This is a genomic window from Kitasatospora sp. NPDC090308 (genome assembly GCF_044769485.1).
Classification (GTDB): Bacteria; Actinomycetota; Actinomycetes; order Streptomycetales; family Streptomycetaceae; genus Kitasatospora; species Kitasatospora fiedleri.
The window spans coordinates 57,645-115,315 of sequence record NZ_JBIVXY010000018.1 but is presented as its reverse complement, the minus strand read 5'-3'; the positions used below and the strand labels follow the sequence as shown (position 1 = coordinate 115,315).

Genomic DNA, 57,671 nt, shown 5'->3' with positions numbered 1-57,671 from the left:
ACCCGACAGGAGCCCCCGATGGCCGTCCCCAAGCGCAGGACCTCCCGCAGCAACACCCGCCACCGCCGCGCCCGGTGGAAGGCGAGCCCGCCCCGGCTGGTCCCGGTCACCGTCGACGGGCGCGAGCACCTCGTCCCGCGCCGACTGGCTAAGGCGTACGAGCACGGTCTGCTGACGCCGTGAGAGCGGAGCGGGGGGCCGCAGCCCGGCGCTGCGGCCCCCCGCCGTGCCGGGGGACGTCCCCGGGCGGGGCGGTCACTCGATCCGGCACCCGGTCCGGGCGGCGAGGAGCTGGTCGCCGAGCAGGGTGACGGGGTGGTCGTCCCCGGTGACGGCCAGGACGGTGCGCACCCCCGCCCGGGCCAGGGCCGCGTGCCAGCGCGGGGCGCCGGGCGGGGGCGCGTCGGGGTCGGTCCGGGGGTCGTGCGGGTGCAGGTGGGGCAGGAACGCGTCGCGGACCAGGAACTCCAGGCGGGCGCGCACGGGTTCGTTGAGCAGCAGCCATCCGCCGGGGGCGAGCAGTGCGGTCAGCCGCCGGGCGGCGAGGTCCGGGTCGGGGGCGCAGGCCAGCGCGCCGTCGGCGACCACCACGTCGAACGGGCCGGTGACGGCCCCCGGCCCGGACCCGGGGCCGTGCAGGTCGAAGCGGGCGTACCGCAGGTGCGGGTGGCGGCCGACCCGGGCGCGGACGGCGGCCAGCAGCAGGTCGGACGGGTCGGTGCAGAGGTAGTCGGCGGCGGGGGCGGTCCGGTCCGCGAGGGCGCGGGTGATCTCGCCGGTGGCGGTGCCGGCGCCGGCCGCGAGTTCCAGCACCCGCAGCGGTCCGGGCCCGGGGTGGTCGGCGGCGATCCGCCGCAGGGCCGCGGCGAGGACGGCGGCGCGGTAGCGGCCCGCCGCGGTCCTGGTCGCGAGGGCCTCGACGACCCGGGTGCTGCCCTTGGGCAGCAGCAGGGCGGCGGCCTGCTGTTCGCCGGTCAGCAGGGCGGGCAGCCGTTCGGCGGCGGTGCGCAGGTGGTCGATGACGGTGGCCGAGCCGAGCCGGCCGGTCCAGGCGTCGGCGGCCGACTGCCAGGCGTGGGCGGTGTCCGCCGGGCGGACCGGCCGCGTCGCGGCGAACAGCTCGCCCCGGCGGGTCGTCAGCCCGTGCCGGGTCAGCTCGGCCAGCCAGCGTCCGACCAGCCGGTGGTGGGCGGGGGCGACCCGGGCCGCGCGCAGGACTTCGGGGAGCCGGTGGCCGCGGCCGGGTTCCTCGAGGACGCCGTCGCGGCGCAGGGCGAGCAGCATCGAGGAGAGCACGGCGGCGTCCAGGCGGGCGGTGAACACCCGGGCCTGCTCGGCGCTGACGCCGATGAGCCGCTTCCAGGCGGCGTCGGTGGCGGCGGCGGCGACCTTCCGCAGGGCGGTGTCCGAGCTCTCGGCGTCGCTGCGGGGCGCGCGGACGTGCGCCACGACCGCGCCCAGCGCCTCGACGGCGGCGTACACGTCCTGTTGGCGCGGTTCGGGGCCGACGTGCAGCACCCGGCGCAGGTCGTCCAGGTCCTGGGCGTACTGGTCGCCCAACTCGCTGATACGCCAGAGCAGTTCGGAGGGCAGGCTGAGGTGGGTGGAGCGCGAGCGGGCCAGGTCGGCGAGCAGCTCGGCCGGCGGCCGGTCCGGGTCGCCGTGGACGACCGTGCCGCCGGCCAGCAGGGTGGCCAGGGCCAGTTCGACGCCCAGGCCGGTGGGCGGCAGCAGCACGGTGTGCCGGATCGGCAGCGGTCCGAGGACGCTGGCCCAGTACCGCAGCCGGCGCTCGTGCGGGTCCGACTCGCGGGTCGCCGCCCGGGCGGCCCGGACCCGGGCGGCCACGGCCTGCGACAGCGCGTCGGCGGGCACCGCGCCGGTCAGCAGCGCGGCGCCGCTGACCGGCCGGCCGTCGTCGCCGATCAGCGCCGGGCGTTCGGCGAGGCCGCGCAGGGCGGTCACGAGCGGGGGGACAGAATCCACGGGGGGCGCTCCGGGGTCGGCGTGGGGGCGGCACCACTGAACCACGGACCACACCAGAATGACAATCGTTATCGTATTCACTGAATGGCGGCGGTGCCGTCCCGGCGCGGGCGCCCGGGCGGCGGCTGGATGTGGATCTTGCCGAACCGGCCCTAGGCTGTCGGCATTTGAAGCAGCGTCAACTGGAGGAACTTGCCGTGGCCGTGAAGCAGAGCGATTGGGTGGTGGCCGCAGCGGACCAGGTGATCGAGGAGAGCGAACGCCGCGGCGGCACCCCGCTGGTGTGCGCCTCCGGCATCAGCCCGTCGGGCCCGGTCCACCTGGGCAACCTGCGCGAGATCATGGTGCCGCACTTCGTGGCCGACGAACTCCGCCGCCGCGGCCTGGACTGCCGCCACCTGCTCTCCTGGGACGACTACGACCGGCTGCGCAAGGTCCCGGCCGGGGTGCCGGCCGGGTTCGCCGAGCACATCGGCCGGCCGCTGACGGCGGTGCCCGACCCGTGCGGCGAACACGCCGACTGGGCCGAGCACTTCAAGGCGCCGCTGCGCGAGGCGCTGGCCCGGCTGGGCGTCGAGGTGGACGAGATCAGCCAGACCCGGATGTACGGCTCCGGCGCCTACCGCGACCGGATCGTGCACGCGATGCGGCAGCGCGACCGGATCGACGAGGTCCTCGGGCGGTACCGCACCAAGCAGGCCGCCGCCGCCCCGGCGGACGGTCCCGAAGCGGACGAGGACGAGGACGGGGCGGCCGCCGACGGCGCGGGCGGCTACCACCCGTACCGCCCGTACTGCGCGGACTGCGGACGGGACTCCACCGCAGTCGTCGACTTCGACGAGGCCAGCACCCGGATCCGCTACCGGTGCGCGTGCGGGCACCAGGACGGGTTCGCGCTGTCCGGGACCGACGGCGGGAAGCTGGTCTGGAAGGTGGACTGGCCGATGCGCTGGGCGTACGAGGGGGTCACCTTCGAGGCCGGCGGGGTGGACCACTCCTCGCCCGGGTCCTCCTTCACCGTCGGCTCGCAGCTGGTGCGCGAGGTCTTCGACGGGCTGCCGCCGAAGTACCTCGGCTACAGCTTCGTCGGCATCAGCGGCATGGCCAAGATGAGCAGTTCGAAGGGCGGGGTGCCCACCCCGGCCGACATCCTGAAGGTGCTCGAACCCCCGGTGCTGCGCTGGCTGTACGGCCGGCGGCAGCCGCGGCAGTCCTTCCAGATCGCACTGGACCAGGAGATCCAGCGGGTCTACGACGAGTGGGACGCGCTCGGGCGGAAGGTCGACTCCGGCACCGCCACCGAGGCCGACGCGGCGATGCTGGCCCGCTCGGCCGGCCCGGCCGCCGGCCCGCTGCCCACCACCCCCCGGCCGCTGCCGTTCCGCACCCTGGCGTCGGTCGCCGACGTGGCGGCCGGCGACCCGGAGCAGACCCTGCGGATCCTGCGCGACCTCACCCCCGACGAGCCGCTGGCGAACCTGGACCGGGCCCGGCCGCGACTCGACCGCGCCCAGGAGTGGGTGCGCACCTACGTCCCGGCGCAGGACCGCACCCAGGTGCGCACCGAGCCCGACACGGAGCGGCTGGCCCGGCTGACCGAGGACGAGCGGACGGCGCTCAAGCTGCTGGTGGAGGGCCTGGACGCGAACTGGTCGCTCGCCGGCCTGACCTCGCTGGTGTACGGCGTCCCGAAGCTGCGGGCCGGACTGCCGCTGGACGCCCCGGCGTCACCGGAGCTGAAGACGGCCCAGCGCGAGCTGTTCGCACTGCTCTACGAACTCCTGGTCGGCCGCGACACCGGCCCCCGGCTCCCCACCCTGCTGCTGGCACTGGGCGCGGACCGCATCCGGTCGCTGCTGGCCACCGGCTAGCCCGGCCCGGCCGCGCGGCACGAGGACCGGAGGCCCGGCTCAGCCCGGGTCCTCCGGCTCGCGGCCGCACCCCCGGCCCGCCGCGGACGCGGCCAGCCGGTCGGCCCAGTACCTGACCTGGTCCGGCGCCTGCCGGGAGTGCGCGACGAGCGCCAGCCGGTCCCACGTCCCGTGGTCGCTCCAGTGGCGGAAACTGCGGTGCGCGTGCTGCCAGGAGACCCCGAAGCCCGGCGGGACGGCCCGCCACGGGGCGCGGCTGGTGAGGATGAAGGAGACCGCGGCGAACAGCGCCTCGTCGTCCCGGCGGCGGGTGCCGCCGCCCTGGGGGCGGCGGGCCGGCGCCGGGAGCAGCCACCGGGCCGTCGGCCACACCACCATGGGGGCGAGCCAGCCGAAGCGGTGCTCGCGGGCCGGCGGCCGTACCCCCGGCCGGGCCGGTCGGAGGGCGGGCGGGCGCGGGCCGGGGGCGTCCCCGGCGCGGGCGGGGCGGAGCGGGGCGGTCGCGGTCGGTCCGGCCGGGGCGAGCAGGTCACGTGCGTACGCGGAGGAAGGCATGCCGCCAGCGTGCCCGAGCCGCGGCCCGGGCACAGGCGGCGGTGGCCCTCGGGTTCGCGCCTTGCGGAGAGCCGCCACCCCGCCCGCGGGCCGGGCCCGCAGCGGAGCCCGGCCGACTCCGGTGCGGGCCCGGGGGTCCGGGGGTCAGACGGTGTCGCCGGCAAGCCGCCGCAGGTCCCGCTCGCTGAACCCGGCCAGCGCCCGCAGTTCGAGGTCGGGCTTGCCCCGGCCGCGGAACGCCATGTGGTCCGTCTCGCGCTTGGCGTAGTCGCCGAGCCCGATCTCGTCGACGAGTTCGTTGTGCCGCCGCAGCACCCGCGCGGTCGCCTCCTCCACCGCCAGCTCGTCGCCGCCGTAGAGGTGGTCGAGCCAGCGGTTGGCGTAGGTGACGTGCCGGACCTCGTCGGCCAGCACGTGGTCGAACATGAGGCCGACGGACTCGTACCCGGCGGCCCGCATCCGGGGGACCGCGTTGCCGAAGACCTCGATGGCGGCGTCCTCGCCGGTGCGGCTGAGCACGATCATCCGGTGGTCCAGCGGCTGTCCGGCCATCGCCGCGTAGAGGTCCGGGTCGCGGTAGGGGAACTGGCGGTAGTCCACGCCCAGCCGGGCGATCTCCTCGATCAGCAGGTGGGTGTGCCGCATCTCGTCGTGGCCGTGCCGGGTCATGTCGAGGTAGAAGCCGAGCGGCAGGTCCGCGAAGTCCGCCATGCTGCGCAGCGGGACGTCGGTGGCGATGAACTCGATCTGGATGCTCTTGCGCATCAGGTAGACCAGGGTGTCGTCGTCGAGCAGGCTCGGATCGGGGTCGGGGGTGGCGCCGCCGATCGCCGGGACCCGGCCCGCCCAGGCGGGGTAGCTGCGGTGCGGGCAGGGCGCGGGGGACAGCGGGACGGTGCCGGTGGGGGTGACCGACGGCCCCGGACGGTGCGCCCCGCGCAGGATCGCGCCCGACTCGACGTCGGGCAGGCCGAGTTCGGCCGCCGGCTGCTGGGGCTCCAGGGCCAGGCCGAGGCACAGGTCGTACAGCCGCCGGTCGTGGTAGGTGGTCTCCTCCGCGCACTGGTCGCGGGAGGTGCGGTACAGCACGGCGAGTTCCCGGAGCAGGGCGTACCCCCAGGCGAGCGCCTGCTCCGGGTCGTCCGCCGCCAGGACGGCGGTCACCTCCTCGACCGCCTCCGCGGAGGGCCGCCCCAGCCGGTCCGGCCGGACCCGCAGCTCCAGCGCCCGGGTGTGCAGCAGGTCGGCCTGGGAGACCAGGCTGTGGATCGCGCGGACCAGGGCCGCCCGCGGCGCGATGTCACCGGTGCGCGGGGCGAAGGCCGCCAGCGCCCGGCCGGCCAGCAGGGTGGCGTGGTACAGCGAGAGGTCGAAGGCCGCGAGTTCACCGATCGAGAGGGCGTCGATGCGGCCGGGCCCTCCGCCGTCTGGAGCGTGCGCGTTCATGGGGATCCCCTTCGGGTCGGCTGCCTGCGGATCGAATCTAGGCAGCCCCGTCCGGCCCGGCTACGGCTGCGGCGGGGGAGTACCGGCCAGGCCGGAACTCCCCGCCGCAGGTACGGCCGACCGCCACAGGAGACAACTCCCTTGTCGCCCCGCGGCCGCCGGTGCCACAGTCGCGGGGGCCTCCTCCGGGAGGCCGACTGACGGTGCGTCGCTACGTGTGGCCGGCTGGAGGAGCACATGGACACGTCCGAGAACCCGATACCCGACCTGGACGAGCTCGCGGTGGCCGCCTACCGCCGACTGCTGGAGGAGGGCCGCCGGGACGACGAGTGGCTGAGCGCCAGCGCGGACGTCCCGCTGGAGCGGGTGGACGAGGTGTACCGGCTGCTGAGCAGCCTCCGGGTGGTGGAGGCGCACTCGGACCGGGACTGGCTGGCCGTCGAGCCGCACGCCGCGATGGCCGCGCTGGTGGTGCCGATGGAGGCCGAGGCCCGCCGCCGCGCGGCCCTGGCGGAGCGGCTGCGCACCCAGCTGCAACTGCTCGTCCCGGTGCACGAGTCGGTCACCGGCGCGCGCTCGCAGCAGACCTTCGAGATCGTCGGGGACGAGGCCCTCGACGCCCTGCTCGACCTGGAGATCGGCCGCACCTCCCACCAGCTCCTGCTGCTCCAGGCGGACAGCGGGAGCTTCGACCGCCAGTGGGAGCGGCGCACCGACCAGTGCCGGGACGCGCTGCGCCGCGGCGTCGCGATCCGCGCCGTCCACCAGCACGGCGCCCGGCTGCACCTGCCCACCGAGGGCCTGGCCGAGACGCTCGGCGCGCACGGGGCGCGGTTCCGCACCATCGACGAACTCCCGGCCCAGCTGGTCCTGTTCGACCACCGCTGCGCCCTGCTGCTGGCGGCCGACGGGGCCGGGCAGGACGGCCCGGACCCCGAGGACGGGCCGCAGGCCGCGGTGCTGGTCCGCCACCCGGTGGTGATCTCCGTCCTGGCCGGGATCTTCACCAACTGCTGGGACCGCGGCGTGCCGTTCCTCGCCGACGAGGCACAGCCGCCGCAGGTCATCGACCAGGTCAAGCTGTCGATCCTGCGCCTGCTGGCCAGCGGCGCCAAGGACGACGTGGTGGCCCGCCGGCTCGGCCTGTCGGTGCGCACCTGCCGGCGGTACCTCTCGGACCTGATGAGTTCGCTCGGCGTCAGCAGCCGCTTCCAGGCCGGGGTGGAGGCGTGCACCCGGGGGCTGGTCCCCGCGGCGGGCGGGGCGGCCGGCCCCGACCGGCGGGCGATGGTCACCTCGTCTGCGGAATGACCTGGTGGGCGATCAGCTCCATGTGGTCGTAGTCCTCCGGCTCCAGCAGCTGGAGGTAGACGCGCTCCACCCCCGCCTCCCGGTAGCGGCCGATCTTGTCCACCAGTTCCGCGGGGGACCCGGTCAGCCCGGTGGCGCGCAGCTCCGCCTCGCCGCGCTCCATCCGGTGGGCCCGGGCGGTCACCGCGGCCGGGGTGCTGCCGCAGCACGCCACCAGGGCGACCGAGAGGACGGGGGTGCCGCTGTCGCGGCCCAGGGCCCGGCAGGCGTCGCGGACCCGGTCGAACTGGGCCCGGGCCACCTCCGGGCGGACGAACCCGACGTTGTACTCGTCGGCGTACCGGGCCGCGAGCTCCGGGGTGCGCCGCGGCCCCCGGCCGCCCACGATGATCGGCGGGTGCGGGCGCTGCACCGGCTTGGGCAGCGCGGGGCAGCCGGTGAGGCGGTAGTGCTCGCCCGCGAAGTCGAAGGTCTTCCCCGCCGGGGTCGCCCACAGCCCCCGCAGGATCCGCAACTGCTCCTCCAGCGGGCCGAAGCGCCGGGCCGGGAAGGGGATGCCGTAGGCGGCGTGCTCCTCCTCGTACCAGCCGGCGCCCAGCCCGAGCTCCACCCGGCCGCCGGACATCTCGTCGACCTGGGCCACCTGGATCGACAGCGGCCCCGGCAGCCGCAGGGTCGCGGCGGACAGCAGCGTGCCCAGCCGGATCGTGCTGGTCCGCAGGGCCAGGCCGGCCAGCGTGACCCAGGAGTCGGTGGGGCCGGGCAGGCCGGGCCCCGGGCCCACCGCCAGGTAGTGGTCGGAGCGGAAGAAGCCGTCGTAGCCGAGGCTCTCGGCGACCTGGGCGGTGGCGGCCTGCTGGGCGAAGCCCATCCCCTGCTGGGGTTCGACGAAGATCCGGAAATCCATGCTGCTGGTCCTCCTGGCGTGCGGGACGGTGGGGGGCGGTCGGCAGTGCCGCGGCTCAGTCGTACTGGGGCCGGGTGATCCAGGCGTCGTGCAGCGCGGCGTACGTCCCGTCGCGGGCGAGCAGTTCGGCGTGCGGGCCCGCCTCGACGATCCGGCCCCGGTCGAAGACCAGGACGGTGTCCGCGCTCTGCGCGCTCACCAGCCGGTGCGCCACCACCACGGCGGTCCGCCCGGTGGTCAGCTTCTCCAGCGCCCGCTGGATCCGGTCCTCGGTGGCCGGGTCCACCGCCGAGGTGGCCTCGTCCAGCAGGAGCACGGCCGGGTCGGCCGCGTGCGCCCGGGCCAGGGCGACCAGTTGGCGCTCCCCGGCGGACAGCGAGCCGCCCTGCACCCCGACCGGGGTGCGCAGGCCCAGCGGCAGCGACTCCAGCCACTCGTCCAGGCCCAGCTCCCGGAACGCCCGCCGGATCCGCCCGTCGTCGGCGTCCGGCACCCCGAACCGGATGTTCTCGGCGATGGTGGTGTCGAACAGGAAGCCCTCCTGGGGCACGATGACCACCCGGCGCCGCAGCGAGCCCTGGTCGATCCGGTCCACCGGCACGCCGCCGATCAGCACCTGCCCGCCGCTCGGGCGGAGCAGGCCGCAGGCGAGCTTGGCGAAGGTGGTCTTGCCCGAACCGGTCTCCCCGACGACCGCCACCCGCTGCCCCGGCTCCATCACCACCGACACGCCGTGCAGCACCTCGTGGCCCCCCGGGTAGGCGAACCGCACCCCCGCGAAGGAGATCGCGGCCGGCTCGGCGCCGAGCACCGTCCGGGCCGCGTCGTTCACCGGGTCCTGCGCCTGCACGGCGAGGACGCCGAGCAGGCGGCGCCAGCCCGACAGCGCGCGCTGCGCCTCCGTGAACGCGGTGACGCCCATCCGGGTCGGGGTGACGAACAGCACGGCCAGGAACAGGAACGCCGTCAGGTCGCCGACGGTCAGCCCGTCGCCGGTGAGCCGCGCGCCGACCAGCACCAGCGCGACGGTGATCAGACTGGGGACCAGCTCGGCGACGGTCTGGGCCGCCGTGGTCCCCCACTGGCAGCGGGTCTGGGCGGCGTGGACGTCCGCCACCGCCCGGTCGGCCCGGGCCACCGCGTAGCCCCGCGCCCCGTAGACCCGGATCGTCTCCCCGCCGTTCAGGGTCTCGCCGGTGACCCCGAGGAGCCCCGCGAGGCGGTCCTGCAGGGTGCCGAAGAGGCGCGACAGCGAGTTCTGACTGCGGTTCAGGAACACGATCAGCGGCAGCTGGAAGGCCCAGACCAGCAGGGTCAGCCGCAGGTCGTAGTAGGCCATCACCAGGGTGGTGGTCAGCATCTGCAGGGCGCTCAGCGCCAGCATCAGGCCCTTGTACTGCAGGAAGCTGCTGACCGTGTCGACGTCCGAGGTCACCCGCGCCACCAGGGCGCCGCGCGGTTCGGCCTCCTGGACCACCAGCGGCAGGTCGTGGATGTGCCGGAAGGCGGACGTCCGGGTGGCGGCCAGACCGGCCTCGCTGGCCCGGTAGAGCCGGACGCTCACCCAGTAGCCGGCCGCCGCCGTCGTCACGACCGCGACGCCCGCGCCGACCACCGGCCAGACCACCGCCCCCGTCCCGGCCCCGTCCCGGGTCGCCCCGTCCAGGGCCCGCTGGAGGGCGACCGGCAGGGCCACCCGGCCGGCCACCGCGACCAGCCCCAGCAGGACGGTCGCGGTGATGCCCCGCAGGAACTCGTCGGACAGCGCGATCCCGCGCCGCATGACGGCCCAGGCCCCGCCCGGGGCCTCGGAGATGGTGCTGCTGCTCATCCGGCGAACTCCTTGTCGGTGGGGGCGCCGTGGAGACCGGCGCCGTCGGCGCGCCGCTCCCGGTCGCGGCGGTAGGCGGTGACCAGCTGCCGGTACGCCGGGAAGGCGGCCAGCAGCTCCCCGTGCGGTCCGCGGGCGCGCACCGCGCCCCGCTCCAGGTAGACCACCTCGTCGGCGCGTTCGACCGCGGCCAGGCTGGACGAGGCCATCACCACGGTCAGTTCGGGGCGCAGGGCGCCGAGCCCGTCCAGGATCGCCGCCTCCACCAGCGGGTCGACCGCGGAGGTGGCGTCGTCCAGGACCAGCAGCCCCGGTCGGCGGAGCAGCGCCCGGGCCAGGGCGAGGCGCTGGCGCTGGCCGCCGGACAGGGTGTGCCCGCGTTCGCCGACGGGTGTGTCCAGCCCGTCGGGCAGGGCGTCGACGAACCCCTCGGCCTGCGCCAGCCGCAGCGCCCGCCGGACCTCCCGGTCGTCCGCGTCGGCCCCCAGGCGGATGTTGGCCCGGATCGAGTCCTGGAACAGGAACGGCTGCTGGGGCAGCAGGGCGATCCGCTCGGTGGCCCGCGCCGGGTCGAGCAGCCGCAGGTCCGTCCCGTCCAGCCGCACCCTGCCCGAGGACGGGACGGCCAGCCCCGCCAGCAGGGCGCACAGCGAGGACTTCCCCGAACCCGAGCGCCCGACCAGGACGACCTGCCGGTGGGCGGCCACCTCGAACGACACCTCGCGCACGGCGGGTTCGGGCGCGTCCGGGTGGACCAGCGAGACCCGCTCCAGCGCGACGGCGGCCGCGCCGGAACCGGCGGCGGCCGGGTCCGGGTCCGGTGCCGGGTCCGGACCGGTGGTGGCCGTGTCCGCGTCCGGGCCGGTGGCGTCCGACCCGGGGCCCGCCGCCGACGGCGGTCCGGCGTCGGCCAGCACCGCCTCGACCCTGGCGAAGGCGGTGGCGTTCAGCGGGAACTCGCTGATGATCCAGCCGACCGAGACCATCGGCAGCCCCAACAGGGCGATCAGGAAGGCGACCTGGACCACCGCCCCCGGCTCGATCCTCCCGGAGCGCACCTCCAGGGCGCCCACCAGCAGGGCCGCCAGCATGGCCGCACCGGGCAGCGCCTCCATCACGGGGTCGAAGACGGAGCGGACCCGGCCCGCGGCCAGGCTCGCCTGCCGCAGCCGCTCGGCCGACTCGGCGAAGCGCGCGGTCTCCGACTCCGCCCGGCCGGTGGCCTTGACCAGTAGCGCCGCCTCGAAGCTCTCGTGCGCGACGGCGGCCAGTCGGCCGCGCACCGCCTGGAGCCGGGCGACCAGCGGCCCGGCCCGGTACTCGAACGCCACGCAGAAGGTCAGCACGACCAGCAGCAGCACCACGCCGATCCAGCCGAAGGCCGGGGCGGTCAGGAACATCGCCGTGATGCCCGCCGCCAGCATCAGCAGGGCGCTGCACGCCGACGGCAGCAGGCGGACCGCCTGCCAGGTGACCTCCACGTCCGCGTCGATCACGGACAGCAGGTCGCCGGTCGCCCGCTGGCGCTGCCTGGCCGGCGGCAGCACGGCGTAGCGGCGCACCAGGCGACGGCGCAGGTCGGCCTGCAACCGGTGGCGCATCACCGCCGACAGGCTCTCGCGGCACACGAAGCCGACGACCTGGAGCAGGGCCGCGCCGAGCAGCCAGGCGGTGTCCGCGGCGAGGCCGGGCACCGCCGAACCGGCGGCCCGGGCGGCCAGCACGTGGTTCGTCACCTGACCCAGCAGCCACGCGGTCGCCACGGTGGTTCCCGCGTAGAGCGCGCTGCCGGCCAGTGCCCCGGCGAACGGGAGCGGCTGCGAGCGCACCGCTGTCACGAGGAGGGCGAGGCCGCGCCGTGAACGCGCGCCCCAGGCATCGTGGTTGTCCATGTTCCTCTTCTCGTTCCAGCCCGGCGGTCGGGCTCCGGAATCAGGGGCCCCCTCCGGGGCGGTCCAGTGGTGGGGGCCGCGCAGCGGCCGACCGGCGGCTACGACCTGGTCCCCCGGGCGCCCGCCGCGACGGCCGCGGCGACCGCGAGCTCCACGGCCGCGCCGGCCTCCCGGCGCTCCAGGGTGTGCCAGCGCGACCCGAGGACCAGCCGGACGGTGACCGCCCGGTGCTCGCCCGGGACGTCGTAGACGTCGAGCACGTCGACCCGGCGCACCAGCGGCCCCGAGTCCGCCAGCGCGGCCAGCACCGGTCCGGCGGCCGGTCCGGGCGGCAGCAACAGGCAGACGTCGCGCTGGACTTCGGGGAAGCGCGCGGGCGTGGTGACCGTCCGGGGCACCCGCGGCAGCGACAGCAGCCGGTCCACGTCGAGTTCGGCCACCGCGGAGCGCTCGGCGGGAGCGCCCGCCGGGAGCACGCCGAGACGGCCGACCGGCTGCCCGGCGACCAGCAGCAGCGCCGCGGTGCCGGGCCGGAACGCGGGGTCGTCGAGGAGCTCGGTGCGCAGCGGGCCCGCGGCGAGCGGGCGCAGCAGCGCCTTGACGGCGTCCAGGACCTGCCAGTAGCCGGCCTCCCGGAGCGGTCCCGTCCCCGGCGCCCCCGGCGGATCGGCGGGGGTGTGCAGCAGTGCCAGCGAGGTCCGCTCCCGCGCGCCGTCCGGCCCGAGCGGGTCCAGCACCATGCCCAGTTCGTACAGCGCGTGCGGGGCCGTGGCGGGGGACTGGGCGCGGGCGGCGGCGGCCAGGCCGGGCACCAGGCTGCGGCGCACGAAGCGGGTCCGGCCCGCCCCGGACCCGGCCAGCCCGAGCACCGGTGCGCACCAGGGGTCCTCCCGGGCCGGGCCGTCCGCGGGCGCCGGGCCGGTGCCGACGACCGGGGTCAGCAGTTCGTGGAACCGGCACCCGGCCAGGGCGCGGCGGAGCGCCGCCAGGGCGCGGTGGCGGTGGTCGGGTTCGGGGCGGACCTCGCCGTCGGGCAGCGTCGCCGGGATCCGGCCCAGCCCGTGCAGGCGGACCAGCTCGGCCACCAGGTCCTCCGGACCGCGCAGATCGGGCCGGGAGGGCGGCACCCGGACGCGCAGCCCGCCGTCGGTCCAGTCGCAGTCCGCACCGATCAGGGCGAGCAGCCGACCGTACGCCGGGCCCTCGGCCGGGCCCTCGGACAGCGACCGCAGCGCGGCGGGGTCGAGGGTGAGCGTCCGCCGCCCGGCCGTCGGACCGAAGGCCACCGAGACGGCCCGGCCCCCCGGCGGCGTCCCGGGGTCCAGCAGCGCGCCGACCCGGGCGACGGCACGCCGACAGCGCTCGCCGTCCGGCGCGTTCCCCGCCTCGGCGGTCGCCAGCACCAACAGACGCTCCGCGCCCGGCGGCAGCGGCGGCACGGACGGCGGCGGCACGGACGGCGGCGGCACGGACGGCGAGGGCGGCGTCGGGCGCGGGGTGACGGTCAGCGGCAGGTGGGCGTGGTCCGCCCGGTCGGGCACGCCGCCCGGTGCGCGGGCCCCGGCGGGGTCGTCCAGCCGGACGCGGACCCGCCCCTCGGCCGGCAGCCGGTGGGCGGAGAGCCGCACCCCGTACTCGAACGCGGCGATCAGCAGCACCCGGTCGAGCCCGTCGTCGGCCGTCAGGCCGGCCAGCGCGGCCCGCTCCCAGTCCGGCGCGGGCCCGGCGGCCGGAGGGTGGGGCAGCAGCAGGGCCGCGGCGCAGACCTCCGGCGCGCGGACCTCCAGGACCGGCGCGTCGGGCGACCCGGGGGGACGGGTGCCCCCGGGGTCGGCGGTGGCCGTGGTGGCCGTGGTGGCCGTCCCGGGGCCGTCCAGCCGGAGGTTGATCTCCCCGGCCAGGCCCCACAGCCCGCCGCAGTGCGCCAGCGCGTCCGGGATCCGGAGGGTGAGCACCTCCTCGGCGCGCGCCTCCGGCAGCAGTGCCCGGACCGGAGTCCCGGGTCGCGAGCCGGGTGCCAGCAGGTGGACGTGCGGGTGCGGGCCGAGGCCGAGTTCGGCGCTGGTGCAGATCCGGCCGACCGGCTGTCCGGGGTGTCCGGCGGGGCCCACCCGGAGCAGCCTGCCGCGTACCGGTTCCGGGCCGGACCGGTCGGCGGTGGCGAAGAGCCTGGCCCCGGGCAGCGCCACCGCGACCACGCTGCCCGGGGGCGGCGCCTCCCCGACCCCGTCCGGCAGCCGCACCAGTTCCCCGGTGGGCACCGCGACCCGGACGGTGCCCGGCCGCCCGGCCGGGCCGGGTTCGACGCGGCCGGCCACCACCAGCGGGCTGAGCAGGCCGGCGGAGTCGGCGCCGGTGACGGCGATCCCCGCCTCGCCCAGCAGCTCGTCGATCTCGCGCACGGACAGCTCGCGGTGCAGGAACTCGTTCAACCAGGAGACCGGGACCCGCATCTGACGCCCCCTCAGTAGGTCTGGGTGAGAACGGACAGGTCGTTGTCGAGGAAGTGCCGGATGTCGTCGAGGCCGTGGCGGATCGCCAGCACGCGTTCGAGGGACACCGCCAGCGACAGGGCCCGGACCTGCGGGGACGCCCCGACCGACCGCATCACCGCGGCGGACAGCATCCCGCCCGAGATCACCTCCAGGTGCCCGCTGCCCAGGCAGAGGCCGCAGCCCGCCGACCCGCACGGGGTGCAGGCGACGTCGATGGCGAGCCCCGGGGAGACGTACGGCAGGGTGCGGAACCGCAGCCGCGCGGGCACGCCCGGGCCGAGCACCTCCGCGCAGAGCCCCAGGGCCAGGCCCTTGAGGTCGCTCAGCCGGATGCGCGGGCCCACGGCCACCGCCTCGGACTGGTGGAACTGGGTCACGAACCGCGGCCCGGGGACGGTGCGGCGGTGGCACGGACCGTCGACCACGAACCGGGCGCTCCGGCCCGGCGGCAGCTCGCGCAGCAGCCGCAGCGCGGACGCGGTGGTGTGGGAGCGCAGCACCGCGCCGTCCTCGGTGAAGTAGGTGTGCTGCGGGCTGCGGGTGGGGTGGTCGGCGGGGACGCCCAGCAGGTCGAAGCTGTGGGCGACGTCCTCGATCTGCCGGGACGCGCGCCGGGTGAACCCCGACCGGCCGAAGTAGTGGGCGACTTCGTCCGCCAGCCGGCTGACCGGGTGCGGCTCCGGCGGCGGCGCGGCCGGCCGGGCCAGGCACGGGTCGAGCGTCCCGGTCGGCGCGGCGGAAGCGGCCGGCGCGGCGGGGTCGGTCGTTGCGGCGGGGTCGGTCGGCCGCTCCCGCCGTTCCCGCAGGGCCCGGGCCAGTTCGGCGGCGGCCGTGCCGAGCAGGCGGCCGAGCGCGGGCCGGTGCGCCGGGGGCGCCTGGCCGATCAGCGCCCGGTGCCGGGCGAGCGAGCCGCGCCGTCCGAGGTGGCGGCCCTCCCACTCCGCCAGAGCCGGGCCGGTCGCCGGGCAGGCGGCCAGTTCGCGCAGGGCGAGGTCGCGGAGGTCCCGGATCCGCGGCGCGGACAGCGGATCCCGACCGGTGGCCGCGGGTGCTGGTTCGGACATGGATCCCTCCTGATCGGTTTTCCCGCATGCGGTCCGTGCCGATTCCCGGCCGGGGATTTCCGGTGCCCCATCGTGGCGGAGCGGGCCGCCGGAACGCAACGGGATCGGCTTCTCCGATGTCGGCCGTGAAAGCTTTTGCCCGTTTTGCCGGGGTGGTCATTTGCGGACTGTCAGCAACTTTCACCGATGGCCCGATGGTGTCGGGAACGGCACCGTGCCATGGTCTCGCTATCGCTTCTTTCCGGTGTCACGAGAGGACGTCAGATGAGTGCATGGAATGCGCAGACGTACGGCAGTCGCTGGGCGGAGATCTACGACGGCCTGCCCTGGCCCGGCCCTGAGCAGGCCGTCGACTTCCTGGCGAAGCTCGCCGGCGACGGCCCCGTCCTGGAACTCGCCATCGGCACCGGCCGCATCGCGGTGCCGCTCGTCGAGCGCGGCATCGAAGTGCACGGAATCGACTCGTCGGAGGAGATGACCGAGAAGCTGCGGGAAAAGGAAGGGGGTGCCGGAATTCCGGTCACGAAGGCGGACATCTCCTCCTTCGAGGTGGAGCAGAGCTATTCCCTGGCCTTTCTCGTGCTGAACACGATCTACGCCCTGCAGACCCAGGAGGAGCAGATTTCCTGTTTCTCCAGCGCGGCGGCGGCCCTGGAGCCGGGCGGGCATTTCGTGGTCGAGGCGTTCATGCCCGACCCCACCCGCTTCCGGCGCAACTCGTGGACCCAGGTCCACGACATGGGCCTGGACCACGTGCTCATCGAGGCGGACAAGCACGACCCCTCGACCCAGCAGATCCTGGAGCAGCACATCCACCTCAAGCAGGGCAAGGTCGAGCTGTTCCCGGCGTTCCTGCGCTACGTCTGGCCCTCCGAGATGGACCTGATGGCGCGCCTGGCGGGGCTGACCCTGGTCGAGCGCACCGGCGGGTGGCTCGGCGAGCCGTTCAACGCCAGGTCGGGCAACCACGTGTCGGTGTACCGCCGCGGCACGGTCTGACGTCCGGCCGATGACGTCCACGCGGGCAGCGGCGGGGCCGGTGCGGGCGCCCGCCGAGCTGGCGCTCGGCGCGCGGCGGCGCATCCTGCGCTTCGCCGGGGACCAGCAGGTCCACCTGGGTTCATCGCTCTCCGTGGTCGACCTGCTGGTCGCGGTCCTGCGGGAGACCGGCGCGCCGGCGGGCGACCCGTCCGACCCGGGCCGGCCGCGGCTGGTGCTCAGCAAGGGGCACGCGGTGTGGGCCCTCTACGCGGTGCTGGCCGAGCACGGGCTGCTGGACACCGAGCGGCCGGGCCCCTGGGCCGGCCACCCGGTGGACGGCGTGCCGGGGGTCGACGCGGCCACCGGGGCGCTGGGCCACGGCCTGTCGATCGGCGCGGGCCTGGCCGAGGCGGCCAGGCTCCAGGGGCGCGGCCACCGCACCCACGTGGTGCTCGGCGACGGCGAGTTGAACGAGGGGTCGGTCTGGGAGGCGGCGATGTTCGCCGCCCACCGCCGGCTGGACCGCCTGGTCGCCCTGGTCGACGTCAACGGGATGCAGCAGGAGGGGACGACCGCGGAGGTCCTGGACCTGGGCCCGCTCGACCGGAAGTGGCGGGCCTTCGGCTGGCGGACGGTGACCGTCGACGGCCACGACCACGCGGCGCTGCGGGCCGCCCTGGCGGAGACCGCCGCGCCCGACGGGCAGCCCACGGTGCTGCTCGCCCACACGGTGAAGGGGAAGGGGGTGCCGTTCATGGAGCACAGCGCGGACTGGCACACCGGCACGCTGGACCCCGCCCGGCTGGCGGCCGCCCTGGCCGCCCTGGACCGGGGACGGGCGGTGGCCGATGACTGAGCGGAACCCCGGGACGGGGCCGGCCGCCGGCATGCGGCCCGCGGTCGCCCGGGCGCTGGCCGACCTCGGCGACCGGCTGCCCGACCTGGTCGTACTGGCCGCCGACGGCCGCGCGCTCGCCACCGCGTTCGCCGCCCGGCACCCCGACCGCTTCATCGACGTGGGCATCGCCGAGGGCAACCTGATGGGCGTCGCCGCCGGGCTGGCCCGGGCCGGCCAGCGGGTGGTGGTCTGCGGGATGGCGCCCTTCCTGGTCCGCCGGGCGGCCGAGCAGCTCCGCATCGACATCTGCCGCCCCGGCCTGGACGTCACCGTCCTCGGCGTCGGCGGCGGCCTCGGCTACGGGACGCTGGGCGCGACCCACCACGTCCCGGAGGACCTGGGCGCGCTGTCGGCCATGCCGCACACCCGGGTGTACTGCCCCGCGGACGTCCACGCGGCCGACTGGGCGGTACGGGACGCCGTGCTCGGCGGCGGCCCCCGCTACGTCCGGCTCGGCGCGCGCGAGGACCCGGTGGTCCACGCCGCCGACACCCCCTTCTCCTTCGACCGGCCCGGCGTCTTCGACTTCGACGGCCCCGACAGCACGAGCGCCCCCGGCGACCCGGACGCCCCCGGCGACGCGGTGGTGGTGGCCGCCGGCCGCACCGTCGCGGAGGCGCTGCGCGCCGCCGAGGCGGTCCGACCGCACGGGCGGCGGGTCCGGGTGCTCGGCCTGACCGCGGTGTTCCCGTTCCCCCGGGAGGCCCTGCTGGCGGCGGTCTCCGGGGCGTCCACCGTGGTCACGGTCGAGGAGCACCACGTCCTTGGCGGCCTGGCGACCCAGACCGCCCTCGCCCTCGCCGGGCGCTGGCACGGCACCTTCCGCTTCCTGGCCGTGGACGAACGGCCCGCTCCGGTGCTCGACCAGGCCGGACTGTTCCACTTCTACGGCATCGACGCGGCCTCGATCGCCCGCGCCCTCGTCGAACCGCCCCCGACCCCGGAGTGATCTGATGCGCATCCTGCTCGGCGCCCAGAGCTGCGGCTTTGGCCCGATATCCAAACTCACCGCCGTCTCCCGTGCCCTGGACGGGCACCACCGCGTCTTCACCGGAGTCACCGTCGCCGCGGACTTCGCCCACCGCAACGCCGACGCCTTCGACGAGTTCGTCGACATCGCCGCCGACGCCGGGGCGCTGGACCGGGAGATCCGGCGGGCCGACTGGGTGGTTTCGGTGATGGACGCCGACCTGGTGTTCCGCGCCGTCGCCGCCGGCCGGCCGGTGCTGCTCGTCGACAGCCTGCTCGCCTTCTGGAAGCTCGACACCCCGGCCTGGCGGATCGCCGAGCTGTGCGAGCGCTCCCGGCGGACCGGCTCCGCCCCGCCGGCCGAGGTGCTGGCGGAGCTGTCCCCGCACGAGCAGGTCTTCGCGGCGCACCTGCTCGCGGACGTCTCCGCGGCGCAGAACTTCCCGGGCGTGGCCGAGCGGATCGCCGAACTCCGCGCGCTCGGCGCCGTCGGGGCCCACCTGACCGGGCCGATCGTGGACGAGCCGGCCCTGGCCGACGTCCCCCGGGCGGCCGAGGACGCCGTCGACCTGATGGTCAACATCGGCGGCTTCAAGAACTTCCTGCTCGACTACGACCACCACAACGCGTACCTGCACCTGGTCTCGCGCTGGATCCCGGACCTGCTGGCCGACTGGCCGCGGTTCGACCGGGTCGCGGTCTGCGGGGGCAGCTACGGCGGCGACCGGGCCGCGCGGGTCGCGGTCGGGGGCCGGACGGCGGAGTTCCGCTGCCTGTCCCACCGGGCCTTCATCCCCGCGGTGGCCTCCGCCCGGCACTACCTGCTCACCCCGGGCCTGACGGCCATTCACGAGGCGCTGCTGCTGGGACACTTCCCGATGGCCCTCCCGGAGCAGCACTACGGCCACATCAGCAACCTGGAGGGGCTGGCCGGCACCCTGTTCGAACGGCACGGCAGCCGGTTCTCCGACCTGATCCCCGGGTACGAGGTGCCGGCCGACGACTTCGAGGGCACCGCCGCGATCGTCGGCCACGTCGGCCGGCTGCTGGCGGACGACGGCGGGTACGCGCTGTTCCGCCGCGGCATGAACGAGCGGATCGAGAGCTTCGTCGGCCTCGGCCCGGAGGACCGGGCGGACGGCGTGGCCGAACTGCGCGCGCTGCTCCAGGGCCCGTCCTTCTCGGCGCTGCTCGGCGAGGTCCTGCCGGCCCCGGCCGACGAGCTGGTCGGGGGCGCCCGGTGAACACCGACGCGTACCGGGAGTGCCTGTCCCGCACCGAGGAGTCGATGCTCGCGCTGCACCGCCGCCTCGACGGCGCGGAGCCGACCGGGATCACCTTCCGGACCTGGGTCCCGCGCAGCGAGCGCAAGCAGCGCCAGCGGCTGTTCGTCGAGACCGCGGTCCGCGGGGAGCCCCGCTACGTGGCCAAGGTCCCGCTGGACCCGCAGGACGACATGGTCGACCGGGAGTGGGAGCTGCTGTCCGGGCTCGGCGGGCTCGACCTGCCGCGCCCGCGTCCGGTCGGCAGGCTCGACCGGGGCTTCGTGATGAGCCACGTGCCGGCCACCGACTTCCCGGCCTTCATGGCCGCCGCCCGGCCCGAGGAGTGGCCCGCCGTGCTGTGCGCCGGCGTCGAGCTGGCGGCCCGGCTGCACCGGCAGGGGCCGCGCCCGGTCGGAGCCGTCCCCGGGGAGGTGGCCGCGGCCTACCTGCCGGCCGGGGTCCGCCTCCCGGCCGTCACGCTGGAGCGGCTGGAGCGGGCCCGGCTCGCCCCCACCCACGGCGACCTCGGGCCGTGGAACCTGCGCGTCGACCGCGCCGGCCGGATGTCGCTCATCGACTGGGAGGACTACCGCCCGGTCGGCCTGCCCGCCCTCGACGTCCTCAACCTGGTCGTCACCGCGGCGCTGATCGCCTTCCCCGACTACCCGGACCGCGGCTTCGACTGGTTGTACGAGCGGGTCTTCCACGGCGAGAACGCCTTCCGCACCGCCGCCGACCGGGCGTTCCGCCACTACGCGCGGCTCACCGGCCAGGACGTCGAGTCCGTGGTGGCGCTGACCCCGGTGCTCTGCCACTGGATGATCCGCCGCATCGAGGACCAGGGCCGGCCCACCGGCCACCTGTTCTTCCGGCCGTTCACCGAGCGGTTCGAGGCCGAGACCCCGCGCTGGTCGGGGGTCGGCCGTGGCTGAGCCGGAGCTGTTGGACGCGGTGGTCGTCGGGGCCGGCCCGGCCGGCCTGTTCGCCGCCTGGCGGCTGGCCACCGGCGGCGCGCGGGTCGCGCTGCTGGAGGCGGGCGGCGACATGCGCCAGAGCCTGTGCCCGAAGGTGTCGGCGCGGATGGGCGGCCGCACGGTCCGGTCCGCGGAGAAGTTCCGGCTGCAGTGCAACCGCTGCGACTGCCTGACCGGACTGGGCGGCGCCGCCTTCCACTTCGACACCAACCTCGGGTACGTCAGCGGCCTGTCCAAGTCCAAGATCGAGCAGGACGGCCGCGGCGGCGTCCGGACCTACAGCGGCCTGGAACGGACGCTGGGGAGCTTCGACCGGGCGGCCGACGCGGTCCGGGACGTCTACCGGCTGATGCACCGCTTCGGCCTCCGGCCGCCCCGGCCCGGGCCGCCGCCGCCCGCCTCCTGCGGCGTGCCGCCGAGCGGGTTCGCGCTCGCGGACGAGGCGCTGTCGCAGGCGGTCACCGTGGACGAGGCGCTCGGCATGATCGACGGCCTGGTGGCCGACGCGGTCGCGGCCGGACTGCGCCTGCACCTGCGCACCCGCGCGGAGTCGGTCGTCCGGGCCGAGGACGGCACCTGGCTGGTCGGCGCCGCCGGCACCGTGTTCCGGGCCAGGAACGTCATCGTGGCGGTGGGCAAGCTCGGCCTCGGCTGGGTCCGCGAGGTGCTCGACCGCAACGCGGTGGCCCACCGGCCCAGCCCGACGGTGGACGTCGGCGTCCGGCTGGAGACCACGCGGCAGCTGGCCGCCCCGCTGACCGCCTCCTGCCAGAACCCCAAGTTCACCTTCCTCAACCGGGACGGCGACCCGGTCCGGACCTTCTGCGTCTGCGAGGGCGGCCGGATCATGCAGTACGCCTTCCAGGACACCGTGGTGCTGGACGGGCAGCACTGCCTGACCACGCCCACCCGGCGCACCAACTTCGGCATCGTCACCACGGTGCGGGTACCGCCGGGCGGCGACGGCACCCGGTACGCGCTGGACTTCAGCCGCCGCGCCACGGCCGCCGGAGACGGCCTCCCGGTGGTGCAGCCGCTGATCGAACTGCTCGGCCGGGGCCGCTGCGCGGACCGGCCCGGCACCAGCCTGGTGCAGGCGCGGTGGACGGACCTGGCCGAGGTCCTGGGCCCGCGGCGGGTCGCCGACATCGCCGCGATGGTCGACAGCCTGGAAGCGGTCGCGCCCGGGCTGATCGGGCCGGAGACGGTGGTCGCGGCCCCGGTGGTGGAGCGCCTGTTCCCCGCCATCGAGCTCTCCACCGACCTGGAGAGCAGCGTCCCGGGCCTCTACTTCACCGGCGACTGCTCCTCCAAGATCATCGGTGTCACCTACGGAGCATCCACCGGGCTGGCGGCCGCCGCCGCCGTTCTGCGCAGTTGATCGGAGAGGAAACCATGTTCACCAGGCCACAACGCCCGGCCGCTCCGGGGCCCGCGACCCGCCGGCGGCACACCTGGCGGTCGGCCGGCTGGAGCGCGCTCCGCCGCGCCGCGCCGCACCTCCCCGCGGAGCGGCAACTGACCGCCGCCCTCGCCCTCCTGACGGAGCGCTACGGCCTGCCGCTCCAGCTCGCCGCCGGGCCGGGCTGCGGGTCCCCGGCCGCGGCGCAGCGGTACCTGGCCGACGCCGGAGCCGGAGCCGACTGGGACGCGCTGGTGACCGCCACCGCCGCCGACGCCGCCGCCGACGCCCCCGCGCCGACGGCCGGACCGGCCGCGGTGCGGATCCGGATCACGGCCGGCGCCGCCGATCCAGACGCCGCCGATCCAGACGCCGACGCGGACGCCGCCGACGGGAACGACACCGGGGCGGACCTGGTCTGGACCGCCACCGACCGGGGCCTGGAGGCCCGCTGGGACCCGGCGGTGTTCACCGAGGAGACGGTCGCGGCGATGGCGGGCCACCTGGACCGGCTCGCGGCCGAGCTGGTCCGGCCGGACCGGCCGCCGCTGGCCGCGGTCGAGGTGCTCACCGCGGACGAACTCGTCCGGAACGGCGGGACCCCGGAGCGGCTGCCGGAGTACCCGCCGATCACCCTGCACCAGCTGTTCCAGCTCCAGGCGTGGCGCACCCCGGACGCCTGCGCCCTGGCCATGGGCGAACAGCGGCTCAGCTACCGCGCACTCGACCTGGCCTCCAACCGGGCCGCGCACCGGCTGATCGGGGCGGGGGCCCGGCCCGGCGACGTCGTCGCGGTCGGCGGCGACCGCTCGATCGGCCTGTTCACCTCGCTGCTCGCCGTGCTGAAGGCGGGCTGCGTCTTCGTCCACCTCGACCCGGCCTACCCCGTCGCGCGGCTGCGGCAGTTCGTCGAGGTGAGCCGGCCGCGGCTGGTCCTGACCGGACCGGGCGCCCCCGAGCTCGGCACCGGACTGCCCGAGCTGGCCTTCGACGCGCTGCCCGACCCGGCGGAGCCCGGGCCGGACCACGCCCCGGACGTGGTCGTCGGCCCGGAGAGCCCGGCCTACATCCTGTTCACCTCGGGCTCCACCGGCACCCCCAAGGGCGTGCTGCGGCCGCACCGCCTGCACACCACCCGGATCTTCCTCGAACAGTCCATGTACGCGGTCGGCCCGGACGACCGCCACCTGCTCAAACTCCCGATCAGCTCACGGGAGTTCCTGTGGCCGCTGGCGACCGGGGGCACCGCCGTGATCGCCGAGCCCGGCGGCGAGCGCGACGACCAGTACCTGGTCGACCTGCTGCGGCGCGAACGCGTCTCCGTGCTGAGCTGCGTCCCCTCGATGCTCCGGGTGCTGGCCGCCAACCCCGACTTCGCCCGGTGCCCCGCGCTGCGGCACGTGTTCGTCGGCGGCGAGGCGCTGCACCGCGACCTGGAGGACCGGGTCCGGGCCATGGGCTACCAGGTGCACAACACCTTCACCCTGACCGAGGCCGACTACGTGGCGCACCGCAAGGACGGCCTGGACGAGCGGCCCGAGGACGCCTCCGTCATCGGCCACCCCCTCGACATGCGGGTCTACCTCTGCGACGACCGGGGGCGCCGGGTGCCCCCCGGGCTGGTCGGCGAGGTCTGGGTCGGCGGCCCCGGCGTGGCGACCGGCTACCACCGCGACCCGGAGCGCACCGCGGAGCGCTTCGTCGCCAACCCCTTCGGCGACCCGCGCACCCCGCTGCTCTTCCGCACCGGCGACCTCGCCCGGCACCGCGCCGACGGCTCCCTGGAGTACCGCGGGCGCCGGGACCTCCAGGTCAAGGTGCGCGGCCAGCGGGTCGAGCCGACCGAGGTCGAGTTCTGGCTCCGCGAGCACCCGGGCGTCCGGGACGCCGCCGTGGTCGGGTACCCCGACCGCGAGCAGGGCGCGTTCCTGGTCGCCTTCGCGGTGGGGGAGGAGCACGCCCCCGCGGAGCACGAGCTGCGGGCGTTCCTGGCCGACCGGCTGCCGGCCTGGATGCTGCCGCGGCACGTCGCCTGGGTCCCCCGGCTGCCGCAGCTCTACAGCGGCAAGCTCGACCGCGCCTCGCTCCGGCTGCCCGCCCGGGTCCGGCCGCCGGACCTGCCCGCGCCGACCCGGCCCCGCACCCCGGCGCAGGAGCGCCTGCTCGGGATCTGGCGCACCATCCTGCAACTGCACGAGATCGGTGTCGACGACGCCTTCACGGCGGTGGGCGGCGACTCGCTGCGCCTGATGCTGCTGCGGGCCGCGGTCCAGGACGAGTTCCGGATCCGGCTCGACCTGGCGGACCTGCTCGGCGCGCCGACCGTCCTGTCCCAGGAGCGGCTGCTCCGGCCGACCGCCCCGGCCCCGGCCGAACCGCTCGCCACCGCGCCCGTCCCGGTCGTCCCCGTCCCGGCCGCCCCCGTCCGGTCCGGACCGCCCGGACCGCCCGGACCGCCCGGACCGCCCGCCGCCGCCCCGACCCCGGCCGGGCCGTCGGCCGCCGCGGGCGAGCGCTCCCGGCGGCGGGCCCTGCGCGAGGCCCAGCGGGCCGCCGCGGCCGAAGGGGGTGAGCGACGGTGACGCACATCGCCGTGATCGGCATGTCGGGCCGGCTGCCCGGCGCGGCGGACCTCGACGCGTTCTGGCAGAACCTGCTCGCCGGCCAGGACTGCATCACCCGTACGCCGTCCGACCTGCTCCGCGGTACGGTCGCCGACGAACTCCTGGACGACGCACGGTGGTTGGGCGCGTCCGGACGGATCGCCGCGCCGTACGACTTCGACCCGGCGTTCTTCGGGATGTCCCCCAAGGAGGCGCTCTCCACCGATCCGCAGCACCGGCTCCTGCTGACCACGGTGCACCGCGCCCTGGAGGACGCGTGCGTCGTCCCCGGCACCGGCCCCGGCCGGGTGGGGGTGTTCGCGGGCGTGGGCCGCAACCGGCACGAGGAGCTGGTGCGGGCGGTGCTCGCCTCCCGCGGCGAGACAGTCAACGAACTGGCCCTGGAGATCGGCAACGAGAAGGACCACAGCACCACCAAGGTGGCCTACCGGCTGGGCCTGACCGGCCCCGCCGTCACCGTGCAGTCGGCCTGCTCGACCGGGCTGGTCGCCCTGCACCAGGCCTGCCAGAGCCTGGCCGCGCAGGAGTGCGACGTCGCCGTGGCGGGCGCCGCCGCCCTGCGCGTCCCCGACAGCCACGGCTACCTCTACCTGGAGGGCGGCATCGGTTCCGCGGACGGAGTCTGCCGGCCGTTCTCGGCCCGGGCGGGCGGCGCGGTGGCCGGCGACGGCGTGGTCGCGGTCGTCCTGAAGCGGCTGGAGGACGCGGTCGCGGACGGCGACCGGATCAGCGCGGTGGTCCGCGGCTCCGCCGTCAACAACGACGGTGCCAAGAGCGGCTACGCCTCCGTCAGCGCCCGGGCCCAGGAACTGCTGGTCCGCGACGCCCTGCTGTTCTCCGAGACCGACCCGGACACCGTCGGCTCGGTGGAGGCGCACGGCTCCGGCACCCCGCTCGGGGACGCCGCCGAGTGGTCCGCCCTGGCCCGGGTCTACGGCGCGGTCCGGCCGACCCGGGTGGGTTCGGTCAAGTCCGGCATCGGCCACCTGCGGGAGGCCTCCGCGCTGGCGGGGTTCGTCCGGGCGGTGCTGAGCGTCCGGCACGGCCTGGTGCCGCCGACCATCAACGTGGGCCTGCCCGCCGAGTACGTGACCCGGGAGACCTCCGGGCTGTCGCTGCCCAGGGCGGTGGAGACCTGGCCCCACCCCGGCGTGCGCCGGGCCGCCGTCAGCGCCTTCGGGCTCGGCGGGACCAACGCCCACGTGATCGTCGAGGAGCCGCCGGCCCGCCCGGCCGCCGCCCCGCCGACGGCCGCCGCCGCCGTGGTCCTGGTCTCCGCGCACACCGAAGGGGCGCTGGAGCGGACCTCCGCCGACTGGGCGGCCGCGATCGACACCGGCGCCGCCACGCCCGCCGAGGCGGCCGCCGCCTCCCAGCGCGGCCGCCGCCACCGCCGTCACCGCCGGTTCGCGGTGGGGTCGGACCCGTCCGCGCTCGCGGCCGGACTGCGTTCCCCCGCCCCGCCCGCCGCCGCGCGGCCCGCCCCGGCCACGGCCCCGGCCGTCGGCCTCGTCTTCCCCGGCGTCGGCGACCACTACCCCGGCATGGGGGCCGGTCTGCACCGCGCCCTGCCCGGGTTCACCGCCCGGCTGGACCGCTACCTCGGCGACTGCGGCGACCGGCTCGGCCAGGACCTGCGCCGCCTGCTCGCCCCGGACGCCCAGGCCGGGCCGGGCGCCCGCACCGGCGCGGTCTTCAACCTCCGCCGCCTGGTCGACGACGGGCGCGGCACCTCCACCGACGAGGTCTTCGACCCGGTCGCCTCGCACGCCGTGCTGTTCTCGCTGCAACTCGCGCTGGCCCGCAGCCTCCAGGCGCTCGGGGTGCGGCCGGCCGCCGTCACCGGGCACAGCCTCGGGGAGCTCACCGCCGCCACGGTGGCCGGGGTCTTCACCGAGGAGGACGCCCTGCGGGTGGTCGTCGAGCGGGCCCGCGCCGTGGCGGCGCTGCCCGAGGGGGCGATGCTCGCGGTGAGCCTCTCCCGGGCCGAGGCCGAGGAGCTGACCGGCCCCGGGGTCTGGCTGGCGGCGGTCAACTCGCCCCGCAGCAGCGTGCTGGCCGGTGAGCGGGCGGCGGTCCTCGAGGTGGTGGACCGGCTCAACCGGCGCGGCCTCCAGGGCCGGCTGCTCCCGGTGCGCCACGCGTTCCACACCCCGCTGCTGGCGCCCGCCGGGGAGGAGCTGCGCGCCCTGCTCGGCAGCCTGACCCTGTCGGCCCCGACGGTCGCGCTGGCCTCCAACACCACCGGCACCTGGGTCCGCGCCGAACTCCGGGACCCGGAGTACTGGTACCGGCAGCTCACCTCGCCGGTCCTGTTCGGCCAGGCCCTGGCCACCGCGGCGAAGGAGTGCGACGTCCTGCTGGAGGTCGGGCCCGGACAGCTGCGGACCCTGGCCGCCCAGGCCCGGGCCGTCGGCGACGACCACGCCGCGGTGGTGGCGACCGTGCGCCGGGAGTACCAGAACGAGTCCGACGCCGAGGTGCTGCTGCACGCCCTCGGGCAGCTGTGGCAGCGCGGCTGCGACCTCGACTGGGAACGGCTCGGCGGCGGACCGCTCCCGCCGCCGGCCGCCCTGCCGCCCACCGCGCTGGACGAACGGCCCCTGTTCGTCGCCGAGGGCGGCCCGGCCGGCCTGCTCTCGCCCGGCCCCGCCGCACCGGCACCCGCGCCCGCACCCGTCCCCGCGCCCGCACCCGTCCCCGAGCCCGCTGGAGCCGGGGACGGGGACGGGGCCGGGGACGGTGACCCGGACGCCGTGGCCGCGGTGCTGGCCGAACTGTGGGAGGAGGTCCTCGGAGTGGAGGACCTGACGGCCGAGGACGACTTCTTCGAACTCGGCGGCGACTCGCTGATGAGCGTCCAGCTGGTCTTCGGCATCGAGGAGCGGCTCGGGTTCCACGTACCGGCGGTCGCGGTCTTCCAGGAGTCGAGACTCGGCCGGATGGCCGCCCACATCACCACCTGGCACGCCACTGGAGGCAGCAGATGAACCACCCCGCCGTGGGCGTGGTCGGCGCCGGGGTCATGGGCGTCAGCCTGGCCCAGAGCCTGACCGCCGCCGGCATCGACACCGTCCTGCACGACTCCGACCCCCGGCAGCGGGCCACCGCCGAGAGCCGGGCGAGCGCCGCGGCCCGGCTGGCCCGGCTCTCCGGGAGCCGCGCCGGCGCCGAACGGCCCGGGCGGCTGACCGTCACCGGGGAGCTGGCCGCGCTGGCGGACTGCGGCCTGGTGATCGAGAACGTGATCGAGGACCCGGAGGTGAAGGAGCGCGTCCACCGCGCCCTCGACGAGGTCCTGGCACCGCGGGCGGTGGTGGCGGTGAACACCTCCGCGGTGCCGGTCTCCGGCCTCGCGCTGGCCACCGGCCACCCCGAGCGGATGGTCGGGGCGCACTTCATGAACCCGGTCGGCGCCTCCACCATGGTCGAGGTGGTGCGCACGCCGTACACCGCGGCCTGGGCGCTGCACGGCCTGGAGGAACTCCTCGGCCGGCTCGGCAAGGAGACCGTGGTGGTCGAGGACCGGGCCGGGTTCGTCATCAACCGCTGCCTGATGATGTTCATCAGCGAGGCGGCGGCCCTGGTCGACGACGGAGTGGCCACCCCGCAGCAGGTGGACCGGCTGTTCCGCGGCTGCCTCGGGCACCGCACCGGGCCGCTGCGCACCGCCGACCTGATCGGCATCGACACCATCGTCCACACCCTCGACGTGCTGCGCGGGCACTACGGCCCGGAGCGCTTCACCCCCTCTCCCGCCCTGCTCCGGATGGCCGCCGAAGGCCGGACCGGCCGCAAGAGCGGACAGGGCTTCCACTACTACTCGGACGGGGAGACCCCATGACCAATCCCGTGGCGCCGACGGCGCCCGCGGACCCGGCGGCACCGGCCCAGATCCGGTCCGAGGTGGCGCGCTTCCTCTCCCGCTACGTCGACGACCCCGCCTCCCTCGAAGCCGAACACCTGCTGACCGGCGGCCTGTTGGACTCGCTGGCGGCGGTCGAGCTGATCGGCCACCTGGAGCGCCGCTTCGGGGTCCGGGTGCTCGACCACGACCTGGAGGTCGACAACTTCGACTCCCTCGCCGCCATCACCGCCTTCGTGGCCCGGAAGCAGCGGGCATGATCACCGGACTGGCCCCGGAGCTGGCGGCGGAGTTCACCGACCGCCCCACCGCCGCGCGCGCCCTGGGCGCGCTGGTGCCCCGGGCGTACGGCGGCCTGGAACTCGGTTACGCCGGCTACGGCGAGGTCAACCGCACCGTCGCCGAGCGGTCGCCGTCCCGGCAGAGCCTGCTGACCGTGCACGGCATGGTCTGCCGGGCGCTGGTCCGCTGGGGCAGCGCCCGGCAGCGGGACGAGTACCTGCCGCGGCTGGCCGACGGCAGCCTGCTGGGGGCGTTCGCGCTGAGCGAGGAGGCGGCCGGCAGCGACGTCCGCCGCATCGCCACCACCGCCCGCGAGGTGCCGGGCGGCTGGGTGCTCGACGGGCGCAAGCGCTGGGTCACCTTCGGCCAGGAGGCCGGGGTCTTCCTGGTGTTCGCCCGCACCGGCACCCGGGACCTGGCGGTCCTGGTGCGCCGCGACGATCCGGGGGTCCACCTGCAACCGGCACCGCGCACCAGCGGCCTGCGGGACGCCAGGCTCGCCGAACTCGTCCTCCGGGAGTGCCGCGTCCCCGCCGACCGGCTGCTGGGGCGGCCCGGCGCCGCGCTGTCGCACATCGCCGCCGACGCGCTGACCCTGGGCCGGCTCTGCGTGGCCTTCGGCGCGTGGGGGCTGGCCGGGGCCGCGCTGTCGGCGGCCCTGCACCGCTCCATCGAGCGGCACCAGTTCGACGGCCCGCTGCACCGCCTCCAACTGGTGCGCGGACTGCTGGCGGACGCCGCGGTCGCGGTCGACTCGGCGCAACTGCTCTGCCGGCGCGCCGCGACGGCCCTCGACGAGGGCGACGAGTGGGCGCTGGGCCACGTCCTCACGGCGAAGCTCGGCGCCAGCCGGGCCGCCACCGCCGCCGCGGCCGCGGCCGCCCAACTGCACGGCGCGGCCGGCCTGGCGGAGGGGAGCCGGGTCGACCGCTTCGTCCAGGACGCCCGGGTGTTCGAGGTCATCGAGGGCAACACCCAACTGCTCCAGGACCTGATCGCCGATCAGGCCCTGGCCCGCTTCCGCGACCACGCGGCCCGGGCCCTGCCGTCGACCGGTCCGGAGGGACACCATGTCGGGTGAACCGGCCGTCACGGCACCGGCCGCCACGGTCAAGTGCGTCGTCTGGGACCTCGACGAGACCCTGTGGGAGGGGGTGCTGGCCGAGGGCACCGCGGGCGGCCTGCGGCCGGGAGTGCTGGAGACCCTGCGCTCCCTCGACCGGCGGGGCGTCCTGCACTCCGTGGCCAGCAAGAACGAACCCGCCCGGGCCCGGGACCGGCTCGAACAGCTCGGGGTGGCGGAGTACTTCCTCTGCCCGCAGATCTCCTGGGAGCCGAAGTCCGCCCTGGTCGCGGCCGTCGCCGAGCAGCTCAACCTCGGCCTGGACAGCCTGGTGTTCATCGACGACTCCGCCTTCGAACGCGCCGAGGTCGCCGACGTCCACCCGCAGGTGCGCTGCCTGGACAGCACCGCCGCCGCGGAGCTGGCCGACCTGCCGGGCTTCGACCCGCCGGTGACCGCGGAGGCGGCCGGCCGCCGCCGCCTCTACCGGGAGGCGGAGGTCCGGCGCGACTACGAGGAGTCGTTCCAGGGGCCGCGCGCCGAGTTCCTGCGGACGCTCGGCCTGCGGCTCACGGTGGCCGAGGCCACCCCGGACGACCTGCTGCGCGCTGCCGAACTCACCGAGCGCACCCACCAGTTGAACACCACCGGCCTGGTCTTCGACGCCGCGGAGCTGGCCGCGCTGATCCCCCGGCCGGACCAGACCCTGCTGGTGATCACCCTGGAGGACCGGTTCGGCGGCTACGGGACGGTCGGCGTGGTCCTGCTCGGCACCGACGGGACGCAGTGGCGGATCCGGCTCTTCCTGATGTCCTGCCGCGTCATGGGCCGCAACGTGGGCGGCGCCGTCCTGGCACTGCTGGCCCGGGAGGCCGACGCCCGCGGCCTCGACCTCACCGCCGACTTCCTCGCCAACGACGTCAACCGGCCGATGTACATGGTCTACCGCCTGGCCGGGTTCGAGGAGATCGGACGGGAGGGCGAGGTCCAGCGGCTCCGGCTCCGCAGCGGAGCGGGCCGCGCCAACCCCGACTACGTCGAACTCCACGCACTGATCTGAGCCGCCACCACCCCGCCACCACCCACCACCCGCCGCCCGCCCCCACCCGCCATCACCCCGTCACGACCCATGGAGACGAACATGCAAGCCTTCACCGACCGCTGGGAACAGGGATTCGCCGCGCTCTACGACAACCGGGAACTGGCCGAGATCTCCTGGGTCACCACCTCGGTCAGCCCGGCGCTCCAGCAACTCGTCATCGACGGGGTGATCCCGCGCGGCTCCGAGGTGGTCGACCTCGCCTGCGGACCCGGCGTCCACGCCGTCTTCCTGGCCCGCCACGGCATGCGCGTCACCGGCGTGGACCGGTCGGCCACCGCCCTGGCCAAGGCCCGGGAACTGGCCGGCTTCTACGACTGCGACCCCGCCTTCGTGGAGGGCGACATCCTGCACACCCCGCTGCCGGACGGCTGCGCCGACGTGGTGCACGACTCCTTCGTCTACCACAACGTGCGCCCCGAGGCCCGGGACGACTATCTCCGGGAGGCCGCCCGCCTGCTGCGCCCGGGCGGCCTCTTCGTGCTGGTCGGCTTCTCCGACCGGATGTCCCCGGGCTCCGGGCCGATCCGGCTGACCTCCGACGACGTGGTCCGCCCGGCGCTGGAGCACTTCTCGATCGAGGAGCTGCGCCGCTTCCGGAACCTGCCGACCGAGAAGCGCCCGGACCAGTGGCACTGGCTCGGCGTCTTCCGGCGCCGGTGACCGCCGCCGCGGCGGGGCCCGGGCGCTTCGCCGGGCAGACCGTGCTGCTGACCGGGGCGGGCCGGGGCATCGGGCGCGCCTGCGCCCTGGAGTTCGCCCGGGAGGGCGCCCGGCTGGCCCTGGCCAGCCGGACCCCGGCCCAACTGGAGCGGGTCGCCGCGGAGATCGGCGCGCTGACCGGCGTCCCGGCGCTGTGCGTGCCCTTCGACGTGTCGCGGGCCGAGCAGGTCCGGGCCGGGGTGGGCACCGTGCTGGAGCGGCTCGGGCCGATCGACGTGCTGGTCAACTGCGCGGGTCTGTTCTCGATGGGCCCCTCGGAGTCCACCGCGGAGGCGGACTCGCGGGAGCTGCTGGCCACCAACGCGCTGGGCACCCTGCTGGTCTGCCAGGAGGTCGGCCGCGGCATGCTGGAGCGCGGCCGGGGCCGGATCGTCAACTTCGCCTCGCTGCTGTCCTTCACGGCCTTCCCGGGGCGGGCCGCCTACGCCGCGAGCAAGGGCGCGGTCCTCCAGCTCACCCGGGTGCTCGGGGTCGAGTGGGCGGCGCGCGGGGTGAACGTCAACGCGGTGGCCCCCGGCATGATCCGGATCGAGACCAGGCACCCGGCCGTGGCGGCGGGCGAGTTGAGCGAGGACGAGATCCTCGGCCGGATCCCGATGCGGCGGCGCGGCCGGCCGGAGGACGTCACCGGGCCCGTCCTCTTCCTGGCCTCCGCGCAGGCCGACTACATCACCGGGCAGACCCTGGTGGTGGACGGCGGCTGGCTCAGCTACGGGTACCTGTGAGCGCCCGGCCCACGCACGTCCGGCCCACGGGGCCCCGACCCATCCGACCCCGGCCCGCGGGCCGGGGCGGGACCACAGGAGCGGAGAGCGGAGAACGCTGATGACCGACTACAGACACGCGCTCATCGGGTGCGGCCGGGTCGCGGCCAACCACGTGGACGGCTTCGGCCGGGTCCCCGGGTGGGTCCTCGCCACGGCCTGCGACCGGGAGCCCCACGTCAAGGAGTTCGCCCGCGAGCACGGGATCGCGACCGCCGCGCAGGACGTCGAGGAGGTGTTCGCGGACCCCGGGATCACCAGCGTCTCGATCGCGGTGGACCACGTGCAGCACGGGCCCCTGGCGGAGCGGGCGCTGGTGGCGGGCAAGCACGTCCTGGTGGAGAAGCCGCTCTGCCTGGACCCGGCGCAGGCCCGGCAGCTGGTCGCGCTGGCCGCCGAGCGGGGCCTGGTGCTCTCCACGGTCGCCCAGCACCGCTACGACCCGGTGGTGCGGGCGGTGCGGCAGTGGGTGGGCCGGGGGCTGCTCGGCCGGCTGGTCTTCGCCTCCGCGACCCTACAGGCCCGGCGGGAGCCCGACTACTACACCGGGAGCTACTGGCGCGGGACCCGGCGGGGCGAGGGCGGCTCGGCCCTGATCAACCAGGGCTACCACTGCCTGGACGCGGTGCGCTGGATCTGCGGCGACCTCACCACGACGGCCGCCGTCCGCACCGCCAGGGCGCTGGGCGGCGTCATCGAGACCGAGGACACCCTCAGCGGCCTGCTGTCCGCCTCGGGCGTGCCGGTCACGCTCAACGTGACGGTGGCGAGCAGCGTGGAGTGGCGCACCCGGATCGAGATCGTCGGCGAGCTGGGCTCGGTGGTCTTCGACCTCGACCACCCGGGGCGGCTGCGGCGCTGGGACGGGTCGGCGGAGCTGGTCCGCCTCGCGGAGCGGGAGAGCAGCCGTGGCCTGGCGGAGGAGCCGCCCGGGACGTCCTACTACGGCACCTCGCACCGCCGGCAGATCGCCGACTTCTGCCGCAGCGTCGCCGACGGGGGCCCGATGCTCTCCTCCCCGGCCGATTCGGTGGGAACGCTGGAGACCATTCTCTCGCTCTACGCGCTGTCGTCCCGGTGAACGGACCGGAAAGCGCGGACGGCACCGGGCCGGCGGGCCGCCGGACCCTACCGGGAGAGGAATTCCGCCGGAGCCGGCATCAGTGCGTCGAGGCATTCCTCGGCGGTTCTCCCGGAGCGGATGAATCCCCGTTCCTCCGCGCCGAGGAATCCCTCCTCGACCATCCGGTCGAGGAGGGTGATCAATGGGTCGAAGAATCCCGCGACATTGGCCAGGGCGACCGGCCGCCAGTGGAATCCCAATTGGTTCCAGGTGGAAACCTCCATGAGTTCGTCCATCGTTCCGTAGCCGCCGGGGAGGACGACGAAGGCGTCCGCCATTTCGTACATCAGCGCTTTCCGGGTGTGCATTCCCTCGACGACCAGGACCTCGCCCCGGGCGTCGTCGAGGCGCTCGCGCTCGTGCAGGGCGTCCGGGATCACGCCGAACACCTCGGCGCCGGCCTCGTGGGCGGCCCGCGAGACGGCGCCCATCAGGCCCACGCCACCGGCCCCGTAGACCAGGCTCCCGCCCCGGCGGGCGATCGCCGCACCCAGGTCACGGGCGGTCCGGAGGTACTCCGGCCGGCTGCCCGAACGGGAGCCGCAGAAGACGCCTATCCGGCTGGGCGCGGCCGGGGGAATTGTCACGGTGGATTCCTTCGCGGAGGGGGATCCGGTCCGGTCGGCGGGCTGAACGGTATTCATCCGACTCATCCCCAGCCCAGGTCGTCCCCGGAAATCCGGACGGACGCGTCAACGGCGGTGGTGCGCGGAGCGTGCGGACCCTGGAGCGTGATCACGGCGCTCAGCACGGCACCTGCCGTGAGAGCGGCGCCGATGATCTGTCCCAGGCGGCGTGCGAAAGAGTTCATCGTGATCTCCAGTCATCCGAGGAGCGGCCGAATCGGCGGCCCGTGGGCTACCTTGCTACATGCCGGGTACGAGCCGAATGGACGGGGGCGCTCGGCATACTGCATTGCGCGTATCCGAGGGGATGACCAAAGTGGCAGATTCGGAGTTTCAGGACGACTTGGACACGATCGCCCTGAGCGAGGGTGCGCTCCGGGTCTACCTCCACGCCCTCGACCTCCCCGCTCCGCTGCGCTGCGACCGGGCCGGCGACGAGATCGGGATCGGCCCGGCGGAGTTCGACCTCGCGGTCGAACAGCTCCGGGCGCTGAAGCTGGTGAGCGCGCAACTGCTGTCCGAGGGCTTCATCGCCCCGGTCGCCCCCGACAGCGCCCGGGTCCAGCTGCTCTCGCCGCTGGTCCGGGAGCTGGAGCAGAAGCAGCGCACGGTGGACGCGGCCCGGGCGGTCTACGCCCGGCTGTCCGTCGAGTACCACCGCTCCACCACCCGCAGCGCCCGGGACGAGACGGTCACCGTGGTGCGCGAACTGCCGGACGTGCGGCGGCTGATCACCGAGCTGTCGGCCGGCTGCACCCGCGAGGTGCTGACCGCCCAGCCGGGCGGCGGCCGCACCGAGGAGGTGCTGCGCGAGTCCCTGCAGCGCACCGAGAGCCTGCTGAACCGGGGGGTGCGGATGCGCACCCTCTACCAGCACACGGCCCGCTACAGCCCGCCGACCGCCGCCTACGTCGCCCACGTCACCGCGCACGGCGCGGAGGTGCGGACGCTGGGGGACGGCTTCATGCGGATGCTCCTGTTCGACCAGGAGGTCGCCCTGATCGAGCTGAACGAGACGCCGGCCGGGGCGGTGCTGGTCCGCGAGCCCAGCATCGTGCACTTCATGTACGAGTCCTTCGAGCGGGCCTGGAGCCAGGCGACCGAGTTCGACGCGGACAACCACCCGGCGTCCGTGCGGCAGACCACCGACAACACCAAGGCGACGATCATCAGGCTGCTGGTCGACGGGGTCGAGGACAAGGTGGTGGCGCGGCGGCTGGGCATGTCGCTGCGGACCTGCCAGCGCCACGTGTCGGAGATCCTGCGCGACGTCGGGGCCAGGAACCGGCTCCAGGCCGGCTACCTGATTCACCGTTACGGCCTCGACCGGACGGACGCCCTTCCCGGGGAAACGGAAGGCGCCGGAGCGGAAGAGTAGGTGAACCGGAAATGTCGGCCCCCCGCTCGCCGGGTGCCGCCGCCCGCGATTCCCCCGGGGGCCGTGCCCGCATCATGACCGACTCGTCGTCAATTTTCATTGCGGTGAAATTTTCTTGCAGTAAAAACCTGGCTTCTGTACGTCAACAGTCGATTCCTGGCCGTGTCCTGCCGCGGCGCGGGTCGAACCAGCGGAAAAGGGGAGAACCCGCGTGAACGACGACCGACAGCTCCACGTCGACCTGCCGACCGCGCCGGACCGCGCCGGCGCACTCACCTGGGGGCAACTGGCCATCTGGGAGGTGCTCCACTGGCTCCCCCCGGGCGACACCACACTGACCCTCTCCACCGTGCTGCCGCTGCCCGCCGGGACGACACCGGAGCGGCTCACCGCGGCCCTGACCGTCCTCGTGGCGCGCCACGACGCGCTCCGGACGGTGTTCGAGGAGTCGGGCGGCGAGCCCCGGCAGACCGTGGTCGGCGGCGGCCGGATCGCGGTCGACGTCCACGACGCCCCCGAGGGCGCCGCGGCCGAGACCGCCGGGAAGCTCCACCGCGAACTGCGCGGCCTCCCCTTCGACCTGGCCCGCGACCTGCCGCTCCGGGCCGTCCTGGTCACCGAGCGGGACACGCCCGCCGCGCTGGTCCTCGCCATCAGCCACATGTCCGTGGACGCCTGGAGCTTCCGCATCGTCCGGGAGGACCTGGAGACGCTGCTGGCCGGCGCGGAACTCCCCGCCCGGGGGCCGCAGCCGCTGGACCGCCTCGACTACGAGCGGTCCGACCTGGGGCGGCGGCGCGAGGAGCGGGCCCTGGCGCACTGGGCCGAACAGATCCGCGAGACCCCCGCCCCCATGCTCGCCGAACTCCCCCCGCCCTCCGCCCCGCACCTGCGCTGGGGCCGGATCGAGTCCCCCGCGCTCGCCGCGGCGGTCCGGCTGCTGACCGGCCGGGCCGGGGTCACCGGCCCGGTGGCGGTGCTGGGCGGGGTCACCCGACTGCTGGCCCGGTACACCGGACAGGACCAGGCCACCGTCCGGCTGATCGTGGCGACCAGGTTCAACGCCCGGAACCGGCGCTTCGTGGGCGCCTTCAACCAGAACGCCCTGCTCCGGGTCCCGTCCGTCGCCGACCCCTTCGACGACCACCTGCGCCGGACCTCGCTCGCGGCCCTGACCGCGTACCAGAACTGCGAGTACGACCCGCGGACGGTCGAGCGGATCGTCCGCGAGACCGCCGCCGAACGCGGGGTGGCCGCGGGCGGCTACTGCTTCTTCAACGACATCAGCGTCGAACCCGCCAGGCGCCCCGGCACCGAGCCCCGGGCCGCGGACGCCCCGGACCCGCGCCCGCTGCGCGCCGAGACCGTGCTCTCCGTGCCCGACATGGACCAGGTGCCGATGGGGGCGACGTTCTTCCTCTTCCTGGAGCACATCGGCGAACGCGCCGTCCTGCAACTGTGCGCCGACGAGCGCTTCCTCGCCCCCCGCTCCGCGACCGAGTTCCTCGGCGACCTGGAGGACGTGCTGGTGTCGGCCGCCGTCGCCCCGTCCGCCGCCGCGGGCTGACCCCGCGCCGCCGCGGGGTGCGGCCGACCGACCCGTCCGGTCGGCCGCGCCCCGCGGCCGGGTGTCACGGAGTGAGCCGGTTGGGGCCGCGGAAGAGGAACACGGCGTCGCGGATCGACTCCAGCCCGAGCATCACCATCAGCACCCGGCCCAGCCCCAGGCCCAGCCCCCCGTGCGGCGGGCAGCCGTAGCGGAAGCAGTTCAGGTAGTCCTGGATCGGCTCGGCCCCCACGCCCTTCTCGGCGGCCTGCTTCAGCAGCACGTCGTACCGGTGCTCGCGCTGCGCCCCGGTGGTGATCTCCAGCCCCTTCCACAGCAGGTCGAAGCTGAGCGTCACCTCCGGCTGCTCGGGGGAGCGCATGTGGTAGAACGGGCGGATTCCGGCCGGGTAGTGGGTGACGAACACGAACTCGTGGCCGCTCCGCTCCCTGACGTGCGCGGCGAGCGCCCGCTCGCCCTCGGGGTCCAGGTCCTCCTTGAGCCCCTCCGGGTCCCAGCCCCCGGCCCGCAGCAGCCGCTGGGCCTCGGCCATCGTGATCCGGGGGAACGGCAGCTCCGGGACGACCACCTCCCGCCCGAAGTGCTCGCGGATCGCCGGCCCGTGGACCCGCGCCACCGCGGCCACGGCGTGGGCGAGCATCCGCTCCTCGAACGCCATCACGTCCTCGACGCCGTCGATCCAGGCCAGTTCGACGTCGACCCCGGTGAACTCGGTGGCGTGCCGGGAGGTGAACGACGGCTCCGCCCGGAACACCGGGCCGACCTCGAAGACCCGGTCGATCCCGGCCGCGATCGCCATCTGCTTGTAGAACTGCGGCGACTGGGCGAGGTAGGCGCTGCGGTCGAAGTAGCCCAGCTTGAAGACCTCGGCCCCGGACTCGGAGGCGGTGCCCATCAGTTTCGGCGTGTGCATCTCGGTGCAGCCCTCGCCGTGCGCGAACTCGCGCATCGCCTGCTCGACCGTGGTCTGCACCGCGAACAGCAGGTGGGCGGCGGGCCGGCGGCGCACGTCCAGGAAGCGCCAGTCGAGCCGGTGCTCCGGCCCCGAGCGCTCGTCGATCGGCAGCAGCGGTTCGGCCCGGTTGAGGAGCTCGACGGCGTCCGGGACGATCTCCACCCCGCCCAGCTTGACGACGGGGTTGGCCACGACGCGGCCGGTGACCCGGACGGCGGACTCGACGGTGAGGTCCTCGATCGCCCGCTCCGTCCCGTCCCCGGGGCCGCCGCGCCGGTGGGTCACCTGGGCCGTGCCGGTGTGGTCGCGGACCAGGACGAACTGCATCGCGCGTTGCAACCGCAGGGTGTTGACCCAGCCGGAGACGGAGACGGTCCGCCCCACGTGCTCGTGCAGGTCGGCCACCGGGACGCGGGGGGTGTGGTGGATCATCGCAGTCCTCCATGGACTTCGGCTGACCCCTTGGAAGTGCGGGCGAGAAGGGCGACTCGCGGTGCCACCGCACTTTCGCCGCGACCGGAGCCGCGGCCTCATTCGGGCCCGGTGACGGGGGCTGGCCGGCGGGGCATTTCCTCCCCGCGCTCAGGAGTGTCTTCACCGCACAGTGCGAGACCGCCTTCCCAGCTGCCGGCGGTTCTCTCTGCTCGCACGGTCCTGCGGCTACTCGTCTCCCTCGTCGCGTTACCCACGAGGGTAGGGGAACTGACGAGGCGGCTGCAACGGTGTTCCCGGCCCGGCGGCATGTTCGCCGGAGACCGGGGCAGGCGGCTCCCCGTAAGCGCAACGAAGCGTACGAGGAGGCAGCGATGACCGAGGGTATGTGGGACTACGCGGGCGCCGAGGGCTACACCACGGGTTCCGACCTGACGGGGTACCGGGTCGAGGCGACGGACGGCCACATCGGCAAGGTCGACAAGCACACCGTGGACGTCGGCGCGGGCTACCTCGTGGTCGACACCGGCCCGTGGATCTTCGGCCGCGAGGTGCTGCTCCCGGCGGGCACCGTCACCCGGGTCGACGACCAGGAGAAGACGGTCTGGGTGAACCGCTCCAAGGACGAGGTGAAGAACTCGCCGGAGTACGACCGGGAGGCGCACGCCGACGACCCGGCCTACCGCCACCAGGTCGGCGGCTACTACGGCGGCACCGTCTGACCTGCCGGACCCGTCCCGCCGGGGCCCCGCGTCTTCGGACGCGGGGCCCCGGCGCGTGCGCGGGCGGCGCCGTGACGGGGGAGGGGGAGGACTCCGCCGGTCAAACCCCCCGCGTTCACTCGTGGGGGTGAACAGTCGATCGGGGGGCCAAGCCGCGCCCGGTCCGGTGCCGAAGGAGTCGCGAGCGGGGCGCGGAGTTGGCCGGGCCCCGGACCGAGACGAGGCATGATGGCCACAGAGCACATCGACTCCCGGCTGCTCGCGGAACTCACCGAGCAGTCGGAGGACTTGAACAGCGACGCGCAGCGGATCACCCGCGCCGCACTGACCGGGTTCGAGCAGGTGACCGAACCGCGTCGGCGCTGGTGGCAGCGGAGCGGGGTGCTGGCCGGCGCGGCGGGCGCCGCCGCGCTGTGGGGCACCTCGCGGGCGCTGGCCGCCTCGGCCTCGGCGAGCGCGGACGACGTGATGGCGTTGCAGACCGCGGCGTCGATCGAGAACCTCGCGGTGAGCGTCTACCAGACCGCGGCGGCCCTGCCGTTCATCAAGGACGGCAACAAGACGGTGGCCGCGTTCATCACCAAGACCACCGCCCAGCACCAGGCCCACGCCCAGGCGTTCAACTCCGCCGCCACCCAGGCCGGCGGCAAGGCCCAGAACCAGCCCGACCCGAAGTACAAGGCCGTGGTCGACCAGGCGCTGCCCACCATCAAGGGCCCCGCGGACGTGGTGAAGCTGGCCATCACCCTGGAGGACGTGGCCGCGCAGACCTACACCAAGAACGTCTCCCAGGTCTCCTCGCCCGAACTGCGCAAGCTCTTCGCCTCGGTGGCCCCGGTCGAGGCGCAGCACCGCGCGGTGCTGCTGGCCGTGCAGGCCCTGCTGGCGGGCAACGCCGCCGACCTGATCGCCATCCCCGTCGACCCGGCCAAGCTGCCCGCCGCCGCGGGCAGCGTCGGCATCCCCGACACCTTCTACAAGACCGAGAACGCTTCGCCGATCACCGAGGGGGCCGTCAAGTGAGCACCGACTGGGAACTGCCGATCAGCGAACAGCAGTTGGCGCGCCTGACCCGGGACATGGAGGAGGCGCACCGGGAGACCCTGCCCGCGATGCGGGCCGGCGCCCTCGACCTGGCCGCCGAGCTGCGCACCCGCCCCGCCCCCCGGACGACCGCCCCGCAGGAGCCCGGCCGCCGCCGCTTCCTGCTGGGCGTGGGCGGAGCCGCCGCCGCGCTGACCCTGGCCGCCTGCTCCAGCGGCAAGTCCGCCACCTCGCCCGCCCCGAACGCCTCCTCGACGCCCGCCTCCGGTGCCGCGTCCGGCTCGGCGTCCGGCCAGTACACCGGCGACCTCAAGGTCGTCGCGCTGGCCACCGCGCTGGAGAACCAGGCCGTGGGCGCCTACCAAGCCGCCCTGGACGCCGCCAAGGCCGGCAAGCTCGGCACCGTCCCGCCCGCCGTGGCCACCTTCATCACCACCGCCATGGGCCAGCACGCCGACCACGCCAAGGCGTGGAACGCCGTGCTGACCGGCGCGGGCAAGCCCGCGATCACCGACGTGCCGCTCTCCAACCAGCCCGCCACCCTGGACGCGCTCGGCAAGGCCGCCACCGTCGGCGACGTCGCCCAACTCGCCCTCCAACTCGAGAACCAGGCCGCGCAGACCTACCTCTTCGCGACCTACAACGTCACCAGCCCCGGCGGCATCGCCACCGCCGCCACCATCGCCCCCGTCGAGGCCATGCACGCCGCGATCCTCCACTACGTCCTGGGCCAGTACCCCGTCCCCGACGACTTCCTCCCCGTCGACAAGGCCGCCAACCCCGCCCTGCTCACCGTCTGAACGGGTTCCCGCGCGTCGGACCCGGTGCCCGCACCGGGTCCGGCACGCTGGAAACTCCGCCCGCGTCAAGGGAAGGCCCTTCCGTGACCCGCACCACCGGACGGCCGTCGGCCGCCCTCGCCCTCGCCGTCGCCCTCGCCGCCGTCCTGGCCGCCGCCGGGTGCTCCAGCAGCGCCCCCACCCCGTCGTCGACGTCCGGCAGCCCGAGCGCCGCGGCCTCGAACGGCACGGGCGCGCCCTCCGGCAGCACCGGCGCTTCCAGCAGCACCGGCAGTCCCAGCAGCACCTCGGCGACCACCGTGTCGATCAAGGACTTCAAGTTCAGCCCCGACACACTCACCGTCGCCCCCGGCGCCACGGTCACCGTCACCAACCAGGACTCCACCACCCACACCCTGACCTCGGCCGGCCAGAAGGCCTTCGACACCGGCAGCATTGCCCCCGGCGCCACCGCGACCTTCACCGCCCCGGACACCCCCGGCCCCTACCCCTACCTCTGCACCATCCACCAGTTCATGACCGGCACCCTCACCGTCAAGTAGCCCCGACCGCGACCCGCGGCGCCCGCCGCCCCCGACGGGAGGGCGGGCCCGGCACCGGGCCCGCTCCCGCGGTTGCCCCGTGCGGGTGATCCCCCGGCAGGTCGCGGCGGTACCGGTCCCCGGCGGGGCGAACGGGCACCAAGGTGGTTCCGGGGTGTCTCGCCCCGATCCCCTCTTCCCCGCCGGGCCGGGCCCGTCGGCCGTGGACCGCCCGGCCGTCTCCCTGGAGGCCCGCGTGGAGGCAGCGCGATTCCTTGCCAGAACAGGTGCCGCCGCGGCGGCCACCCTGTGCCTGCTGGCGGTCGGCGCACCCGCCGCCGACGCCCACCCGCTGGGCAACTTCTCCCTCAACCACTACCTCGGCCTCACCGTCCGGCCCGACACCGTCGAGGCCCTCGCCGTCACCGACGCCGCCGAGATCCCCACCCTCCAGGAGCAGCCGAAGGTCGACCGCGACGGCGACGGCACCGCCGACGACGCCGAACGCGCGGCCTGGGCGGACGCACAGTGCGGCCTGACGGTCCAGCACCTCCGGGTGACGGCCGGTCCGGACGCGACGCCGCTGACCTGGCGGACCGACTCGGCGCGGTTCCGCTACGAGGACGGCTCGGCCGGCCTGCGCACCAGCCGGCTCGAATGCGTGCTCCACGCCGACCTGCGGCTGTCCGCCGCCGGGAGCGAGATCCGGGTGACCGCCGGGAACGACCCGGGCCGGGTGGGCTGGAACGAGATCACCGCGCGCGGCGACGGCGTGACGCTGGACGGCTCCGACGTCCCGGCCGAGTCGGTCTCCAAGGAACTGCGGGACTACCCGAGGGACCTGCTGGACAGCCCCAGCGGCGTCACCCACGCCCGGTTCCTGGCCCGGCCCGGCGGCGCCGCCGCACCCGCGGGGACGGCGGCCGTCCGGGCGGACGGCTCCGGGCCGACCGCCTGGCTGGCCGGCCTGAACACCCGCCTCGCCGGGATCGGCGCCGCCGAGCGGCTGACCGTCCCCCTGGGCCTGCTCGCGGTCCTGCTCTCCATCGTGCTCGGCGCCGGGCACGCCCTGCTGCCCGGGCACGGCAAGACGGTGATGGCGGCCTACCTGGCCGGCCGGCGCGGGCGCACCCGCGACGCCGTCACCGTCGGCGCGACCGTCACGGTGACCCACACCGCCGGGGTCATCGTCATCGGCCTGGGCCTGACCACGTTCTCCTCGCTGGCCGGTGACGTGCTGCTGGGCTGGCTGGGCGTGCTCAGCGGCGCGCTGGTCGTCCTGGTGGGCGCCGGCCTGCTGCGCGACGCCGTCCGCCGCTCCCGCCAGGCCCGCACGCACGGCCGCCTCCCGCACCCCCAACCGGGCGCCGACGACGCCGAGGCCAGGGAGGCCAGGGAACTCGCCCACGCCGCCGCCCACGCCGCGGGCACCCCGCACGACCACGACCCGCACCCGGAACCGGACGGCCACCACCCGCACGCCGAGACCCACCACGGCCACGCGCACACGGCGGTCGCCGAGCACGACCACGGCCACGACCACGGCCACGCGCACACGGCGGTCGTCGAGCACGACCACGGCCACGACCACGAGCACCCGCACAGCCACGATCACGACCACGACCACCCGCACGATCACGGCCATGACCACAGCCATGACCACGACCACGACCACGGTCATGACCACGGCGGAAACCTGACGCACGGTCACCACGGCCACCGCCACGGCCTGTTCGGCGGCCACCACCGGCACGACCCCGCCGCCGCCACGAGCCGGCGCAACCTGATCGGTCTCGGCATCGCCGGCGGCCTGGTCCCCAGCCCGTCCGCGCTGGTGGTGCTGCTCGGCGCGATCGCCCTCGGCCGGACGCTGTTCGGCGCGGCCCTGGTGGTCGCGTACGGCGTGGGCATGGCCGCCACCCTCACCGCCGTCGGCCTGCTCCTGGTCCGGGTCGGCGACCGGCTGGCCGCGGTGCGGAGCGGGCCGGTCGCCGGGCGCCTCCACCGGCTCGCCCCGTACAGCGGGCTGCTCACCGCGCTGCTGATCCTGACCGTCGGGCTGGGACTGGTCGTCCGCAGCCTGCCCTCGACCCTCTGAACCACCCGTACCCGCCGGAGGAAGACCCCCGTGGACCGCAGCCGTACCCGCCCCACCCGCCCGTTCCTGCTCCTCGCCGTCGCCGCCGCAGCCGCCGCGCTGCTCACCGGCTGCGGCGGCGGGGAGCAGGACGGGAGCTTCGACGCCCAGCCCGGCACGCCGTCGCCGAGCTGCCTCCCGCACCAGAGCCGGGAACCGGGCACCAGGTACACCGGCGGTGAGAAGTCCGATCCGACGGCCGTGCTGGAGATGATGCGGTTCTACACCGCCAACGGGACCAAGGCGTACTGCGACGGCAAGCCGCCGACGGCCGTCGACCGCCGGTGGACGGATCTGTACACCGGTCTGGGCGGCGACGCGGGACACGTGGCGGCGCCGCCGCCGAAGTGACGGCCCCGCCGGCCCGCGGCTCAGCTCCCGGGCGGGAGTTCGGCCAGGGCGGCGCGGGCGGCGGGGGCGTGCAGCGGGTGGAAGGCGGGGTCGGTGGCCAGCGCCGTCCCGAACTCGGTGCGCGCCTCGTCGTTCCGGCCGAGCGCGCGCAGGATCACGGCGCGGTGGTAGTGGAAGAGTGCGTTGCGGGTGCCGAGCGCGAGCGCCTCGTCGGACTCCCGCAGGGCCTCCGCGTCGCGGCCGACGGCGTGCAGGGCCCAGGCGTAGGCGTCGTGGGTGTCCAGGAACGGGCGGGTGCGCAGGCCCTGTTCGGCGATCGCGACGGCGGTGGCCGGGTCGCCGTGGTCGGCCTCGAACAGGGCGGCGTCGGCGTCGAGCGCCACGCCGTTGTCGGTGAACAGCTTCCACTCGGCGCGCAGCACCCGGTACTGCTCCTCGGCCTCCGCGGTGCGGCCCAACGACTGGAGCAGCTCGCCGAGTTCGAGGACGTACTCGGGCTGCGGCACCTGGGCGGTCGCCCGCCGGAGGTCGGCGACGGCCTCGTCGCTGCGACCGAGCGCGGCCTCGGCCCGGCCCCTGGCCTCCAGCAGCGAGGCGGTGCCGGGTGCGGCGCGCAGGCCCGTCTCGGCCTGGGCGAGGGCACCGGCCGGGTCGCCGCTGCCGAGCGCCAGCAGGCTGAGGTGGTAGAGCGCGAAGGCCCGGTCGGCGGCGGTGTTGGCGTCGTCGAGGGCGCGTTTCATCAGCGCGGTGGCCGCGGCGGTGTCGCCGCGCAGCTCCCAGGTGTAGGAGGCGCGGGCGAGGGAGGGGGTGCCGGGCTTGAGGTCGACCATGCGCTGCGCGGCGTCGAACGACTCGGGGTAGCGGCCGAGTTGGGTGCAGGCGTCGGCGAGCGTCCCGTAGAGGGTGGAGTTGTCGGGGTTGATCGCGATCGCCCGCTGCGACCAGTCGAGGGCCGCGGTGAAGTCGTGGCGGGCGCCGGTGAGGGCGGCCATGCCGGCCATCGCGGTGAAGTTGCCGTCGGGGTCGGTGCTCAGCGAGCGGGTGAGGACGTCCTCCGCCTTCGGGTAGTACGACGGATCGGCGGTGATCTTGGCCTGCTGGACGTACGCCAGGCCCAGGGAGGCCATCGCGAGGGCGTCGTCGGGCGTGCTCCGCAGGTGCTCCTGCAACCCGCGGATGTCCCCGGCCAGACCGGTGTCGGCGGTGTCCTGGCCCGGGGGCCGCTCCGGGGCCGGGGCACCGCCGCGCTGCGGGGCGAGGCCGAGGCCGCCGGCCAGGAACAGGCCCACGCCGAGGGCGGTGGCGACGGCGGCGGGCAGCAGACGGCGGCGTCGGTTCACTGCGGTACTCCGGGGTGCTGGGCGGGCGGGGGCGTGGCGCCGGTCGGGGCGGCGGAGGCGGCGGCCTGCGCCGGGACGGCGAAGACCACCAGGTTGGCGGGGTAGGTGTGCTGTCCGTGGTCGTAGACGCCGTCGCAGGTGATCAGGCGCAGGCTCGGTCCGGGGGTGTCGCCGAAGACCTGCTCGGCGGGGAACCCCTGCTTGTCGTAGCTGCGCAGGGCCTGGACGGTGAACGCGGTGCTCGTCCCGTCCGCCGCCAGGACGTCGATGCCGTCGCCCGGACGCAGCACGGACAGGCCCGCGAACACCGCCGGGCCGGTGAGGGAGTCGACGTGGCCGACGATCACCGCGGTGCCGGGGCCGCCCGGGGCGGGACCCTGGCTCCACCAGCCCGCGACGTCCGGGTCCGCGGGCGCGGCGAGGTGCCCGTCCTCCTGCACCTGGAGGTCGCTGAGCCCGGTGTCGACACCGATCCGGGGAATGCGCAGCCGGACGGGCGGAGCGACCGGCGCGCGGCCGGCCTCCGACGCGGTCGGTGCGGTCGGTGCGGTCGGCGCGGCGACGGGCGCCGCGCCGTGCACGGTGGCGGGCAACTCGCCGACATCGACGCCCTGCGCGACGGCGGGCACCGCCGGACGGTCGACGACAGCCGCCACACCGAGCCCGGCCAACGCCAGCCCCGCCGCCACCGCACCCGCCCCCACCACCCGCCACGGCCCGAACGCCCGGACGGCGGCACCGGCCCGGCCGACGACCGTCTTGCCGCGCTCCTCACCCGGACCGGCGGGTGGGCGGGTCTCCTGCGCGCGGGTCAGGGCGTCGTGGACGGCGGCCCGGGCTCGCGCCACGGCCGCACCGGCCCGCCCGGTGATCGTCTTGCTGCGCTCCTCACCCGGACCGGCGGGTGGGCGGGCTTCTTCCGCGCGGGTCAGGGCGTTGCGGCTGGCAGTACTGTCCTGCGTCGCGGCGGCACGGGCCCGGTGGGTGGCCGTCCCGCCCTGCTTCTTCCCATCCGGGTCAGCGGGCGGGCGGGCTTCCTCCGTGCGGGTCAGGGCGTCGGGGCTGGCAGCACTGTCCCGCGTCGCGGCCGCACGGGCCCGGTGGGTGGCCGTCTTGCCGCGCTCCTCACCCGGGTCGGCGGGTGGGCGGGTCTTCTGCGCGCGGGTCAGGGCGTCGCGGGAGGCGGCCCCGGCTCGCTTCGCGGCGGCACGGGCCCGGTGGGTTGCCGTCCCGCCCTGCTTCCCATCCGGGCCGGCGGGTGGGCGGGCTTCCTGCGTGCGGGTCAGGGCGTCGGGGCTGGCAGTACTGTCCTGCGTCGCGGCGGTATCGGCCCGGTGGGTGGCCGTCTTGCCGCGCTCCTCACCCGGGCCGGCGGGTGGGCGGGCTTCCTCCGTGCGGGTCAGGGCGTCGGGGCTGGCAGCACTGTCCTGCGTCACGGCCGCACCGGTCCGGTCGGTGGCCGTCCCGCCCTGCTCCTCACCCGGGCCGACCGGCGGGCAGCCCTCCCGTGTGCGGGTCAGGGCGTCGCGGACGGCCGCTGCGGCGGCGCCGGCCCGGGTGAGGGCGGCCTGGGCCCGCACGACGGCCGGCCGGCCGCTCGCGGGGAGCGGCCGGCCGGCCCGTTCGGGCGGTGTCACGAGCGGGCGGAGCGGCGGCGCAGCGCCAGCACGCCCGCCGCCGACACCAGCACGCCGCCGGCCATCGCGGCTGCCCCGGCGACCGGGAAGCCGCTGACGGACAGCCCGCCGAAGCCGGCCTCGACGGAGCCGCCCGGGTTGTCGGAGACGGCCTGGTTGACGGCGGCGGTGTTGGGCAGCGCCACGTAGGGGAAGTGGTGGCCGAAGGCGTGGTCGTTGGCGTTCACGCCGTCCCCGGCGGCCAGCGCGGGCACCAGGGTGCCGGTCTGCGCGGCGCCTTCGGCGGCCTGCAGGGTGATGTCGACGACGTCGTCGGCCAGGCGGCGGCCGTTCGGGAAGCCCGCCAGGTCGCCCGCGAGCACGCCGAGCCGGTTGGGGGCGGCGGCCGGGGCGACGCCCATGTTCAGGCGCAGCTCCTCGGAGGGCACGAAGCCGTCCTTCTTGACGTCCTTGTTGAGCAGCTGCGAGTTCAGGTCGGCCTGGACCGGCCCGCACGCCTTGCAGATGCCGGTCAGGAAGATCTCCACCAGGTCGTTGCGCGGCGCCGCCGGGGCGGGGATGCCGTAGATGCTCTGGACGAGCTTGGGCACGATCGGGTCCTTGACCTTGTCGACCACGGGGGTGACGGTGTGGTCCTGGTCCGGGGTCAGCGCGTTGAAGGCGTCCTTGTACTTGATCGGCACGACGACCTCGTTGACGAGCGGGTTGCCCAGCCGGGACACCTGCCGCCAGTCGCCCTCGCCCTTGCCTTCGCCGCCCTTGCCTTCGCCGCCCTTGTCCCCGCCGGACTTGCCTTCGCCGCCCTTGCCCTCGCCGCCCTTGTCCGCGACGACGGCGCCCTTGCGGTCGGTGGTGGACCACACCCCGATCACCGGGTTGCGCTCGGCGTCGCCCTTCAGCGCCAGGCTCGTCTTCGGCACCTGGATGGCGATGGTGTTGACGTTGTAGCCGGTCAGGGTGTCGTGGCCGGACTCCTTGAGGTTCCCGCCGTAGAGCAGGTCGAAGACCCGCAGGTCGAGGAAGAACGGGTCGTCGGCCTGGCCGGCGAAGCTCTGCCCGCCGTCGGGGAGGTCCACGACGGCCTGCTTGCGCAGCGAGCCGTAGTCGGGCATCGACGCCTTGCCGACGTTCGACGGCGCGACGGGGGCGTCCTTGAGCAGGACCTTGCACTTCCCGTCCGGGCCGGTGACCGTGAGGGTGTAGGTCTGGCGGTAGTTCAGGTTCGGGTCGTCCAGCGACTTCACCACGCCGGTGTTGTACAGGAACTGGTTGGCGTCGTCGCGGTAGTGGCTGGCGAACGCCCAGGTGTAGGTGGTGTCGGGCTTGCCGTCGCCGTCGCTGTCGATCTTGATGGTGTAGTGCGCGTCGTCGGCGAACGGATAGAAGTTCGGGCCGCCGTTCGGCTCCTCGAACGGGATCCAGTTCGCCACCAGGGTGACGGTGTCGGGCTTGTCCGGGCTGACGAACGCGTACACGTCCGTGTTGTCGGCCCGCGGGTCGCCCGAGATGAGCGGCGCCTCCCGGTGGCTGGAGGCGTGGCCCACGCCGGGGGCGAGGCCGACGAGGGCGCCGGCGGCGGCGAGGGCCAGCACCCCGAGGCCCGCCATGGGCTTCTCGGAACGGCGGGCGAGGGAGGACAGCTTCGAGGACGGCGGACGCTGCATGATCTGCGCTTTCGTGAGGGGGACCCGGATCGCACCGCGCGGCCCCCGTGGGAAGGGGACCGCGCGTTCCGAACCGCCGGCTCCGGTGGCGGCGGTCGGGGACAGACCTGAGAACCCGTCAGACGGCTGCAGGTGTAAGCCCGACATAAGAGCACCACGGCCCGGGCCCGGCCGCGCTCGTTGCTGCGCCGTCAGGGAGGTGTCGGCCGGACACGGCACCCGATGGGAGCAGTCCCGGCCCTCCGGCGGGTCAGCGGCAGCCGTCGTGCGGGCGCGGCGGGACCAGCCAGCCGCGGGCCTGGGCGGCCATGCCCGCGCTGAACCGGCTGGTGGCGCCGAGCTGCTCCAGCAGTTCCCGGACGATGCGGCGCATGGTGCGGGAGGAGACGCCGATCTCCCGGGCGATGGCCTCGTCCTTGTAGCCGAGCTGCATCAGGCGCAGCACCTGGTACTGGCGGGCGGTGGGGCCGGTGCGGGTGGGCGGGGCGAGTTCGGCCGGCCGGGCGTCCTGCCAGCAGAACTCGAAGGTCTGCGCGAACAGGCTGACCAGGTCGGGGTTGCGCACCACCGCGACCGCGGGCTCCGCGCAGTCGCCGCCGTCCCCGCCGCCCCCGCCGGTTGGTGCCGGGACGAGGGCGAGGCCGGTGTCGAGCACGGTCAGCCGGTAGGGGAGGGTCGCCGAGGTGCGGATCTGCGCGCCCGCCCGGCGCAGCGCCTTCAGGTGGGCCCGGCCGCGCGGCACCCGGAGCATCGACTCGCTGTGGATGGTCCGGACGGCCACCCCGCGCCCCAGCACCTCCTCGTCCCGGCGACGGGCGGCCAGCAGCAGCGACGCCGGCAGCGGCGTCCCGGGGTGCATGCTGAGGATCCGGCCGGTGGCCGTCGCGACGGTGTCCTCCAGCAGTTGCCGGACCTCGGACTCGCCCCGGAACACCTCCACCCCGTGACCGCTCAGCCGGTCCAGGTGGGCGGGGAGCGCGCCGGTTCGGACCTCTGCCAGCCTGCGGTCCAACTCCTCGACCTTGCAAGCCAGTTCGCCGATGGCCTGGCGGGCCGAGTGGAGGATGCGGCCCATCTGGGCCTCGGGTAGCGACGGCTCGCGCCGGTCGGGCTGAAGCTGCATGAGCGCGCCCCCAGGTCTCTCGACACCCCCGTGCCGACTACGACCGGCGCGCGGTCCCCGGGGGGAGCGCGCACGGTCGGTTGCACCGTGTGCACGAACAGCAACCATGCTGCGTCACGGTCCGCGAGCCGAACAACCCACATCTCAGCCATCGGACAGCGGTGTGCTGTGGCCTGCGTCACAGTGCGGGATGCGGCTGCTTCGTGTCCCGACGGCCGTTCGGGGCCATGGCCGGACTGAGCCATCGGCGTTCGCTGGACAGCCTCGGCGGTCGGCTGGTTGGTTTGCGAGTGGCCGCTGAGTGGTCGGTACCGTCTCACCAGGAGAGACGGATCGTGGACGCACACCGACCGGCGGCGTTCCACCACGGCTGTTCTCCGGCGCGCCGGGCCGCGATCCGGCCGGCCCGCGCCGCCCCGGCCGACGACCCGGAACGCCGATCCGATCCGGGGCCGACCCCGTTCCCCGAGGTGCATCACCACCGATCCGAGAACGCGAGAGGACCTATGGGCGTCGAAGAGTTGACCAATCCGCTGCTGGCCGGGTTCTGGAACGAGACGCGCCTGCGATCGAACCTGGAGGCCGTCTCCCCGGCCGCCGGTCAGCCCGACCCGGGTCTGAGCGTCCAGTGGACGCGGATCGCCGCGGCCCTCGGACTGGGGTACGGCGAACGCTCGGGCGCGGTGATCACCAAGGGCAAGACCCTGATGCGGGCCCGCACCACGCCGTCCGCCGGGGCGCTCTACCCCTTCGAGGTGCTGGTGGCGTTCCAGGACGGCCACGAGTACGCGCTCTACCACTACGACGCGGCCGGTTGCAGCCTGCGCCGACTGGCCGCCGTCGGCCGCCGCGACCTGGCCGACCTGCTGGCCGGCTCCGCCCGGCCCGCCGACCCGCTCGCCGGCGACCCGATCACCACCGGTCCGCTCGCCACCGATCCGCTCGCCGCCGACGGCGCGCACCCCGCCGAACTGCCCGCCGCCGTGGTCGCGGTGGTCGCCCGGCCCTGGCACGCCATGCGCAAGTACGGGCGGCGCGGCTACCTCTACACCCACCTCGACAGCGCCCACGCCGCCACCAACATCGCGCTGGCCGCCGCCGACGCCGGTTTCGCCCCCGCCGTCCGGCTGCGCTTCGACCGCCGCGCCCTGTCCCGGCTCTTCGGCCTGGAGAACCTCTGCCGGGAACCCCAGGCGCTGGTCACCCTGACCGCGCCGACCGGGCCCGCGACCGTCGGGCCCGGCCGCGCCCCGCGGACCAACCCGTTCGCGGTGCCGATCTGGTGGCACGACGGCGGCCGCGGCCTGGAGCAGCCCGACGGGCCCGAACGCGAAGCCTGGGACCTGGTCAGCCCGGTCAGCACCTACCACCAACCCCGGGACCTGGCCCGGCGGTTCGGCACCACCCCGGCGATCCGTCCGGCCGCCGCCGGTACCGCGCCGCTGGTGCTGACCGGCCGGGACGCCGACCCGCTCGCCGACTTCGGCGCGGTCGTGCTCGACCGGCAGTCCGCCAAGGGCTTCCTGGCGAAACCGCTCGACGCCGACGCGCTCGGCCGGGCACTGGCCGCCGTCCGCGGCGGCATCGCCGTCGACTGCGCCGACGGGCCGCTGGCCGGGCTGCGGCTGCTGGTCCGCAACGTCGACGGACTGCCGTCCGGCGCTTACGAGTACGACCCGGACGGGCACCGGCTGCTGCCGGTCGGCGGCGACGGCGGCTCGGAGGAGGCGGTGGTCGCGGCCTGCATGAACCAGGGCGTGGCGGCCGGCTGCGCCGCCCTGGTCGCGCTGCACGCCCCGGTCCGCCAACTGCTCGGCGAACGCGGCCAGCAGGGCCTGGCCGAACTGCACTTCCACGCCGCCAGCGCCGCCCAGCGGCTCTGCCTCGGCGCCGCCGCGCAGCACGTCGGGATCACCTGCCTGGGCGGCTTCGACGCCGGCCGGATCGCCGAACTCGCCCTGCTGGACGACCAGGAGGAGGTCATCTACGTCGTCGCGGTCGGCGTCGCCGACGAGAACGCCGTCAAGTGGGACCGGGCCCCGGTCGCCTACAGCCACGCCCGCGACCCCCGGCAGCAGCCCGGCTGAGCCCGGAACGGACCAGACCCGCGGCCGAGCCGGACACCGGCGCCGAGACCCGATCACAGAGAGCAGCGTGTGGTTTCCATGTTGAGCAACAGCATCCTGTCCGCGCACCTGACGGACGGTCACCGTGAGTTGCGGGCCCGGGCGGCGGACCACTTCACCCCGCAGTGGCTCGACAAGTGGCGCACCGGGCCCGACGGCCGCCTGCGCCGCGAGACCTGGCAGGACCTCGCCGCGAACGGCTTCATGGGCGTCTCGCTGCCCCGCGACCTCGGCGGCCAGGGCCTGGGCCTGCTCGGCGCCCTGGTCCTCGGCGAGGCCATGGCCGGGGCCCGCGACGGCGGCATCGCCCTCGCCATGCACGTGCAGAACGAGATCGCCGGGGACTGGCTGGCCGCCGCCCGCGACCCGGCCCTGCGCGAGCGCTACCTGCCCGCCCTGCTGGCCGGGGACCTGGTCGCCTGCCAGTGCGACACCGACCCGTCCGCCGAACAGCCCACCACGGCCACCATCGACGGCTCCCGGATCGTCCTCGACGGCCGGAAGAAGTTCGTCATCAACGGCGCCACCGCCGACCTGTGCTTCGTCAGCGCCGTGCTCGACGGCGCGCCCGCCATCGTCGCCGTCGAGAAGAGCACCCCCGGCGTGCGGGTCACCGAGGTGTACGACAAGTTCGGCACCCGCAGCGTCGACTCCGCCCAGGTCGAGTTCGACGGCGTCCGGGTGCCCGCCGGGCAGGTCGTCTCGCGCAGCGGGATCAGCCAACTGATGCGCTGGAACCGGGTGATGTCCCGGATGCGGCTGCTGATCGCCGCCGACGCCTACTTCACCCACCGCACCCTGCTCGACCACGTCACCGACCACGTGCGCCGCCGCACCCTCGGCGGCCGGCCGCTCGGCGCCTGGCCGGTCAACGCGCACGCGCTGGCCCGCGCCCGGGCCCACCAGGAGCTGATGGAGGCGGGCATCGCCGACGCCTACCTGCGGGTCACCGCCGGCGGCAGCACCGTCCCCGAGATCGCCGAACTCAAGTGGTTCTGCGTCGAGAAGGCCAACGAACTCGCCACCCTCGCCACCGACCTGGAGGGCGGCGCCGGCTACATGTGGGACAGCCCCTCGCTGCGGGCCCACGCCCAGCTCCGCGGCTTCCGGATGTCCGGCGGCAGCCAGACCACCATGCTGACCATCGCCAACCACAGCATGGCCTGCCGCGCCGAACTCGACCTCGCGCCCGCCGGCCGGGACGGGGCCCGCCGTGGCTGACCCGCGGCGGCTCGGCGCCGCGTTCCTCGCCGCCTGCGCCGGACACGGCCGACGGCGCGCCGTCGTGGCCGGCGGCGACGCGCTCGACTACGCCCGGTTCGGCGCACTCGTCCGCGCCCGCGCCCGCACCCTGGACGCGCTGCTCGGCCCCGACACCGCCGACGTCGGCGTGCACGCCGCCAACAGCGCCGACTACCTGGTCTCCTACTACGCCCTGCTGGTGGCCGGCCGGCTGCCGTTCCTGATCGACGCCACCTTCGGCGCCGCCGAACTCGACGGCATCCGCCGCAGCTGCGGCGTCCCGGCCTTCCTGCACGACGCCGACCGGCCGTTCCCGCTCGGCGGCACGCCGCGGGCGGTGCCCGGCAGCGCGCTGGCGCTGACCGTCCTGCCCGGCGGGCGCGGCGACGCGCCCGCGCCCGGGCCGTCCACCGCCACCTGCCGGTTCACCTCGGGCACCACCGGCGCGCCCAAGTGCCTGGAGTTCACCGCCGACGCCGTCACCGCCGCCGCCCGGACCTGGGCGGCCGGCACCGGACTCGGCCCCGACGACCGGGTGCTCTGCCTGGCCGGCTTCACCAACGGGCTGGCGTTCAACACCTCGCTGCTGCCGGTCTTCACCGTCGGCGCCGAACTCCACCTCTACCAGGGCCTGCCCACCTCCGGCGGCATCACCCGGGCCGTCGCCCGGGCCGCCGCCACCCGGCTGGTCGCCTTCCCGCTCGCCTACCGGCTGCTCGCCGCCGCCCCCCGGCCGGACGCCGCCGCGTTCGCCACCGTCACCCGGGCGGTCTCCGCCGCCGCCGTCCTCGACCCCGAGGTCCGGCGGACCTTCGAGGCCCGGTACGGCGTCCGGATCGCCGACTACTACGGCATCGCCGAGACCGGCCCCTGCACCTACGAACGCGACCCCGAGCACACCGAGGGGCTCGGCACCGCCCTGCCCGGCGTCTCGGTCCGGACCGTGGACCTGCCCACCGGCGAGCGCGAGGTCAGGGTCCGGACCGACTCGATGGCCGCCGGCTACCTCAACGCCCCCGGCGCCCTGGCCGAACGGCTCGACCCCGACGGCTACTACCGCACCGGCGACCTCGGCCGGATCGAGGACGGCCGGCTGTTCGTCACCGGCCGGCTCGGCGGCCCGATCAACCTGGCCGGCCGCAAGATCGACCCCGCCGAGATCGAACGCGCCCTGCTCGACCTCGACGGCGTCACCGACGCCGCCGTCTTCGCCGACACCGACGACAACGGCGAGACGGTGCTGCACGCCGCACTCGCCGGCACCGGCCGGCTCGGCCGGGCCGAGGTCGTCGACGCCTGCCGCGCCCGGCTCGCGCCCTTCAAGGTCCCCGGCCGGGTCACCTTCCTGCCCGCCATCCCGCGCTCCACCGTCGGCAAGGCCCGGACGACCGAACTGCGCCGCCTGGTCCGGGACGCCCGGGCCGCCGACCCCACCCCGCACGGACTGGAGAACCCCGCATGAGCACAGCCCACGAGGCGGCCCGCACCGACACCGACCTGCGCGCCGAGATCGAACTGCTCGTCGAGACCGCCACCGGACGCGTCGTCACCGTCGCCGACCTGCGCGCCGCCGACGGCGAACTCGACCGGGCCGGCGTCAACTCCATCGGCTACATCAACCTGATGGAGGTGCTGGAACAGCGCTACGACGCCGTCATCGACCCCGAGGCCGACCCCGAGCACCTGTACTCCGTCGACTCGATCGCCCGCTTCGTCACCGCCCGGCTCGCCCGCGGAGGCCGCGCGTGACCGCCACCGACCCCCGGGCCGCGCGGGCCGCCCTCGACCGGCTGCTCACCCGCCGCGGCCTCGACCGGTCGGCCGACGCCGACGACGCGGTCCTCCGGAGCCCCGAGCGGGAACTGGAACGGGCCCTCGACCAGGTCTGGGAGCGGCACCCGTTCGCCCTCGCCGCCGCGCTCACCGAGCAGGTGCACGGCGTCCTGCCGCTGCTCGACACCTTCGAGGCCGACGCCCCGCTGCTCGACGGCGTCCGGACCGGACGGGTCACCGCCGCGCTCGGCCTCTACACCCCGAACGCCCTGTTCAGCCTCACCGTCCCCGCCGTCCGGGCCGACCGCGACGGCGACCGGACCACCCTGCACGGCCGCTACCGCTACGCCGCCCGCGACGCCGAGGCGGCCCTGGTCACCGTCCGGCTGGACGGAGCGACCCGGCTCGCGCTCGTCCCGCACGACGCCCCCGGCGTCCGCCCGCACGGCGCCGGACGGTCCGCCGACCACGGCTGGGCCGTCCTCGACGGCGCCGTCCCCGCCGCCCTCTCCCGACCCGTCGACTGGGCCCTCGACGGTGTGCTGACCGCCGCCCTCGACGCCCACGCCTGGGCGTTCGCCCGCCGCGCCCTCGCCCGGCCCGCCCGGGACGTCGCCGACCTGCGCCGGACCCTGGCCCGGGCCGGCGAGGGCGTCGAGGCGCTCTCCACCTCCCAGTACCTGGCCCACGAGCTCAGCAAGCTGGAGATCGAACTCTCGCTGGCCGCGGCCGCCGCCCGGTTCGGCGCCGCCTTCAAGGACGAGGCGCCCGGCGGCACCGCCGCCCTCGCCACCCTGCTGAGCTGCGTCGACCTGCTGCGGCGCACCGCCCGCACCACCGAGGACATGGCCACCGAACTCGGCCTGGCGGACGCGCCCGCCGACCGCGACGACGCCGGCCTCCAGGCCCACTTCGGCGGCCGGCGGGTGGTCGAGAACGAGCTGGCCCGGCGGATGGGCCTGGTCCCGGAGGCGGTCGCCGCATGACCGCACCCGCCGCCCCCACCGCCGCTGCCGCCCCCGCCGTCCCCGCCCCCGTTCCCGTCGTCGTCTGCGGACTGACCGGCCGGATGTCGGGCGTCGTCCGGCAGGGCGTCCTGGCCGCCCCCGACCTCGCCCTCTCCGCCCGCCTCACCCTCCGCGCCCCGGACCATCGGCCGGACCGCGGCCCGGACCGCGGCCCGGACCGCGACCCCGACCCGGGCCCCGACCCGGCCGTGCCCGTGGTGCACCGCCTCGCCGACCTGCCCGACCCGGACCCGGTCGTCGTCGACTTCACCGCCGAGGAGGCCACCGCCGACCTGCTCGACCAGGCCCGCACCGTCCGCTGCGCCCTGGTCATCGGCACCAGCGGCCTCGGCGACCGGCACCGCCGCCTGCTGGCGGAGGTCGGCCGCCGCCGCCCCGTCGTGGTCGCCGCCAACTACAGTCTCGCCCTGCTCGCCGTCACCCGCTTCGTCGCCGACCTCGCCGCCCACGCCGACGACAGCTGGGACGCGGGCGTCAGCGACCTGCACTTCGCCGGCAAGCGCGACCGCCCCAGCAGCACCGCCCGCCACCTCGCCGCCGCCTGGCACACCGCCCGCGGCCCCGGCGCCCCCGCCCCGGACGTCACCTCCTTCCGCCTCGGCGACGCCCTCAGCGAGCACCGCCTGGTCGCGGCCGGCACCGGCGAGCACATCGAGGTCCTGCACCGGATGGCGGACCGCCGCGCCTTCCTGCCCGGCGTGCTGCGCGCGATCCGGTACGCGGCCGCCGCCGGGCCGGGCGTCCGCACCCTGGCCGACGTGGTGCGCGACCCCGCGCCCGCACCGAGGTGAGCGCCGTGCGGCTGCTCTGGGACGAGGTCCGGCCCGGCGCGGCGCGGGACGCCCACCCGCCCGGCGCCCCCACCGGGCCGGACGACCCGCACGGCGGCTTCACCGGCGCCGCCCGGCAGGACCAGCGGTACGCCGCCCGGCACGCCCTGGCCGCCGGCCTGGTCCGGCTCGGCCTGGTCCCCGACCTGCCCGACACCCACCGGCGGATCGGCCTCGCCGGGCCCGCCGCCGTCCGCCGGATCTGCTGGGACGGCGCCGCGCTCCGGCCGCCGCTGCAGTTCTCGATCGCCCACACCGCCGACCAGGTGGTGGTGGCGCTGCGCCGCGCCGACCCGCCCCCCGCGGGCCTGGGCGTCGACGCCGAGACCGCGTGGGACACCGCCGCCCGCAACCTGCACCGGTTCGGCACCCCCGCCGAACTCGACGCCCTGCACCGGGCCTGCGGGCCGGTCGAACCGCTGCACCTGTGGTGCGTCAAGGAGGCCCTGGCGAAAGCCTCCGGCCTGGGCTTCCGCACCCCGCCCAAGCGCTACCGGCTGCACCCCGCCGGCCCGCCCGGCCGACTGACCGTCGAGATCGCCGGCGCCGGCCCCGCCGGCCACCGCCGCCCCGCCCGCATCCGGGCCGGCACCCGCACCGCCACCGGCCGCCCGCCCACCGCCTGGGCCGTCGCCGACCTGCCGACGCACTGAGCCCGCCGGGCCCCGACCACCCGACCGATCGAAGCCGACATGGGAGAAGGAAGACCGTGACCGAGGACGCCCCGCCCACCGGCCTCAGCCGACTGATCGCCGACCGGCCGGAGGCCGTCCCGGCCGTGGCCGACCCGCCGACGCGCTGAGCCCCGGCCGACCGCCCTGCCGACCGGCGGTCCGCCGCCGCGCTGAGCCCCGGCCCGTCGCCGTGCCGCTCACCGGCCCGCCGCCGCGCCGGGCCCCGACCACCCGACCGATCGAAGCCGACATGGGAGAAGGAAGACCGTGACCGAGGACGCCCCGCCCACCGGCCTCAGCCGACTGATCGC

Annotated in this window: 47 protein-coding genes; 33 read left to right on the top strand and 14 right to left on the bottom strand. The window is 75.7% G+C overall.

From position 1 onward, the window contains the following. Nucleotides 1–18: 18 nt before the first annotated feature. Entirely contained in the window at nt 19–183 is a 165-nt protein-coding gene (gene rpmF, locus ACIQVD_RS30225) for a 50S ribosomal protein L32 (protein ID WP_402292323.1), read from the top strand. Between the two features lie 72 nt (nt 184–255). Here rpmF and ACIQVD_RS30220 read toward each other — a convergent pair whose 3' ends face one another. Beyond that, complete coding sequence (locus ACIQVD_RS30220) at nt 256–1,986, bottom strand: methyltransferase (RefSeq protein WP_400690844.1); 1,731 nt, start codon at nt 1,984–1,986, stop codon at nt 256–258. Between the two features lie 203 nt (nt 1,987–2,189). Here ACIQVD_RS30220 and lysS point away from each other — a divergent pair, with 203 nt between their 5' ends. After that, a complete protein-coding gene (gene lysS, locus ACIQVD_RS30215) occupies nt 2,190–3,857 on the top strand; it encodes a lysine--tRNA ligase (RefSeq protein WP_400690847.1) in 1,668 nt (555 codons plus the stop codon). 39 nt (nt 3,858–3,896) lie between these two features. On the opposite strand, the gene ACIQVD_RS30210 is transcribed toward lysS, so the two are convergent. Both ACIQVD_RS30210 and ACIQVD_RS30205 read right to left on the bottom strand, forming a co-directional pair. Continuing rightward, nucleotides 3,897–4,412 (bottom strand): transposase, encoded by a 516-nt coding sequence (locus tag ACIQVD_RS30210; RefSeq protein ID WP_400690849.1) that lies wholly within the window; start codon nt 4,410–4,412, stop codon nt 3,897–3,899. 144 nt (nt 4,413–4,556) lie between these two features. Further along, entirely contained in the window at nt 4,557–5,858 is a 1,302-nt protein-coding gene (locus ACIQVD_RS30205; protein ID WP_400690852.1) for a DUF455 family protein, read from the bottom strand. Between the two features lie 237 nt (nt 5,859–6,095). Here ACIQVD_RS30205 and ACIQVD_RS30200 point away from each other — a divergent pair, with 237 nt between their 5' ends. Next, nucleotides 6,096–7,169, top strand: coding sequence for a LuxR C-terminal-related transcriptional regulator (locus ACIQVD_RS30200; RefSeq protein ID WP_402292322.1), 1,074 nt, complete (start codon nt 6,096–6,098; stop codon nt 7,167–7,169). Here the strand turns inward: ACIQVD_RS30200 and ACIQVD_RS30195 are convergent. The 5 genes from ACIQVD_RS30195 to ACIQVD_RS30175 form a co-directional block, all read right to left on the bottom strand. Continuing rightward, nucleotides 7,150–8,076 (bottom strand): TIGR03560 family F420-dependent LLM class oxidoreductase, encoded by a 927-nt coding sequence (locus ACIQVD_RS30195; protein ID WP_400690857.1) that lies wholly within the window; start codon nt 8,074–8,076, stop codon nt 7,150–7,152. The genes ACIQVD_RS30200 and ACIQVD_RS30195 overlap by 20 nt on opposite strands. 55 nt (nt 8,077–8,131) lie before the next feature. Then, nucleotides 8,132–9,907 carry an ABC transporter ATP-binding protein gene (locus tag ACIQVD_RS30190; RefSeq protein ID WP_402292321.1) on the bottom strand — a complete coding sequence of 592 codons (1,776 nt, stop codon included), beginning with the start codon at nt 9,905–9,907 and terminating at the stop codon, nt 8,132–8,134. Then, a complete protein-coding gene (locus ACIQVD_RS30185; protein ID WP_400690863.1) occupies nt 9,904–11,799 on the bottom strand; it encodes an ABC transporter ATP-binding protein in 1,896 nt (631 codons plus the stop codon). Before ACIQVD_RS30185 ends, ACIQVD_RS30190 begins: the two co-directional genes overlap by 4 nt. Before the next feature lie 98 nt (nt 11,800–11,897). After that, entirely contained in the window at nt 11,898–14,252 is a 2,355-nt protein-coding gene (locus ACIQVD_RS30180; protein ID WP_402292320.1) for a hypothetical protein, read from the bottom strand. A gap of 11 nt (nt 14,253–14,263) precedes the next feature. Then, nucleotides 14,264–15,358, bottom strand: a complete 1,095-nt coding sequence (locus ACIQVD_RS30175) for a hypothetical protein (protein ID WP_402292319.1) — start codon at nt 15,356–15,358, stop codon at nt 14,264–14,266. Nucleotides 15,359–15,622: 264 nt separating this feature from the next. Here ACIQVD_RS30175 and ACIQVD_RS30170 point away from each other — a divergent pair, with 264 nt between their 5' ends. From ACIQVD_RS30170 to ACIQVD_RS30100, 15 genes are all read left to right on the top strand, one after another. After that, nucleotides 15,623–16,357 carry a class I SAM-dependent methyltransferase gene (locus ACIQVD_RS30170; RefSeq protein ID WP_159073323.1) on the top strand — a complete coding sequence of 245 codons (735 nt, stop codon included), beginning with the start codon at nt 15,623–15,625 and terminating at the stop codon, nt 16,355–16,357. Nucleotides 16,358–16,367: 10 nt separating this feature from the next. Continuing rightward, on the top strand, nt 16,368–17,195 hold the full coding sequence (locus ACIQVD_RS30165; protein WP_402292318.1) for a transketolase: 828 nt from the start codon (nt 16,368–16,370) through the stop codon (nt 17,193–17,195). Then, a complete protein-coding gene (locus ACIQVD_RS30160; protein ID WP_402292317.1) occupies nt 17,188–18,186 on the top strand; it encodes a transketolase family protein in 999 nt (332 codons plus the stop codon). Before ACIQVD_RS30165 ends, ACIQVD_RS30160 begins: the two co-directional genes overlap by 8 nt. A gap of 4 nt (nt 18,187–18,190) precedes the next feature. Next, a complete protein-coding gene (locus ACIQVD_RS30155) occupies nt 18,191–19,450 on the top strand; it encodes a hypothetical protein (RefSeq protein ID WP_400690878.1) in 1,260 nt (419 codons plus the stop codon). Beyond that, nucleotides 19,447–20,403 (top strand): phosphotransferase family protein, encoded by a 957-nt coding sequence (locus tag ACIQVD_RS30150; protein WP_402292316.1) that lies wholly within the window; start codon nt 19,447–19,449, stop codon nt 20,401–20,403. Before ACIQVD_RS30155 ends, ACIQVD_RS30150 begins: the two co-directional genes overlap by 4 nt. After that, nucleotides 20,396–21,826: an FAD-binding protein gene (locus tag ACIQVD_RS30145; protein ID WP_400690883.1), complete on the top strand. Its 1,431-nt coding sequence runs from the start codon at nt 20,396–20,398 to the stop codon at nt 21,824–21,826. The genes ACIQVD_RS30150 and ACIQVD_RS30145 overlap by 8 nt, the downstream gene beginning before the upstream one ends. Nucleotides 21,827–21,840: 14 nt before the next feature. Beyond that, a complete protein-coding gene (locus ACIQVD_RS30140) occupies nt 21,841–24,429 on the top strand; it encodes an amino acid adenylation domain-containing protein (RefSeq protein ID WP_402292315.1) in 2,589 nt (862 codons plus the stop codon). Further along, a complete protein-coding gene (locus ACIQVD_RS30135) occupies nt 24,426–27,461 on the top strand; it encodes a beta-ketoacyl synthase N-terminal-like domain-containing protein (protein WP_402292314.1) in 3,036 nt (1,011 codons plus the stop codon). The genes ACIQVD_RS30140 and ACIQVD_RS30135 overlap by 4 nt, the downstream gene beginning before the upstream one ends. Beyond that, entirely contained in the window at nt 27,458–28,315 is an 858-nt protein-coding gene (locus tag ACIQVD_RS30130) for a 3-hydroxyacyl-CoA dehydrogenase family protein (protein ID WP_400690892.1), read from the top strand. The genes ACIQVD_RS30135 and ACIQVD_RS30130 overlap by 4 nt, the downstream gene beginning before the upstream one ends. Beyond that, complete coding sequence (locus ACIQVD_RS30125) at nt 28,312–28,596, top strand: acyl carrier protein (protein ID WP_100839947.1); 285 nt, start codon at nt 28,312–28,314, stop codon at nt 28,594–28,596. Before ACIQVD_RS30130 ends, ACIQVD_RS30125 begins: the two co-directional genes overlap by 4 nt. After that, a complete protein-coding gene (locus ACIQVD_RS30120; protein ID WP_402292313.1) occupies nt 28,593–29,699 on the top strand; it encodes an acyl-CoA dehydrogenase family protein in 1,107 nt (368 codons plus the stop codon). Before ACIQVD_RS30125 ends, ACIQVD_RS30120 begins: the two co-directional genes overlap by 4 nt. Beyond that, nucleotides 29,689–30,741 (top strand): HAD-IIIC family phosphatase, encoded by a 1,053-nt coding sequence (locus ACIQVD_RS30115; RefSeq protein WP_402292312.1) that lies wholly within the window; start codon nt 29,689–29,691, stop codon nt 30,739–30,741. The genes ACIQVD_RS30120 and ACIQVD_RS30115 overlap by 11 nt, the downstream gene beginning before the upstream one ends. Nucleotides 30,742–30,822: 81 nt before the next feature. Next, nucleotides 30,823–31,443: a class I SAM-dependent methyltransferase gene (locus ACIQVD_RS30110; protein ID WP_400690902.1), complete on the top strand. Its 621-nt coding sequence runs from the start codon at nt 30,823–30,825 to the stop codon at nt 31,441–31,443. Beyond that, entirely contained in the window at nt 31,440–32,228 is a 789-nt protein-coding gene (locus ACIQVD_RS30105) for an SDR family NAD(P)-dependent oxidoreductase (protein WP_400690905.1), read from the top strand. Before ACIQVD_RS30110 ends, ACIQVD_RS30105 begins: the two co-directional genes overlap by 4 nt. Before the next feature lie 100 nt (nt 32,229–32,328). After that, nucleotides 32,329–33,348, top strand: coding sequence for a Gfo/Idh/MocA family protein (locus tag ACIQVD_RS30100; protein ID WP_402292311.1), 1,020 nt, complete (start codon nt 32,329–32,331; stop codon nt 33,346–33,348). 47 nt (nt 33,349–33,395) lie between these two features. On the opposite strand, the gene ACIQVD_RS30095 is transcribed toward ACIQVD_RS30100, so the two are convergent. Then, entirely contained in the window at nt 33,396–33,977 is a 582-nt protein-coding gene (locus ACIQVD_RS30095; RefSeq protein ID WP_400690911.1) for a TIGR00730 family Rossman fold protein, read from the bottom strand. 382 nt (nt 33,978–34,359) lie between these two features. Between ACIQVD_RS30095 and ACIQVD_RS30090 the strand changes: the two genes are divergently transcribed. Together ACIQVD_RS30090 and ACIQVD_RS30085 are read left to right on the top strand one after the other, a co-directional pair. Beyond that, on the top strand, nt 34,360–35,394 hold the full coding sequence (locus tag ACIQVD_RS30090; protein ID WP_400690914.1) for a hypothetical protein: 1,035 nt from the start codon (nt 34,360–34,362) through the stop codon (nt 35,392–35,394). Between the two features lie 211 nt (nt 35,395–35,605). Beyond that, a complete protein-coding gene (locus ACIQVD_RS30085; RefSeq protein ID WP_402292310.1) occupies nt 35,606–36,961 on the top strand; it encodes a condensation domain-containing protein in 1,356 nt (451 codons plus the stop codon). 64 nt (nt 36,962–37,025) lie between these two features. On the opposite strand, the gene aspS is transcribed toward ACIQVD_RS30085, so the two are convergent. After that, nucleotides 37,026–38,348 (bottom strand): aspartate--tRNA(Asn) ligase, encoded by a 1,323-nt coding sequence (gene aspS / locus ACIQVD_RS30080; RefSeq protein WP_400690920.1) that lies wholly within the window; start codon nt 38,346–38,348, stop codon nt 37,026–37,028. Nucleotides 38,349–38,722: 374 nt separating this feature from the next. Here aspS and ACIQVD_RS30075 point away from each other — a divergent pair, with 374 nt between their 5' ends. The 6 genes from ACIQVD_RS30075 (at nt 38,723) to ACIQVD_RS30050 (ending at nt 43,923) form a co-directional block, all read left to right on the top strand. Beyond that, the gene (locus ACIQVD_RS30075; protein ID WP_400690923.1) at nt 38,723–39,070 is read left to right on the top strand and encodes a PRC-barrel domain-containing protein; all 348 of its coding nucleotides are present in this window, start codon (nt 38,723–38,725) and stop codon (nt 39,068–39,070) included. A 228-nt stretch (nt 39,071–39,298) separates the two neighbouring features. Continuing rightward, on the top strand, nt 39,299–40,093 hold the full coding sequence (locus ACIQVD_RS30070; protein ID WP_400690925.1) for a ferritin-like domain-containing protein: 795 nt from the start codon (nt 39,299–39,301) through the stop codon (nt 40,091–40,093). Beyond that, the gene (locus ACIQVD_RS30065; protein WP_400690927.1) at nt 40,090–40,914 is read left to right on the top strand and encodes a ferritin-like domain-containing protein; all 825 of its coding nucleotides are present in this window, start codon (nt 40,090–40,092) and stop codon (nt 40,912–40,914) included. Before ACIQVD_RS30070 ends, ACIQVD_RS30065 begins: the two co-directional genes overlap by 4 nt. Before the next feature lie 83 nt (nt 40,915–40,997). Continuing rightward, nucleotides 40,998–41,456, top strand: coding sequence for a cupredoxin domain-containing protein (locus ACIQVD_RS30060; RefSeq protein WP_402292309.1), 459 nt, complete (start codon nt 40,998–41,000; stop codon nt 41,454–41,456). A 235-nt stretch (nt 41,457–41,691) separates the two neighbouring features. Continuing rightward, nucleotides 41,692–43,533 carry a nickel/cobalt transporter gene (locus ACIQVD_RS30055; protein WP_402292308.1) on the top strand — a complete coding sequence of 614 codons (1,842 nt, stop codon included), beginning with the start codon at nt 41,692–41,694 and terminating at the stop codon, nt 43,531–43,533. A gap of 30 nt (nt 43,534–43,563) precedes the next feature. Further along, nucleotides 43,564–43,923, top strand: coding sequence for a hypothetical protein (locus tag ACIQVD_RS30050; protein WP_402292307.1), 360 nt, complete (start codon nt 43,564–43,566; stop codon nt 43,921–43,923). Nucleotides 43,924–43,943: 20 nt separating this feature from the next. On the opposite strand, the gene ACIQVD_RS30045 is transcribed toward ACIQVD_RS30050, so the two are convergent. From ACIQVD_RS30045 to ACIQVD_RS30030, 4 genes are all read right to left on the bottom strand, one after another. Then, nucleotides 43,944–45,263: a tetratricopeptide repeat protein gene (locus tag ACIQVD_RS30045; protein WP_400690936.1), complete on the bottom strand. Its 1,320-nt coding sequence runs from the start codon at nt 45,261–45,263 to the stop codon at nt 43,944–43,946. After that, nucleotides 45,260–46,111 carry a class F sortase gene (locus ACIQVD_RS30040; RefSeq protein ID WP_402292306.1) on the bottom strand — a complete coding sequence of 284 codons (852 nt, stop codon included), beginning with the start codon at nt 46,109–46,111 and terminating at the stop codon, nt 45,260–45,262. Before ACIQVD_RS30040 ends, ACIQVD_RS30045 begins: the two co-directional genes overlap by 4 nt. Before the next feature lie 785 nt (nt 46,112–46,896). After that, nucleotides 46,897–48,564 (bottom strand): DUF4331 domain-containing protein, encoded by a 1,668-nt coding sequence (locus ACIQVD_RS30035; RefSeq protein WP_402292305.1) that lies wholly within the window; start codon nt 48,562–48,564, stop codon nt 46,897–46,899. A 250-nt stretch (nt 48,565–48,814) separates the two neighbouring features. Further along, complete coding sequence (locus ACIQVD_RS30030) at nt 48,815–49,687, bottom strand: response regulator transcription factor (RefSeq protein WP_402292304.1); 873 nt, start codon at nt 49,685–49,687, stop codon at nt 48,815–48,817. Nucleotides 49,688–50,193: 506 nt separating this feature from the next. On the opposite strand from ACIQVD_RS30030, the gene ACIQVD_RS30025 reads away from it, so the two are divergent. The 7 genes from ACIQVD_RS30025 (at nt 50,194) to ACIQVD_RS29995 (ending at nt 57,339) form a co-directional block, all read left to right on the top strand. Next, nucleotides 50,194–51,774 carry a nitroreductase family protein gene (locus ACIQVD_RS30025; RefSeq protein WP_402292303.1) on the top strand — a complete coding sequence of 527 codons (1,581 nt, stop codon included), beginning with the start codon at nt 50,194–50,196 and terminating at the stop codon, nt 51,772–51,774. Nucleotides 51,775–51,855: 81 nt separating this feature from the next. Further along, nucleotides 51,856–53,034 (top strand): acyl-CoA dehydrogenase family protein, encoded by a 1,179-nt coding sequence (locus ACIQVD_RS30020; RefSeq protein WP_402292302.1) that lies wholly within the window; start codon nt 51,856–51,858, stop codon nt 53,032–53,034. Further along, the gene (locus tag ACIQVD_RS30015; protein WP_402292301.1) at nt 53,027–54,517 is read left to right on the top strand and encodes a class I adenylate-forming enzyme family protein; all 1,491 of its coding nucleotides are present in this window, start codon (nt 53,027–53,029) and stop codon (nt 54,515–54,517) included. Before ACIQVD_RS30020 ends, ACIQVD_RS30015 begins: the two co-directional genes overlap by 8 nt. Next, nucleotides 54,514–54,804, top strand: a complete 291-nt coding sequence (locus tag ACIQVD_RS30010) for a hypothetical protein (protein WP_100839927.1) — start codon at nt 54,514–54,516, stop codon at nt 54,802–54,804. The genes ACIQVD_RS30015 and ACIQVD_RS30010 overlap by 4 nt, the downstream gene beginning before the upstream one ends. Further along, the gene (locus ACIQVD_RS30005; protein ID WP_402292300.1) at nt 54,801–55,814 is read left to right on the top strand and encodes a hypothetical protein; all 1,014 of its coding nucleotides are present in this window, start codon (nt 54,801–54,803) and stop codon (nt 55,812–55,814) included. The genes ACIQVD_RS30010 and ACIQVD_RS30005 overlap by 4 nt, the downstream gene beginning before the upstream one ends. Then, nucleotides 55,811–56,647, top strand: coding sequence for a 4-hydroxy-tetrahydrodipicolinate reductase (locus tag ACIQVD_RS30000; protein WP_402292299.1), 837 nt, complete (start codon nt 55,811–55,813; stop codon nt 56,645–56,647). Before ACIQVD_RS30005 ends, ACIQVD_RS30000 begins: the two co-directional genes overlap by 4 nt. Nucleotides 56,648–56,652: 5 nt before the next feature. Continuing rightward, nucleotides 56,653–57,339 (top strand): 4'-phosphopantetheinyl transferase family protein, encoded by a 687-nt coding sequence (locus tag ACIQVD_RS29995; RefSeq protein WP_400690959.1) that lies wholly within the window; start codon nt 56,653–56,655, stop codon nt 57,337–57,339. The last annotated feature ends 332 nt before the right edge of the window (nt 57,340–57,671 follow it).

Excerpts from the sequence above, each read along its gene's own strand:
- rpmF (WP_402292323.1), top strand. The coding sequence starts at position 19 with ATGGCCGTCCCCAAGCGCAGGACCTCCCGCAGCAACACCCGCCACCGC.
- ACIQVD_RS30210 (WP_400690849.1), bottom strand. The coding sequence starts at position 4,412 with ATGCCTTCCTCCGCGTACGCACGTGACCTGCTCGCCCCGGCCGGACCG.
- ACIQVD_RS30205 (WP_400690852.1), bottom strand. The coding sequence starts at position 5,858 with ATGAACGCGCACGCTCCAGACGGCGGAGGGCCCGGCCGCATCGACGCC.
- ACIQVD_RS30200 (WP_402292322.1), top strand. The coding sequence starts at position 6,096 with ATGGACACGTCCGAGAACCCGATACCCGACCTGGACGAGCTCGCGGTG.
- ACIQVD_RS30195 (WP_400690857.1), bottom strand. The coding sequence starts at position 8,076 with ATGGATTTCCGGATCTTCGTCGAACCCCAGCAGGGGATGGGCTTCGCC.
- ACIQVD_RS30190 (WP_402292321.1), bottom strand. The coding sequence starts at position 9,907 with ATGAGCAGCAGCACCATCTCCGAGGCCCCGGGCGGGGCCTGGGCCGTC.
- ACIQVD_RS30185 (WP_400690863.1), bottom strand. The coding sequence starts at position 11,799 with ATGGACAACCACGATGCCTGGGGCGCGCGTTCACGGCGCGGCCTCGCC.
- ACIQVD_RS30180 (WP_402292320.1), bottom strand. The coding sequence starts at position 14,252 with ATGCGGGTCCCGGTCTCCTGGTTGAACGAGTTCCTGCACCGCGAGCTG.
- ACIQVD_RS30175 (WP_402292319.1), bottom strand. The coding sequence starts at position 15,358 with ATGTCCGAACCAGCACCCGCGGCCACCGGTCGGGATCCGCTGTCCGCG.
- ACIQVD_RS30170 (WP_159073323.1), top strand. The coding sequence starts at position 15,623 with ATGAGTGCATGGAATGCGCAGACGTACGGCAGTCGCTGGGCGGAGATC.
- ACIQVD_RS30165 (WP_402292318.1), top strand. The coding sequence starts at position 16,368 with ATGACGTCCACGCGGGCAGCGGCGGGGCCGGTGCGGGCGCCCGCCGAG.
- ACIQVD_RS30160 (WP_402292317.1), top strand. The coding sequence starts at position 17,188 with ATGACTGAGCGGAACCCCGGGACGGGGCCGGCCGCCGGCATGCGGCCC.
- ACIQVD_RS30155 (WP_400690878.1), top strand. The coding sequence starts at position 18,191 with ATGCGCATCCTGCTCGGCGCCCAGAGCTGCGGCTTTGGCCCGATATCC.
- ACIQVD_RS30140 (WP_402292315.1), top strand. The coding sequence starts at position 21,841 with ATGTTCACCAGGCCACAACGCCCGGCCGCTCCGGGGCCCGCGACCCGC.
- ACIQVD_RS30130 (WP_400690892.1), top strand. The coding sequence starts at position 27,458 with ATGAACCACCCCGCCGTGGGCGTGGTCGGCGCCGGGGTCATGGGCGTC.
- ACIQVD_RS30125 (WP_100839947.1), top strand. The coding sequence starts at position 28,312 with ATGACCAATCCCGTGGCGCCGACGGCGCCCGCGGACCCGGCGGCACCG.
- ACIQVD_RS30120 (WP_402292313.1), top strand. The coding sequence starts at position 28,593 with ATGATCACCGGACTGGCCCCGGAGCTGGCGGCGGAGTTCACCGACCGC.
- ACIQVD_RS30115 (WP_402292312.1), top strand. The coding sequence starts at position 29,689 with ATGTCGGGTGAACCGGCCGTCACGGCACCGGCCGCCACGGTCAAGTGC.
- ACIQVD_RS30110 (WP_400690902.1), top strand. The coding sequence starts at position 30,823 with ATGCAAGCCTTCACCGACCGCTGGGAACAGGGATTCGCCGCGCTCTAC.
- ACIQVD_RS30100 (WP_402292311.1), top strand. The coding sequence starts at position 32,329 with ATGACCGACTACAGACACGCGCTCATCGGGTGCGGCCGGGTCGCGGCC.
- aspS (WP_400690920.1), bottom strand. The coding sequence starts at position 38,348 with ATGATCCACCACACCCCCCGCGTCCCGGTGGCCGACCTGCACGAGCAC.
- ACIQVD_RS30075 (WP_400690923.1), top strand. The coding sequence starts at position 38,723 with ATGACCGAGGGTATGTGGGACTACGCGGGCGCCGAGGGCTACACCACG.
- ACIQVD_RS30070 (WP_400690925.1), top strand. The coding sequence starts at position 39,299 with ATGGCCACAGAGCACATCGACTCCCGGCTGCTCGCGGAACTCACCGAG.
- ACIQVD_RS30035 (WP_402292305.1), bottom strand. The coding sequence starts at position 48,564 with ATGCAGCGTCCGCCGTCCTCGAAGCTGTCCTCCCTCGCCCGCCGTTCC.
- ACIQVD_RS30030 (WP_402292304.1), bottom strand. The coding sequence starts at position 49,687 with ATGCAGCTTCAGCCCGACCGGCGCGAGCCGTCGCTACCCGAGGCCCAG.
- ACIQVD_RS30025 (WP_402292303.1), top strand. The coding sequence starts at position 50,194 with ATGGGCGTCGAAGAGTTGACCAATCCGCTGCTGGCCGGGTTCTGGAAC.
- ACIQVD_RS30010 (WP_100839927.1), top strand. The coding sequence starts at position 54,514 with ATGAGCACAGCCCACGAGGCGGCCCGCACCGACACCGACCTGCGCGCC.
- ACIQVD_RS30000 (WP_402292299.1), top strand. The coding sequence starts at position 55,811 with ATGACCGCACCCGCCGCCCCCACCGCCGCTGCCGCCCCCGCCGTCCCC.